Source organism: Streptomyces sp. NPDC111516, from assembly GCF_055635345.1.
In genome coordinates, this window is sequence record NZ_JBVKBV010000015.1 from 55,662 (window position 1) to 111,225 (window position 55,564).

The window sequence follows — 55,564 nt, forward strand, 5'->3', positions numbered from 1 at the left end:
CGCACTGTACTGCGAGGCATGCCATGACAGCACTGTTCGCCCTGGCCACCAGCCTGCTCTGGGGGTTGGCCGACTTCGGCGGCGGGCTGCTCACGCGACGTACGCCCGCGCTCACCGTGGTCGTCGTCTCGCAGACCGCGGCGGCCGTGGTGCTCTGCGTCATCGTGATCGCGACCGGCGGCTGGAGCGAGGCGGGCCCGCAACTCTGGTTCGCCGTCGCGGCGGGCGCCGTCGGGCCGGTTGCCATGCTGAGCTTCTACAAGGCCCTGGCGCTCGGCCCGATGGGCGTCGTCTCCCCGCTCGGATCGCTGGGTGTCGTTGTGCCGGTGAGCGTCGGGCTCATCGTCGGGGAGCGCCCGGGGCTGCTCCAGTTCGCCGGGGTCGGCGTTGCCGTGGTGGGCGTCGTGCTGGCCGGTGGTCCGCAGTTGCGCGGGGCGCCGGTGCAGCGCCGGGCGGTGCTGCTGACCCTGGTGGCCGCGCTCGGCTTCGGTTCGGTGATGTCCCTGATCGCGGAGGCGTCCACCACGGTCACCGGGCTGTTCCTGGCGCTCTTCGTCCAGCGCCTGACCAACATCGCGGTGGGCGGTACGGCCCTGTACGTATCGGTACGGCGCGGGGCACGCGCACTGCCGGAGGAGGGCGGTGTCACCGTGGTGCTGGCGGCGCTGCCCGCCCTGGCGTTCGTCGGACTCGCGGATGTGGCGGCCAACGGCACGTACTCGATCGCCGCACAGCACGGCCCGGTCACTGTGGCCGCCGTGCTCGCCTCGCTCTATCCGGTGGTCACGGCCCTGGCCGCGCGCGGCGTGCTCAAGGAACGGCTGCGCGGGGTGCAGGCAGCCGGGGCCGGTCTCGCGCTGGTGGGCACGGTGCTGCTGGCGACGGGCTGAGGGCTCCCGGCCGCCACCGCGCTCAGTCGCCGGACGGGCCCGAAGCCTCGCCCGGTTCCGCCAGGGACAGCAGCTGCTCGGGCGTCACACCCGACGGAATCGGTACCGGGGCAGGGGTACGCAGCGGAGGCTGCCAGCCCTTCTCCGGGTCCCAACCGCGCACGACACGGGCGGGAGCACCGGCCACCACCGCGTGGTCGGGCACCTCGCCCCGTACGACCGCCCCCGCCGCGACCACCACGTTGCGCCCCAGCACGGCCCCCGGCAGGATCACCGCTCCGGTGCCGATCCAGCAGCCCGGCCCGATGACGACCGGCTCCATGCGGGGCCACTGCTTGCCGACCGGCTCGTGCGGATCGTCGTAACTGTGGTTCGTGGACGTGATGTACACATACGGTCCGCAGTACGTGTCCGAGCCGATGGTCACCCTGGTGTCGGCGACCACATGACTGCCGCGTCCGAGTACCACTCCGTCCCCCAGGGTCAGGATCGGCTCGGCGCCGAGGTCCAGGTCGGGCATGAGCCCGGCCGTCAGCGTGACCTGCTCACCGATCACACAGTGCGCGCCGAGCTCGATCCACGGCTCCCCGAAGACCGTGCCCTGCGGAAAGGCCAGCCGGGTGCCTTCCCCGATCCGGCCGAACCGCAGCCCACCGGGGTGTTCCGCGGTGACCGCGCCCGACTCCTGCACCCAGCGCCAGCCGCGATGGACGGCCCGGGACAGGGCGCGCCGCCGCCAGGCGGCGAGGGAGGAGAACGCGTTCCTGTTCTTGGACACTCGCACACGGTAGTCGGCGGCGCCCGGCGTGATCACCGCGCCAACCTGTGATGTTCACCCCACTCGACGTCAGCCCTCCGCCCGTCGCATACCGTTTCTCCGACGCGATCGGACAGCGGCGGCCGAGCCGTGGCGGTCGGACGACCGCGACCGCACCACACCGGAGCACGGAGGAACGGGCGATGGCAGAGCAGGCGTTGATCACGGGAATGGGCGGCAAGGAGCCGGACATCGATGCGGAGGCCTTCACCGCACCGACGTCGGTCGTGATCGGCGAGATCACGATGGCGGCGGGCTCCAGCGTCTGGTACCAGGCCGTACTGCGTGCCGACTGCGGTCCCATCCTCATCGGCGCCGACAGCAACATCCAGGACAACTGCAGCGTGCATGTCGACCCCGGGTTCCCGGTGACGGTCGGCGAGCGTGTCTCGGTCGGGCACAACGCGGTACTCCACGGCTGCACCATCGAGGACGACGTCCTGGTCGGCATGGGGGCCACGGTCCTCAACGGCGCCCGCATCGGCGCCGGTTCGCTGGTCGCGGCACAGGCACTCGTTCCGCAGGGTATGCAGGTACCGCCGGGGTCGCTCGTCGCCGGCGTTCCCGCCAAGGTCAAGCGGCAGCTGACCGAGGAAGAGCTCGCGGGCATCAAGTTCAACGCGGTGGGCTACGTGGAACTGGCCAAGGCACACCGCCAGGCACACGAGAGCTGACCGGGCGGCAACGGCACGGAGCGGAACCGAGGAGCACGGGCGGGCCGGCGGCGGACGACGACTCCCGCCGGACCGTTCCGCCCCGTACAGTCCCGGCCCGGTCAGTCCACTGCCGGCACGGTCTCCGCGTCGGGCGCCGATGCCTGTGCCGCCGCCTTCTTGGCCCGGTTCTTCAGCACCAGCATCGAGGTCACACCGATCAGCACCGCGACGACCAGGCCGAGGTACGAGAACCGCTTGAGCCAGGCCTCGGCGACGACACCCACCGAGTAGACGACGGCCGTGGTGCCACCGGCCCAGACGATGCCGCCGAGCACGTTCGCGATCAGGAACTTCCAGTACGGCATGTGCAGCACGCCGGCCAGCGGACCCGCGAAGATCCGCAGCAGTGCGACGAAGCGGCCGAAGAACACCGCCCACATGCCCCACTTCTGGAACGACCGTTCCGCCATGCCGATCTGGCTCTCCCCGAAGTGCTTGGGGAACTTCCCGCCGAGCCGGGCGAGCAGCGGCCGTCCGCCCTTGCGGCCGATGGCGTATCCGACCGAGTCACCGATGACCGCGCCCGCCGATGCGCAGGCACCGAGGACCCAGGGGTTGATTTCGTGGTGTCCGACGGCCAGCAGCGCCGCGCTGACCAGGACGATCTCGCCCGGCAGCGGAATGCCGAGGCTCTCCAGCCCGATGACGACGCCCACCAGGGCGTACACGCTGACCGCCGGGACGGTCTCCAGCCACTCCTGGATGTGCAACGCCGATTCCTCCCGCAACTGATGTCCGGTTGCCCGCCGGCCAACTCCTCGGCGCACCGCGGGAATGCTACCTGTCCGGCCATCCGCCCGAACAGCGCGAAGGACCGCCACACCCCCTGGAGTCCAAGGAGTCCGAGGCGGCCCTTCGGGGAGCCGTTCCTGGTCAGGCGTTCGGACGCAGCGTCCAGACGACCGTCATCTCAGCGGTCACCGCGCCGTCCGCGCGCCGGATCTCGATGGCCACGGGAAATTCGGGACGCTTGCCCTCGTCGAGTTCGGCGACGACCTCGGCCACCGGACGGCCGAGGGCCGCCGTGGCCGTGACGACACCCTTGGCCAGCTTCTTGTAACCGATCTCCGCCTTCACCGCCAACGGAACAGCGCGGGACAACTGGTCGCCGAAGGCGGCGATGACGATCGCACCGCTCGCAGACTCCGCGAGCGTGAACATCGCGCCGGCATGGGGTCCGCCGACGTGGTTGTGGTAGTCGGCCTGGTCCGGCAGACGGACCACCGCACGCTCGGCGGTCGTCTCCAGGAACTCGAGATTGAGGGTCCGGGCCATCGGGACCGTCGCGGCGAGCATCTCGCCGACGGTCGTCTGTTCAGCGCTCATGACCAGATGTTACTTACGAGTAGAACAATTTGGCCATCCCGGGGTTTCCTGCGTCCGGTACCGCCGTCGCTTCCTTCACTGTCCGCTCGCGGGGGCGGGCGTAGCCGACCGGGCACCGCCCCTCTATCGTTACTCGCCATGTGGCCAGGACAGCAGCCGCCCGGGGGCGAGCAAAACCCGCAGGACCAGAGTCAGAACCCGTATCAGCAACCGGGTTACCAGCAGCCGAATCCCTATCAGCAGCCGGGATATCAGCAGCAAGGACAGCCGGGGCAGCAGTCGGGGTACCCGCAGCAGGGGCAGCAGCCCGGCTACCCGCAGCCGAACCCGTACCAGCAGCCGACCGTGCCGCAGTACGCGGTGCCCGGCCCGCCCGGTGGTCCGCGGCCCGACGGCGACAAGAAGAAGACCACCGCCGTCGCGATCGTCGCGGCAACCGCTGTCGTCGTGGCTGCCGTGGTCACCGGTGTCGTCGTGATGAACAAGGGCGACGCCAAGGGCAAGGACGTCGCCGACGACAAGAACTCCTCGGCGCCCGCCGAGCCGTCCGAATCCGCCTCCTCGCCCGAGGCGAACCCGCGCGGCACCGACGAGGACGCCAAACCCCTGGTCGCGGGCTGGAAGGTCGTCACCAACCCCAAGTGGGGAACGCAGTTCGACGTGCCCGGCGACTGGGAGGTCGGCGCTCCCGGCACGTCCTCGTTCTTCGAGGACGACAAGAAGGGTGACGGCTCGCCCCTCATCGGTTTCTCCGCACCGTCGTACTACCGGAGCAAGTGGTGCGTGGACGATTCCGACAAGAACGGCATCACGGAGGACATCAGCCTCGCCAGTGCCGGCACCAGGGGCGCCCAGGGTGCCACCGACGCCGCCAAGAACGCCCACAGCGAGGCCGGCACCTGGGTATGGGCCGCCTATGCGCAGCACATGCCGCAGAGCACCATCAAGTTCACCCCGGCCAAGCAGTACACCACCAAGTCGGGGCTCACCGGCCAGGTCGTCACGGCCACTGCTCCCGGCGTCACGAAGCGGAACAAGTGCGACAGCGACGGCAAGTCGATCGCCTTCACCTTCAAGAACAAGAACGGTGACTTCGCGTCCTGGGTCCTGTACGGAGCGGACAATGTCAAGGACGAACTCCCTGACGCGACGATCCAGAAGATTCTGAGCACCGTGCGGCTGGTGGACGTCGTCAGGTCCCCCTGACCCGCTTCCCCGCATCCGGGAAAGCAGTTGGCAGGGCGGCGCCGCGGCGGCGATAGTCCCTTGGTGACTGCCGCTCCCGCTTCCCCCGTGCGCCGCTCCGGCCGCAACTATCGTCTGCTGACCGCCGCCGCGATCATCACGGGTCTGGGTACCCATGGCGCGCTGATCGCGGCGGCGTTCGCGGTTCTGGAGGCGGGCGGTGACGGCGGCGACGTCGGGCTGGTGGCCGCCGCCAGGGCCGCGCCGCTGGTGCTCTTCCTGCTGATCGGCGGGGCGGTCGCCGACCGGTTGCCGCGCCACCGGGTGATGGTCGCGGCGAATGCCCTCAACTGCGTCTCGCAGGCCGCCTTCGCCTGGCTGGTCCTGGCCGGTGATCCGAAGCTGTGGCAGATGATGCTGCTCACCGCGTTGTGCGGCACCGGGCAGGCGTTCTTCAACCCGGCGGCCGAGGGCATGCTGATGTCGAGCGTCAGCCGTGAGCAGGCGAGCCGTGCCTTCGCCCTCTTCCGGATGGCCATGCAGGGCGCGACGATCGGCGGTGCGGCGCTCGGCGGCGCGATGATCGCCGCGATGGACCCGGGGTGGGTGCTGGCCATCGATGCCGCGTCCTTCGCGTTGGCGGGTGCGCTGCGCGCCTTCCTGGACGTCAGCCACATTCCGTCGCGCGCGCCGGGCGGTGGTCTGCTCGCCGATCTGCGGGACGGCTGGCAGGAGTTCGTCGGCCGTCCCTGGCTGTGGAGCATCGTGGCGCAGTTCTCGGTGGTGGTCGCCGCGGTGGGGGCCGCCGAGTCGGTGTACGGGCCGCTGGTCGCCCGGGACGAGCTCGGTGGCGCCCGCCCCTGGGGCTTCGCGCTCGCCGCGTTCGGGGCCGGCACGCTGGGCGGGGCGTTCCTGATGACGCGTTGGAGGCCCCGGCGGATGCTGCTGGCCGGGACCCTCTGTGTCTTCCCGCTGGCGCTGCCGTCGGCGGGGCTCGCGGTGCCGTTGCCGGTGGCGGGGCTCTGCGGGCTGATGTTCGTCAGCGGCGTCGCCATCGAGGTGTTCGGGGTCTCCTGGATGACGGCCATGCATCAGGAGATCCCGGAGGAGAAGCTGTCGCGGGTCTCGGCGTACGACTGGTTCGGCTCGGTGGCGATGATGCCGGTCGCCACCGCGCTCGCCGGTCCGGTGGAGGCCCTGGTCGGGCGTGGTCCGGCCCTGTGGGGCTGCGCCGCACTGATCGTGCTGGTCACCGGCGCCGTGCTGTTCGTACCCGAGGTACGCAATCTGACCCGCACCACCCTCACGACCGAGGTCGTGACGGCCGAGGCCCGGGCGTCGGCCTCAGCCGATGCCGAAGGCTCCGTCGGGCGGCTCGGGTGAGGCGACCGCCTCGCTGTCCCCGACCGGCCGGGCGGCTCCGACGAACCGGTCCAGCGCGGGGCCGTACGCGACCCTGGCGGGGAAGGCGTCGGCGGCGCAGCGACGGGTCAGTGCCGCGGTGTCGACGGGGAGCAGGGACGCGACGACGACGACGTTGCCGAAGCGCCGGCCGCGCAGCACCGCGGGTTCGGCGATCAGCGCGAGCTCCTCGAAGACGGCCGCGAAGGTGGCAAGTTGGGAGCGGAGGAACCCGAAGGGCGCGCCGTCGGCGAGGTTGGCGGCGTAGATCCCGCCGTCGCGGAGCGCCCGTCGGGCGGCCTGCGCGTACTCGACGGTGGTGAGGTGGGCGGGCACCCGGGAGCCACCGAAGACGTCCGCGATCAGGAGGTCTACGGAGCCGGGCCGGGTCTGTTCCAGCCGACTGCGGGCGTCCGTGCCGTGCACGGTGATCCCGCTGCCTTCGGGGACCGGCAGGTGCTCGGCGACCAGGGCGAGGAGCCCGAGGTCGGCCTCGGCGACGTCCTGGCGCGAGCCGGGCCTGGCCGCGGCGACGTAGCGGGGCAGGGTGAGCGCACCGCCGCCGAGGTGGAGTACGTCCAGCGGTGCGCCCGGTGCCGCCGCGCAGTCCACGACGTGGGCGAGCCGTCGCGCGTACTCGAATTCGAGGTGGTCCGGCGCGTCGAGGTCGACGTACGACTGGGGCGCGCCGTCGACGGTGAGCAGCCAGGCCCGGTCCCGGTCCACGTCGGGCAGGAGTCTGGCGGTGCCCTGGTCCACGTCCCGGATGACAGGTATCGGCTCGTTCACTCCCCCATTGTGGGGTGCCGGATCAGCTGTTCACGACCGCGGCGACGGCTTCGGCGTGCGCCACCGCCTGGGCGAGCCCGGCGCGGGCCGCCGCGGCCCGGTGGCCCGGGTCGAGGGGGTTGTGGCCGAACGCCTTCTTCGCCGCCGCGTCCGGGGTGATGACCTCGACGCGGGCGCCCTTCGCGGCGAGTTCGGCCGCCTGTGAGCGCGGCGACGCGATGGCCTTGTTGCCACTGGCCGTCGGCGCGATGACGACGACGCGTCCGTAGCCCGCGGCGAGATGGGCGTTTGCCGGGGAGTGCACCCCGCCGTCGATCCAGGGCCGTCCCCCGACGGTGGCGACCGGCCAGACGGCCGGGACGGCGCAGCTCGCGGTGACGGCGTCGACGAGGGGCACCTCGCTGTCCTTGTCGAACGTGTGGAGTTCGCCGGTGGTCGCGTCGACCGCGGTGACGCGCAGGGGCCGCTCGGGCCAGTCGGTCGTCGGTAGGCGTTCGGCGATCGCCGCGCGCCGTTCTTCCGCGGTGACACCGAGGCGTGCGCCCTGCGCGATCCCGGCCAGCTTCCGGCCGTATGCCTCGGGGGTACGGGCGGTCAGTACGGCCCCCGCGTAGCGCAGGAGCGTGAGTGCGCCGAGCTTGCCGCCGGTCATGTCCTGCGGGTCGGCGAGCTGGAGTTCGTACAGTTCCGGAAGGCCGAGCAGCCCTGAGGCCAGCTGCGCGCCGACCACCGCGCCCGCCGAGCTGCCGATGATCAGGTCGGCATCGGTGAGGTCCGCACCCGCCTGTGCGAGTCCGTACAGAATTCCCGTTTCCCAGGCGCTGCCGGTGACGCCGCCGGCACCGAGCACCAGTGCTGTTTCTGTCATGCCGTCAGTCTTGCGCAAGCCGTCGGGCCCGCCTCCCGCGGGGTACGGGAAGCGGGCCCTTGGTGCGGCACGCGTCAGAGCAGTCCGGTGACGGTGCCCGCGCCGACGGTGCGGCCGCCCTCGCGGATCGCGAAGCCGAGTCCGGTCTCCAGCGGGACGTCACGGCCCAGTTCGACGGTCAGGTCGACCGTGTCGCCGGGGCGCGCCACCGCCACCGCGCCGAGGTCGACGTCTCCGACGACGTCCGCGGTGCGGATGTAGAACTGCGGCCGGTAGCCGGTGGTGACCGGCGTGGTCCGGCCGCCCTCCCGCGCCGACAGGACGTACACCTGCGCGGTGAAGCGGCGGCTCGGCGTCACGCTGCCTGGCGCCGCGACCACATGGCCGCGGCGGACCCGGTCGCGCTCCACGCCGCGCAGCAGCAGGGCCACGTTGTCGCCGGCCTCCGCGGACTCCATCGGCTTCCCGAAGGTCTCCAGGCCGGTGACGACCGTCTCGATGTCCGGTCCCAGCACCGACACCCGGTCGCCGACCCGCACGGTGCCCCGCTCGACGGCTCCGGTGACGACGGTGCCCCGGCCGGTGATGGTCAGGACGTTCTCCACCGACAGCAGGAACGGCGCGTCGGTGTAGCGGACCGGCATCGGCACGTACGTGTCGACGGCGTCCAGCAACGCCTCGACGGCCGCGGTCCAGCGCGGGTCGCCCTCCAGAGCCTTGAGGCCCGACACGCGTACGACGGGGACGGAGTCACCGCCGTAGCCGTGCGCGGAGAGCAGCTCGCGGACCTCCAGCTCGACCAGGTCGGTCAGCTCGGGGTCGCCCGCGTCGGCCTTGTTGAGGGCCACGACGATGTGGTCGACACCCACCTGCCGGGCGAGCAGGACGTGCTCGGCGGTCTGCGGCATGATCCCGTCGAGCGCGGAGACGACGAGGATCGCCCCGTCGAGCTGGGCGGCGCCGGTAACCATGTTCTTGATGTAGTCGGCGTGGCCCGGCATGTCGACATGGGCGTAGTGGCGGGTGTCGGTCTCGTACTCGACGTGCGCGATGTTGATGGTGATGCCGCGCTGCGTCTCCTCCGGCGCCCGGTCGATCCGGTCGAACGGGACGAACGTGCCGGTTCCCCGGTCGCTGAGGACCTTGGTGATGGCAGCGGTCAGGGTGGTCTTGCCGTGGTCGACGTGGCCCATGGTGCCGATGTTGAGGTGCGGCTTGGTGCGCACGTACGCCGTCTTGGGCATGGCTCATTCCTTGGAATTCGAAGCTGAGAGAGAAGACCCCAGGGCCCCGCCGACCCTCCCCTTACGGGGTCCGCCGGACTGTCGGGGGAGGGTCAGCTTCGGGCGCCGCCGAGGGGCGCCGCAGCAGCGGTGAGTGCTGCCGCGGCGACAAGTGCCGCTGCGATGACGGGGTTCACGGCAGCCTTCGGCGCGTCCGCGACTGCGGACCGCGCTGCGGGAAAGGCGTACCGGAACATGGGTCCGATCATGGCCGAGGGATGTGGCGACGTCGAATGGTTTTCCGGCGGACATGGCGGGCGGGATACAGGAGTTCGGCGTCCGGGCGCCGGCGGGGGCAAGGCGTCCGGCAGGGCGCCGGGAGTGGTACGGGCCGCCCGTACCACACCGTTCGCGATACCGCGATCACCCACGGGCGTCGGTTAGTCTCCCCGCATGCTCGACCCCGTCCCCGCCGCCCGGCCCGCCACCGGTCTCGCCGCGCGCTGCATGAGGGCGCTGCTGTCGCCCTGGTCCCGGTTCTCGCTGCTCGTGGTGGTGCTGCTGGCCGCCGCGGCGGCGATGCTGCTCCTCGAACCCCAGCGGCTGCTCGCCGCCGACTGGCCCGGCCGGCTGAGCGGGGGCGCCGCCGCAGTGGTGCTGTTCGGTGTCGCGTACGGCGCGTGCACCGTGGCCTTCGTACCGCGGCCCCTGCTCAATGTCGCCGCGGGCGCGCTCTTCGGTTCGCAGGCGGGTCTGGCCGCGGCGCTGGCGGGCACGGTCCTCGGCGCGGGCATCTCGTTCGGGCTGGGCCGGGTGCTCGGGCAGGACGCGCTCCGAACGCTGCTGCGCGGGCGCTGGCTCAGGGCGGCGGACGGTCAGCTGAGCCGGCACGGTTTCCGCTCGATGCTGGCGCTGCGGCTGTTCCCCGGTGTCCCGTTCGCGGCGGCCAACTACTGCGCGGCGGTCTCACGCATGGGGTATCCGCCGTTTCTGGCCGCCACCGGGCTCGGCTCGATCCCGAACACCGCGGCGTATGTCGTCGCGGGCAGTGAGGCCTCGTCACCGACATCGCCCGCGTTCCTGGCGGCGATGGGCTTCATCGTGCTGACGGGGCTCGGCGCGGCCGTCGTCGCCTGGCGCAAGCGCCACCGCCTCTCCGCCGAGTGAGCCGTGTGGTCCGGTGCGCGTCGGAGCGGGCAGCAGCGAGGGCGGCACGGGTGCGCGTGAAGCTGTTCATCAAGCTGTTCATCTGAGGGCGGTACCCTGCCCGCGACCGACCGAAGATCTCCGGGCGCGGCACGGCCCTGCCCTCATTCGACCGCAAATCCGCACTTGGCCGACGGCACCCATGACCGTCGGCCGATGCACGATCATTCCCGGGATGGCCAAAGCCCCATGAGCTGGTTCGAATCGTTCGTCCTGGGCCTCGTTCAGGGACTGACCGAGTTCCTGCCGATCTCCTCCAGCGCGCATCTGCGGCTGACCGCTGCGTTCGCCGGCTGGCACGACCCTGGTGCGGCGTTCACCGCCATCACCCAGATCGGCACGGAGGCGGCCGTCCTCATCTACTTCCGCAAGGACATCGTCCGGATCGTCTCTGCCTGGTTCCGCTCGCTGATGGACCGGTCGATGCGCGGCGACCACGACGCCCAGATGGGCTGGCTGGTCATCGTCGGCTCCATCCCCATCGGCGTGCTCGGTGTGACGTTCAAGGACCAGATCGAGGGGCCCTTCCGCGATCTGCGGCTGATCGCCACCACGCTGATCGTCATGGGCATCGTCCTCGGCATCGCCGACCGCCTCGCCGCCCGTGACGAGGCAGGGGGCAGGCACCGGGCCAGCAAGGAGCGCAAGACTCTCAGGGAACTCGGCGTCAAGGACGGCCTGATCTTCGGTTTCTGCCAGGCCATGGCGCTGGTCCCCGGTGTCTCCCGCTCCGGCGCCACCATCAGCGGCGGTCTGCTGATGGGGTACACCCGCGAGGCGGCGGCCCGCTACTCCTTCCTCCTGGCGATCCCCGCGGTGCTGGCCTCGGGTGTCTTCGAGCTGAAGGACGCGGGTGAGGGGCATGTGTCGTGGGGGCCGACGATCTTCGCGACGTTCATCGCGTTCGGCGTGGGGTACGCCGTCATCGCGTGGTTCATGAAGTTCATCACGACCAAGAGCTTCATGCCCTTCGTCATCTACCGCGTGCTTCTCGGGATTGCCCTGTTCGCGCTGGTGGCAGCCGGTGTCCTGAGCCCGCACGCCGGTGAGTCGGCGGGTTAGACGAGGGGTTTGAACGGGTTCGTCCAGGTTCTTGATCTGCGGCCCGCCGGGTTCCCATGTGCCGGTCGGTGCCCGCCGAAACCGCGGAACGCCGCGCCTCGGTCCGGTTGCCCCTGCTGCTGTTGCACTTGCGGTGCGCTGAGCGGGCGTTGGCCGTGGCGAGGAGACTGCCGCCACGGCTGAACGGCACAAGGTGGTCGAGGGTGAACCGGACACGAGTCGACCGGTCCGGGCGGCCGGCCTCGGGCAGATGGGGCCGAAAGGCCCTGCCGTACGGCTTGTGCGCGCACCACCCTGGGACACGTACCGCCGGAATCTGGAGGGAATCATGACCACCGCCGACCGTCCCGTGATCGCAGCCGTCGACGGCTCGTCGCACAGCCGCGAGGCACTCGACTGGGCCGCGCGCGAAGCCGTCCGCCGGGGGCTCGCGCTGGTGATCGTGCATGCCCGGACGCCGACCGGGCCGGTCGTCCGGGAGACGCAGTTGCGCGGGGCGGAGGAGCTGCTCACCCGGTCCGTACGGAGGGTGTGCGAGATCGCTCCGGATCTGCACCCGACGACGCTCGCACCCCTGGACTTCCCCGCGGCGGCGCTCACCGCGCTCAGCCGCGACGCGTCGCTGGTGGTCGTCGGCTCGCGCGGTCTGGGCGGTTTCCGGTCCCTGATGCTCGGCTCCAACAGCCTGGCGACCGCCTCGATGGCCAAGTGCCCCGTGGTCGTCATCCACAGCGGACCGTCGGAAGAGGACGAGAGGGAGGCGGCGGAGGCCTACCCCGACATCGTCGCGGGCGTGGCCGCCGACGAGAGCAGTGAAGCGGTGCTGGACTTCGCCTTCGCGACGGCCGCGTCCCGGCCGGGTGCGCGGCTGCGGATCGTGCACGGCTGGACGATGTTCTCCTCGATGCTGTCCGGCGGCCCCGTCTTCGACCGGGACGCGGCGGCGGGCGCGGCCGAGCGCACCCTCGCCGAACTCACCGCGGGCCGGCAGGAGAGGTACCCGCAGGTCGAGGTCGTCAGGGAACCGGTCGGCGGCTCCGCCTCACGCACTCTGGTCACAGCCTCGGCGACCGCGGCGCTGACCGTGATCGGGCGGCGCAAGGGCGGTGAGTCCCTCGGGCTCGGGCTCTCCCCCGTCGCACAGACCACGCTCACGCACGCGCTCGGCCCGGTGGCCGTGGTGCCCTGCTGAGATCGGCGCGACCCGCCCGTGCGTGCACGCCTCTTGGCGTCGCACTCCCGCGGGCAGACACTGACCCGATGACGCAGCGCGTGGATCTCTCGACCGTGATGGACCAGCTGTCCATCGATGCAGTGATCACCGGATATGCGAGGGCGGTGGACGACGGCGCATGGGCGGACTACCGGGCCCTGTTCACCGCGGACGGCCGCGCCGACTACCGCAGCGCGGGCGGCATCGAAGGGCCCGCCGCCGAGGTCGCCCAGTGGCTTGCGGAGACCATGCGGCTCTTCCCCGTACGCCAGCATCTGATCGTGAACCGCCGGCTCGACATCCAGGATCTGGGCGGCTACCCGGGCGACCGCGCCGAGGTGCGGGCCGACTACCTGAACCCGATGCGGCTGGAGGGCACGGCGGGCGGCGCGGGCGGATTCGGTGCGGAAGCGGGCGCGCCGAACTTCGTCTCCGGCGGGCGGTACGCCTTCACCCTCTCGCGTACGGGGAGCGGCTGGGGAATCCGTACCGTGACCGTCGACGAGAAGTGGCGCGGCACAGCGGGCTCGCACGTCGCGGGCTGACCCGGCCCACCGGGTGCTTCCGCTCGCCGGCGCCGGGGAAGAACTGCGGAACGGGAGCCCAGGGGCGACACTGCTGACCAGGGAGGCGCGGCATGCGGATTCCGGCGGGTCGGCGCGAGCGGTGGCAGCGGATTCCGCGGTCCGGAGGGTGGCGCGGCTGCTTCGCCCTGCTCGCCGGTGCGCTGCCCGCGCTCGCCTTCCCCGTCCCTTCCCTGTGGTGGCTCGCCTACGTCGCTCTGGTGCCGTGGCTGCTGCTGATCCGTTCCGCCGGTACGGGGCGCCGGGCGGCGCTCGACGGCTGGCTCGGCGGGATGGGCTATCTGCTCGCCGTGCATCACTGGCTGGTGCCGAGTGTCCATGTGTTCATCGTGATCCTGGCTGCCCTGCTCGGTCTGCTGTGGGCGCCGTGGGGGCTGTTGGTCTTCCGGACGCTGCGCGGGCGGGTGCGCGTCGCATCCGCGGCGGCCGCGGTCGTGGTGGTGCCGTGCGGTTGGCTGATGATCGAGCTGGTCCGCTCCTGGGAGGGGCTCGGCGGTCCCTGGGGGCTGCTCGGCGCGAGCCAGTGGGAGGTGGCCCCGGCGCTCCGGGTGGCATCGGTCGGCGGGGTGTGGCTGGTGAGTCTTCTGCTGGTCGCTGTGAACACCGCCGTGGTCCTGCTGTTCGTGAGCGCGGCCGCCCGGACGGTCGCCGTCGTCTCCGTCGTGACCTGCGCCCTGGCGGTGGGGGCGATGGTCCAGTGGGCGCCGCGCCCCGAGCCGTCGGGCGTGGCCAGGGTCGCCGTCGTGCAGCCGGGTGTGCTCGCGGGTCCCCACAGCGTCGAGCGGCGGCTCGCCGTCAGTGAGCGGCTGACCGCATCGCTGGCGGGACGCGGTCTCGATCTTGTGGTGTGGGGCGAGAGCAGTGTAGGGATGGATCTCTCCCAGCACCCGGACATCACCGCTCGGATCGCGGCCCTGTCGCGTCGGGTGGGCGCGGATGTGCTGGTCAACATGGATGCCCGGCAGACCGACGCATCGGGCCGGACGGGGATCTTCAAGTCCGCGGTGCTGGTGGGTCCGCACGGGCTGACGGGACAGCGGTACGACAAGATGCGCCTGGTGCCGTTCGGGGAGTACGTCCCGGCCCGTTCGGTGCTCGGGTGGGCCACGTCCGTGGGCAAGGCGGCAGGCCAGGACCGGCTGCGCGGCACCCACCCGGTCACGATGTGGCTCCCCGGAGCCGACGGCGGGAAGGGTCTGCGCATCGGGCCGCTGATCTGCTTCGAGTCCGCGTTCCCCGACATGAGCCGGCGGCTGACCCGGGACGGCGCGCAAATTCTGATCGCCCAGTCCTCGACCGCGACGTTCCAGCACAGCTGGGCTCCCGAACAGCACGCCTCGCTCGGGGCACTGCGGGCCGCCGAGAACGGCCGCCCGATGGTGCACGCCACGCTCACCGGCGTCAGTGCGGTGTACGGCCCGCAGGGCGCGCGGATCGGTGCCCCGCTCGGTACGGATACGAGTGGGGCCGCGGTGTTCGACGTACCGCTGGCGTCCGGTACCACCCTCTATGTGCGGCTGGGCGACTGGCCGGTGCACGGGGCGTGGGCGGTGCTGGCCGTGTTCTTCGCGTGCGAGGCGGTGCGGATGCTCAGGAGGCGTGACGGGGGTGGGCCGGGCCGTGCGAGGGGTGCGAACGCCCCGGCGGTCGGCTCACGCGGCGGGCCCGCGGAGTGAGCCAGGGTGGGGAGGGGGCCGGCCGCCGGACTATCCCGGGCCGTTCACGGAGATGATGTGCCCCTGGGCGTCGACGGTGAGCGAGACCCGCTCGACCTTGTTGGTCACGGCCAGCACCAGCCACACCGCGCCCCAGAGAAAGCAGGTGAACACCGTCAGGAGGGCGTGCAGCACATGGTTGAGCGGCCGGCCCCGGACCATGACGACCTGCGTCTCGGACCGCGACTCCACACGCCAGCCGCTCGCGATCCGCTGGTTGACCGCCCAGTCGAGGATCAGACCGCGCTGCATCGCGTCGGGCGGCCGCCCGTCGGCCGAGTAGTAGCCGGGCGGCGGCTGGAGCGCTCCCCAGCCCTTTGGCTCGTCGTGGGGCCTCACGAGGTCACCTCCACGGGCCGGTGGTCCATCTCCTCAGCCTGCACCGGAGCGGGTCCCCACGCATCCCGGATCGGAAGGCCCAGGATGGTGCTGAAGATCCTGGCCGGGCCCCGACCTTCAGCACCCTCCCAGGGCCCGAAAGGCCCTAGGCGCAATCCAGGTCGCGCAGGACGCGCTCGCACAGCTCGTGCGTCTGCAGGGCGTCCCTGGCGCTCAGCACCTTTCCGGCCCGTACGGCGTCCAGGAACGACAGCACGCTCTGCTCGATGCCGCGCTGACGGGCCACCGGAACCCAGTCGCCGCGCCGGCGTACGCTCGGCTGGCCCTTGTGATCGATCACCTCGGCGAGGTTCACGACCTCGCGCTTGGAGTCCTGGCCGGAGACCTCCAGCCGTTCCTCGGTCGAGCCGCTGAGCCGGTTCATCAGGCCGATCGCGGTGAATCCGTCACCGGACAGCTGCAGCACGACATGGTGCATCAGACCGTCACGGATCCTGGCCTGTACGACGGTGTGCTCGATCGGCCCCGGGGCGAGGAAGCGCAGGGTGTCGGCGACATGGATGAAGTCGTCGAGCACCATGGTGCGTGGTTCCTCGGGCAGGCCGACCCGGTTCTTCTGCATGAGGATCAGCTCGCGCGGGTGCTCGGCGCACTGCGCGTATCCGGGCGCGAGCCTGCGGTTGAATCCGACTGCGAGGCTCGCCCCGCGCTCCTCGGCCAGGCTCACCAGCCGCGTGGAATCGGCGAGTTCATAGGCCAGCGGCTTGTCGACGTAGGTGGCGACGCCCGCGTCCAGCAGCCGCCCCACGATCTCCGGATGTACGGCGGTGGGCGCGTGGACGAACGCGGCGTCCAGGCCCTCGGCGAGCAGTGATCCGAGGTCGGTGTGGCGCTGCCCGGACGGGATCCGGTGGGTCTCGGCGACCGCCGTCAGGGTGGCGGGGGTGCGGGTCTGCAGATGCAGTTCGACCCCGGGCAAAGTAGTCAGAACCGGCAGATACGCCTTCTGCGCGATGTCGCCGAGCCCGATGCAGCCGACCTTCACGGGGTTCTCCCTCTCACTGTTCGGCGCCGGCCGGCGCGGCTTTCACCGGTGAGGGTCGCCCGTGAAGCTGTTCGTGCGAGCGGATGTCTACCGCGGTGGCCGGTGCGCGTCCTTCGTCCGGGCAGCATACGTGTGCCCCGGCGGCTGCCAGTCCGCGATGCCGTCGAAGGTGCGCAGGACGAGAGTGGGCCCGAGCCGCGAGACGCCGGCAATCAGGGCATCGCGCAGCAATACGGCCGGGGCGCCGGTCAGGCGCATCAGCCGGGAGGCCTTTGCTGCCTTGCGGACGATGGCCGTTGTGCGGGGCAGCCGGTCGGCGGTGTACCCGGCCAGGGCCGCGCCGAGGTCCCGGTCCGGCGTCACGTGATGGGCGAGCACGATGGCGTCCTCGACCGCCTGGTTGCCGCCCTGGCCGAGGGTGGGGGCCATGGCGTGCGCGGAGTCGCCGACGAGGACGGTGCGGCCCCGGTGGAAGGCGGGCAGGGGGTCGATCAGGTGGTGCACGTCGTTACGGAGCACCTGGCCGGGCTCGGCGGCGGCGATGACGGAGGGGATCGGGTCGTGCCAGCTGCCGAACCGGCGCATCAGCTCCGCCTTCTCGTCGTCGGCGGCATGAGTTCCGGCGGGGGCGACGGCGGCCGCGTAGGCGTAGATCCGGCCGTCCTTGAGCGGCTGGGTACCCCAGAGCGCGCCGCGCCCCCAGGTCTCGTGCGGGGCGAAGAGCCGCCCTGCGTCGGGGACGACGAGGCGCCAGGTGGTGAATCCGGCGTACGAGGGCCCGGGGTGGGCCGGGAAGAGGACATCGCGTACGCCGGACCTGATGCCGTCGGCACCGATCACGAGGTCGGCTTCGATGGTCCCGGACACCGTCCGCACCACGGCGCGCGCACCGCCCGCGACGCCCGGGTCCAGCAGTTCCGCGGCGACGCCGGTGTGGACGGTGGAGTCGGGCAGCCGGGCCACGAGGCTGTCGACGAAGGTGGCCCGGTGCAGCAGGACGAGCGGGCCGCCGAACCGCTCGGTCGCGGCGGCGCTGTTCGTACGGGAGAGCCAGCGGCCGCCCGGGGTGCGCATGCCGCCCTCGCCCTGCCAGGCGGCGAGGGACCTGATCCCGTCGCCGAGGCCGATGACGTCCAGGGCGCGCTGGGAGTTGGGAGCCAGGGCGATACCGGCGCCGACGGGTTCCAGGGAGGCGGCGCGCTCCAGAACGGTGACCCGCCAACCGCTCGTGTGCAGGGCCACCGCTGTGGTGAGGCCTCCGATTCCGCTGCCGATGACGACGGCGTGGGGATGCTTCATCGCTTCTCCTCGAATTCTCGAAACTACACCCGTAGTGACCCATTCACCGTACTACAGATGTAGTGTCGAAGGTAGGTTGACCTCATGGCCACACGCACCACCGGCACCTCTCGGGCCGATCTCATTACCGATGCCGCCCTCGCGCTCCTCGCCGAACGCGGGATGCGCGGGCTGACCCACCGCGCGGTGGACGAGCGCGCCGGACTCCCCCAGGGGTCGACGTCCAATTACGCACGCACCCGGCAGTCCCTGCTGGAGGCGACGGTGCGACGGCTGGCGGAGCGCGAGGCGCGGGTGCTCACCCCCGCGGAACTTCCGGTTCCGGACCCCGCACAGGGACACGGCCCGGAGCCGCTGGTCGCCGGTCTCGCGCTGACCCTGCACCGCTATCTCACCCGCCATCCCGAACTGCTCATCTGCCGCTACGAGCTCGCCCTGGAGGCCACCCGCCGCCCCGAGCTGCGGGAGTTCTTCGACGCGACAGGCCGGCAGTTCCGCGAGCCGCTGATGGCGCTGATGACGGCGGCCGGATCGGCCGAGCCCGAGCGACACAGCCTGTCCCTGGTGGCCTGGTGCGAGGGGCTGATGTTCTCGTGCGCCGCAGGGTCGTACCACCGCTCCGTACCGACGGAGGAGGAACTGCGTACCGGCTTCGCCGAACTGCTGCGCGGGATGCTGGGATCCGCTGGGGCGTTGCGCTGACCGGCGTCACTCGTGCGGGCCAATCCCGGCTTCCCGGCTCACTGAAAGCCGGTTCCGCACAGCAGAGTTAATCAGGTGCAACGAACCAGAATCACCCTGAACCTCCTGTTCGGCGTCGCGGTCACGACGCTGTCCGGCTGTGTGTCCGTGACCCCGCAGCCGGATGTTCCGCCCCGGATCAGCAGCCCTGCCCAGGACCTGGCGCCGCAGATCGCGCGGCCACCCGTCCACGACAGTCTGGAAGCCCTACCGGCCCCCGCGCCGTCCGCCGCCGCGTCCACCCCGGCGGGCGCACCGCCGGACGCCGGCCGCGCCGCGGCCCGCGCACCGCGGCACCGGAACCATCCCGCGGCGGCCCGGCCCCGGCCGCGTCACGCCCCGCCCGCCGTGACCGCTCCCGTCCCGGCCGTACCGACCCCCGTCACCGGAACGGACGTCTGCGCACTGGGACGGGGGTACGGGCACTGGCCCGCGGACAGCCCGCAGTCCCGGATCTGCGAGAACACCTACGGCCACTGAGCCCGGCACGCCAGACCGTCGTCCGGCACAGGCGAAGCAACCACTGAGCCCGGCACTGGAGAGCCAAGCCGTCATCCGATACCGGAACGCCGCTCTCCCGGTGCCGGGGGATGTGAGCGGTGCCCCGCCCGGGCGAGGCACCGCTCACATCCCCCGCAGCCTCAGCTCCAGCCGCACGATCGCCGCCCGGACCCCTCCCCCGTATCCGTCGTCCGACCCGTCCTCCGCGAGCACGCCGGAGGCGGCGTACGCCCGGTCCAGATGGATCCGGGCCGCCTCGGGGCGCTGGAGCTTCACATAGTCCGCCGCGAGGTTGAGATGGAGCGAGGGATAGAACGCCCGCACCGCGAGCGCGTCGGAGTGCTGCGCCGCCAGCTCGTCGGTCAGGCTGTCGGCCGCGGTCAACGCTCGTAGGTCCCAAGCCAGTTCATCACCGGGGTCGTCCTGGGTGTCAGCCATGTAGTGGGCGAGGGTGCACCGGTGCAGGGCGTCACCGTCCTCGCCGATCTCCGACCAGATGCCGCCGAAGCGATTGCGGGCCTCCTCCCGGTCACCGCCGTGCAGGAGCATGATGGCCTGGCCGATCCTGGTCATGACGGCGTCCTTCGACGCCTCCCGCTGCTCCGTCACCGCGGCCTCCCTGTCCCTGTCCACCCGTTCCCGACCGACCGGTCCCGGTCGACGCTAGCCGCAGCCGCGGCCAATCCCGCTGAGGCTCGGGCGGGCGTCCGGGCCTGTCCACCGGGCGCCCTCCACCGGCCCCGGCCCGGACCGCGGCATCAGCCCAGGTCGGGAATGCGCCAGTCGATGGCCTCGTGCCCCTGCGCCGCCACCGCCTCGTTGATCTGCGTGAACGGACGGGAGCCGAAGAACTTCTTGGCGGACAGCGGTGAAGGGTGCGCGCCCTTCACCACCGCGTGGCGCTCCTCGTCGATCAGCGGGAGCTTCTTCTGGGCGTAGTTGCCCCAGAGCACGAAGACCGCCGGATCGGGCCGCGAGGCGACCGCGCGGATCACCGCGTCGGTGAACTTCTCCCAGCCCTTGCCCTTGTGCGAGTTGGCCTCGCCCGCGCGCACCGTCAGCACCGCGTTGAGCAGCAGGACGCCCTGCTGGGCCCAGGGCATCAGATACCCGTTGTCCGGGACGGGCAGACCGAGCTCGTCCTTCATCTCCTTGTAGATGTTCCGCAGGGAGGGCGGCGTCTTCACACCCGGCCGCACGGAGAAGCACAGGCCGTGCCCCTGTCCCTCTCCGTGGTACGGGTCCTGGCCGAGGACGAGGACCTTCACCTTGTCGTAGGGCGTGGCCTCCAGGGCGGCGAACACCTGGTCGCGCGGCGGATAGACCGGCCCCTTGGCCCGCTCCTCCTCGACGAACCCGGTGAGCTCCTTGAAGTAGGGCTTCTGCAGCTCTTCGCCGAGGACGCCGCGCCAGGACTCGGGCAACAGGTCGGTGTCGGTCACGTCTACAACCTCCGGTAGGTAATACGTTCTTCACCCGAGAACCTACCGGGGGCCACTGACAACGGACCTCGCGAGCCCGGCCGGGGCCTACCAGCTGGCCTTGCGGTACAGCTCCCACATCTGCATGACCGTCTGCGGGTCCAGGGCGCGCTCGCCGCCGCCGATGTCCTCGCCCGAAGCGACGTACAGCTTGCCCTGCCACAGCGGCAGCAGTCGCACGTCGTCGACCAGGATCCGCTGGGCCCGTTCGAACTGCTTGCTGACCGCGCCCCGGTCGCTCTCCTTGCGGGTCTGCGGCAGCACCTGCTCGGAGATCTCACGCTTCATGTAGGGCGTCCCGGTGACGCTGTCCTTGCCCACGAAGGGGGCGATGAAGTTGTCCGGGTCCGGGAAGTCCGGGAACCAGCCGCGGCCGAAGACGGGGTACTGGCCCTTGGTGAAGCCCTCCTGGAACTCCTTCCAGGGCTTGCTCTTCAGCGTGATCCGGAACAGTCCGGAGGCTTCCAGCTGACGCTTGAGCTCGTCGAATTCGGGGGCCGTGGAGGAGCCGTACCGGTCGGTCGCGAACCAGAACGTCATCGCGACGGGTTCGGTGATGCCGGCCTTGACGAGGATCTGCTTCGCCTTGGCCTTGTCGGGGTCGCCGTAGGCGTCGAAGAAGCTGGTGGTGTGTCCCCCGATGCCCTTGGGGACCATGGAGTACAGCGGCTCGGCCGTGCCCTGGTAGACCTTGGCGACCAAGGCATCGCGGTCGACGAGCTGGGCGATGGCCCGCCGCACGGCGACGTTCCCGGCAGCCGGATCCCCGGGGTTGAAGACCAGGAACCGGATGTCCGCGCCGACGGTCTCCACGATCTGCAGATCGCTGTTCTTGTCCTCGTTGTCTTCCAGATTGACGACCTCCTCGGCGGTGAGGCCGCGATAGATCGCGTCTATCTCCTTCTTCTTCAACGCGGCGACCACCGGGGCGGATTCCTTGAAGTACCGGATGGTCACAGCGTCGTTCTTACGGTTGGCGAACCCCTTGTAGTCCGGATTCTTCACCAGTTCGGACCGGCTCCCCGGCTTGTACGCATCCAGGAGGTAGGGACCGGATCCGGTGACCTTCCCGTCGTTTCGGATCTTGTGCTTCGCGTAGTCGCTGGGCGCCACCAGCGACATCGCGGGCGTGGCCAGAATGAAGGGGAACGTGGCGTCCGGCTTGGTGAGATGGAAGACGACCATGTCGTCGCCCTTGGTCTCGACCCGGTCCAGCGAGCCGAGCATGCCGGCGGGGCCGCCCTTGACCTTGATGGCCGAGATCCGGTCGATGGAGTACTTCACGGCCTCGGCGTCGAGATTGTCACCATTGGAGAACTTCAGGCCCTTGCGGAGTTTGCACCGGTAGGCCGTACTGGTCGCATCGGTGAACTTGCACCATTCCGCGGCATCGGGCTCGGGGGTGGTACTGCCGGTGGGGAAACTCACCAGGGTCTGGAAGACATTCCGCATCAGTTCCCAGGAGTTGTCCCATGCCGCCGCCGGATCGAGGGTGGAGGGCTCACTGGTCGTACCGACGACGATCTTCTGCTCCACATTCGAGCCGCTGTCGGAAAGAAGTCCGCAGCCGGCCAGCAGGGAAAGGGAAGCAAGGACTGCAGCGGCCTGCAAACTGGCCCGGTAGAACACGTGAACGCTCCTCGATCAGCCATGGGTCGGCAGACCATACCGCAGTGCCCCGTCGGGTCAATCCACAGGCCCGACAGGGCACTTGAGTCAATAAGGTCCAAACCCGCTCAGGCTGTTCTCAGCCCACGCCCGCATTGAGGAACATTCCGCCGTCGACCACCAGGGTCTGTCCCGTGATCCAGTCGCTCTGGCTCGACGTGAGGAACGCGGCGGCGCCGCCGATGTCCTCGGGGACTCCCAGCCGGCCGAGCGGATAGGCCGCGGTGACCTCCGCCTCGCGGCCCTCGTACAGCGCCCGGGCGAACTTCGTCTTCACCACCGCGGGGGCGATCGCATTGACCCGGACGACCGGCGCGAACTCGTGCGCCAGCTGAAGGGTCAGGTTGACCATGGCGGCCTTGCTCATGCCGTACGCGCCGACGAAGGGCGAGGCTGAGATACCGGCGACCGAGGCGATGTTGACGATCGCCCCGCCGTTCTCCTTCTGCCAGGCCTTCCAGGTCTGCTGGGCGAAACCGAGCGCCGAGATCACATTCGTCTCGAAGACCTTGCGGGCGACATCGAGGTCGAGTTCCGCGATCGGGCCGAAGACCGGATTCGTACCGGCGTTGTTGATCAGGAAGTCGACCCGGCCGAACGCCTCCATGGTGCGCTCGACCGCCGCCGCCTGGTGGGCCTCGTCGTGCGCCTTGCCCGCCACGCCGATGACGCGGTCGGAGCCGAGCTGCTCGACGGCCTCCTTGAGAGCGTCCTCGCCACGTCCGGTGATGCACACCCGGTCGCCGCGGGCCACGAGCGCCTCGGCGATGCCGTAGCCGATACCCCGGCTCGCGCCCGTGATCAGCGCCACCTTCCCGCTGTCCTGCACAGTCATGATGTCCATAACCCTTCGGGTCAGTTGAGCGGTCCGCCGGCGACGTACATGACCTGGCCGGAGACGAAGCCGGCCTCGTCGCCCGTGAAGAAGGCGATGGCGTTGGCGATGTCCTCGGGTCGGCCGACACGCTGCACCGGAATCTGGGTGGCGGCGGCGGCCTGGAACTCCTCGAAGCCCATGCCGATCCGGGCCGCGGTCTGCGCGGTCATCTCGGTGACGACGAAGCCGGGGGCGACTGCGTTGGCGGTGATGCCGAACTTGCCGAGCTCCTTGGCGAGCGTCTTGGTGAAGCCCTGCAGCCCGGCCTTGACGGCGGAGTAGTTGGCCTGGCCGCGGTTGCCGAGCGCCGAGGACGAGGAGAGCGAGACGATACGGCCGAACTTGGCGTCCACCATGTGCTTCTGGACGGCCTTGGCCATCAGGAACGCGCCCTTGAGGTGCACGTTCATCACGGTGTCCCAGTCGGACTCGGTCATCTTGAAGAGCAGGTTGTCGCGGAGCACGCCCGCGTTGTTGACGAGGATCGTCGGGGCGCCGAGCTCGGCGGCGACCCGCGCGACCGCGGCTTCCACCTGGGCGCTGTCCGACACATCGCAGCCGACGGCGAGAGCGGTCCCCCCGGCGGCGGTGATCTTCTCGACGGTGTCCTTGCAGGCCGCCTCGTCGAGGTCGAGTACGGCGACGGCGCGGCCCTCGGCCGCCAGGCGTACAGCGGTGGCGGCGCCAATGCCCCGCGCCGCTCCGGTCACGATGGCGACGCGCTGCTCGGTGGTGGACATGCTTGGTTCTCCTCGCCCTTGGATCGGGGCTCAGCGGACGTCGTGGCGCTCCCGGCACGAATCCTTCGCGTGCGCGGAACCTCCCCGATGACTGAGCAACCGCTTAGTACCTTCAGCAGACGAGACGCTAGAAGCCCTGGCACCGGGTGTCAACGGCTCACGGCCGCAGGGGCGCATGTCACACCCGGCGGCGCCGCTGCCGCGGTGGTCACGGGCGGCGCCGCGGGGACGGGGAATCAGCGCACCAGCAGGTCGAGCAGCCGTTCGACCTCGGCTTCCGGGTCGTTCGTGAGGCCACTGTGCACGGGGCTCGGCTGGACGACGGTGGAGCGCGGGGCGATCAGCCAGCGGAAGCGGCGGCCCGCGTCGTCGCGGGCCGCCTGGCCCGCGTCCGTACCACCGCGGCAGACACCCTCGACGGCGCGCAGAGCGGCCCGTACACCGACCACGTCGGCGGTCGGGTCCAGGGCCTTCAACTTGGTCTCGTCGAGATGGGTACGGGCTGCGACGAAACCCCGTGCGCGGCAGTAGACGACCACGCCCGCGTTGAAGAACTCGCCGCGCTGCACCCGTGGCACCACGCGCAGCAGCGCGTACTCGAAGACATCGCGCTCGCTCACCGCTGGCCGTCCTTGTCGTTCTTCTTCTTGGTGGGATGGGGCCACGGGGTGAGGTGCTCCGTGAGCCAGCCGGGGGCCTGGGACGGCTTGGGCTCGGTGGGGCCCTCCAGCGTGATCCGCTCATGAATCGTCGCGGCGCGCGGTAGCAGCGCCTCCACATAGGCGCGGCGCAGCTCGTCCGTGGAGTCGAAGCCGGGCTCGTCCACCAGCCATTCGTCGGGGACGTCGGCCGCGACCTCGGTGAGCAGTTCCTCGGTGACCAGCGGGGCGAGTTCGGCGGCCGCCGCCGCGATATCGGGGGCGAACGGGGCGAGCGCGTGGTCCGAGGCGTTGTACGGCTTGGCCGCGGACGTCTGGGCGCCGGGCCAGTTGTGATGCCAGATCATGGTGGCGCCGTGGTCGATGAGCCACAGGTCGCCGTGCCAGATCAGCATGTTGGGATTGCGCCAGGACCGGTCGACGTTATTGATCAGCGCATCGAACCAGACGACCCGGCCGGCTTCCCGGGAGTCCACCTGATAGGCGAGCGAGTCGAAGCCGATCGATCCGGGCAGGAAATCCATCCCGAGATTGAGCCCGCCGCTGGCCTTCAGGAGCTCCTGCACCTCCTGGTCGGGCTCGGCGAGCCCGATGACCGGGTCGAGCTGGATCTGTACGAGGTCGGGGACGCGAAGGCCGAGCCTGCGGCCGAGCTGTCCGCAGATGACCTCCGCGACCAGCGTCTTGCGGCCCTGTCCGGCGCCGGTGAATTTCATGACATAGGTGCCGAGGTCGTCGGCCTCGACGATCCCCGGGAGCGAGCCCCCCTCACGCAAGGGCGTGACATAGCGGGTCGCTACGACTTCTTCCAACACTTTCCCAGGCCACCTATCTCTTCAGCCTTACAATCCACGGACGACTTCTCCGGGGCGTAGAGGCAGGAATCACCGGTCAACGGCGCTGGGGAGAATCTGGGGAGTTTCGGCTGGCGAGCCGGTCTCCCCGCTCCCCAAGCAGACCGTCGATGGTGCCGCGCCCCTTGCTGCCAGCTTCCGGCATGAAGTGAGCATAGTAACCGAGGGTGATCGCCGGCGAGGAGTGTCCGAGCCACCGAGCCAGGGTCACGACGGACTCTCCGGCTTCCAACATGATCGAGGCGTAGGTGTGCCGAAGCACGTGGAAACCGTCCTTCGGGGCCGCCGCCCACTGCCAGGCTTTCGCCCCTCGGCACGTGGCGGGATGACTCCCGCCTTGGCCAAGGCGGGCTTCCAGGTATAGGTGTTCCATGTGTTCACCGCCACGGCGTTGCCGAAGCGCGTGGTGAGCAACAGGGAGAACTTCTCCCTCTCCCCCTCCGGCTTCCCCCACGGCAGCTCCACCTCTACCGGCGGGAACGCTTCGATGTGACGCTTGAGTTCCTCAGCTACCGAGGGGGGCAGATCCACCGTGCGGATCTTCTTCCCCTTCGGCAGGGCGAAGTACAGCCTTCCGTGAATCGCCTGCACTTGGCGCCGAACGTGAAACATGCCGCGTACATAGTCGACGTCCTCAGGACTCAGCCCGAACACCTCGCCCTGGCGGAGCCCGCACCCCAAGCCGACCACGACAGCGATCCTGTTCCGCTCGTTGATGGCATCGCGGACCCGCAGTGCCGTAGCCATCGACCACGCGTCGCGCCGCTCCCGCGGCGACTTGGGCCACCGCACAGATTTCGCGTGCATAGGGTTGCGCACGAGGCGCTTGTCGTCGACGGCCGCTTCCAGAATGGAGGAAAGCTCGGACAGGATGCCGCGCTGGTAGCCGACCGACAAGACTGTCGACTCCAGCTTGGTTATGAACGCCCGCAGATCCGTTGCGGCGATACTCCTGAGCGGAATCTGCCCCAGGTACGGGACGATATGGAGACGCGTTCTGCGCTCCTGACCGTCCTTGGTTTTCGGAGCACCGCCTCGCCCCGGTGCCCAGTGCGTCGCGATGTAGTCGGCCAGCGTGATGGACCCGTCACGCGGGTCTACGAACTCACCTCGCTCCTCGTCCGTAGCGGCGCGGCGAAGCCACGCCTTGGCGTCCTCCAGCACGTCAAAGGATCGGTCTCGCACCCCAGGCACGCCGGCGACCTTGTACCGCTTACCCCTTACCGTAGCGAGCGGTCTTCTCTCTTCTCCCGGTGACCGGATCCTTCTTCTTTTTGAGCCAACGATCCTCGATATAGCCGGCCAACTTTGTTTCCTTTCAGGAGGGAGCGAAACGGCTCGCGACAACCTTCGAGGCATCAAGCACCGGGGTTACGTCGCTGCGGAGGTGTACGCAGCGGACTCAGAGCAGGGTTGGAGCGGGAGTCTGCGCTTTCCTGCTCATCGACCCAGGCGTCGAGAGCTGTCCGCCGATACATGACTCGGCCACGGGGGCCCAAGCGGAAGCTCGGCGGCCCCTGCCGTCGGTGCCGCCAGACATAAAGCGTGTGCGGTGAAATGCCGAGGTACGCGGCAGCGTCCTTGACGCTGAGGAAGCAGGTCCGTACAGCGCTCGTAGGTTCGGGCACGGTCGGGGGGACGAGCAGTGGTCGTGTAGGCATGGAGCACTTCCTGTGAGGGACGAAGCAAAGCGGGCCCAGGAGGCCCATGTCCGCTACGACTCCACCGCCAAGCACAGTCGGAGGCGAACACCTGAATAGTCCTGACGATCGCCGGTTTGGCTAACCGGCGACGGTCGGCTATGTTGCGCGCGCCGCGTCGGTTGAGATCGGCAGGAGCTCCGGGCAGCCTCGGTCATGAATCCATTCGGTACGAGCGCAGAGCCGGGGCCGCGCCGTCCGCGACAAGCACCAGCAGAGCGCCATCTACGAGGCGGTCAAGATTTCGCGCCGCGAGGCGCTGAGAAATACCCGTTACCCGGGCCACATCCCTATTCGCGACCCCAGAGTGCGTCGCAATATGGGCGAGAATTGCGATGTCGTGGCGGTAGCTTCGCTACAGCAGGTCCTCACCGAATAGGCCAGCCGAACAGACGCACACACAGAGTCCGGTAGAGTCCGCTTACCGGATAGCATAATCAGACAGACAGACCCCCTAAGCAGAAATAGCGCCAGAACGAGAGTCTCGCATGGCTGGAATTTCGGTCTTTCCGACCTTACTCATCGAGCAACCCTCCTCTGACCTGGTGTTTTCCGGGTCGTTGTACGTTGACATGAATCCGCCCGAGGTTCCAGTCTTTTGCAATTGAATGTCGTCTGCCGTGAGCGAATGCCCGCTGTCTCCCAACGGGGAGCCGCCCGCTTTGGGCACAATAAGGGCTTCCCCGTAAACGGGTACCGGAGGGGTCATGGCCGTGTATTCTCCGGTCGCTGTCCGCAAGTGCTGTGGTGTGGGAACCGGAAGGGTTGGTCCAGGGCGGGCCGGAAAGAGGCGCTGGGGCCTCGGGAAAATCCCGCGCCCGCGTCTGCGGGTGCTACATGATGACGGGCATGCACCTTCGTGACGAAGAGATATGGCGGGCGATCGACCAGGGCCTCCGGCCGATCGACTGGGCGGCGTGGTTCGGTAGCCCGGAGGGCGCCGACTACCTCACGACCGCCGGTCATGCCGTGACCGAACGCGCGGTGGCCGGCCTCACCGCCTTCTTCGACAGCCGCTGGCTGCCCAGGGCCGTGAGTCCTTCCTCTGCCTCGGGCCGGACCGGCGACGCTTTCGTGGGTCTAGGTAGGTCCTCCCCGGTGTTGCAGTTCACGAGCGGAGCCGCGCCAGGAGCATGGGTGGAGGCGGTGAGGTGGTGGGCCGCGTACGCCTACCTGGAGAAAGCCCGGATAGGCGGACTGGCCACGGTCAAGCGGGATGCCCGCCAGGACGTCACTCTGTCTCGTTTCTTGCACACCCAAACGCAGGTCCGGCTCGCGCTCATGGGAGCGGCCCGAGGGCTCCCTGTCGAGTTGGAGCCAGCGAAGGACAGCGGTGGCCCCGGGGACGTCCGCATCGACCGCGTCTTCATCGAGGTGTTCACCTTCGCCGAGGACCAGAAGTTCAACGACTACGAGCGCTTCCGGAACGACTGCCGGATGCACCTCTTCGCCCTCGACAGGGGTCGTGAGATCTACTGGGAAGGCAACTTCCCCGAACTCCTCAACGGCGACGACTTCGAGAGCTGGAAGAGGCGGGCCGCGGAGGCCGCCCAGCGGTGTGCGGAATCAGGGGACTCGATCGACGTACTCAGCAACGCCGGAAGGCGACTGACCGTCCACCCCGGCAAGGCGCCCCTGGGAACCATCCTGTCTGGGGACACCGTGGAGAGCGACCAAGGCAGGAGGCTTCTGGGCAAGGTGCGCGGCAAGTGCGTCAAGACGACGGGAGCGGGCACGGCGTGGATCTGGGTCGAGGACCACAGCGGCCTCTTCCACTTCCCGACGCCCTTCGCCGAGATGTCGCTCGCCGCCAAGACCGATGCGCTCGCAGAACTGCTGGAGCCTCTGCTGGCGGAGTACGTCCACGTCGCCGGGATCGTCGTCTCGAACGGCGCCCGGCGATGCTTCCCGCTTCCGCCGAACGAGGATGCGCTTCGCCCCGCCGCGCAGGGCTTCCGCCGGGGCCTGCCTCTCGACAGGGTCCGCGAAACGATCGTGATCCCCAGGCGGATCCTTCTGCCTGAACAGACCGCCCTGATTGCCAGAATGTACGACGCCGAAGCTGATTCGCTCGACTGGGCTCTGGGGGAACTCGGTGTGCCTGGGGGCGTAGCGTCGCTGGTGGCCCGGCCTTCGACGCCGCAGCTACAGTAGCCCGAGCAGCGGCAGCCGCCGTAGCTGAAGCAGCTGAGCCTGGCTGCTTCAGCTACGGGGCGCGTCTCAACAGCTGAGCTTGGCGTCCGCCCAGTCGGCGTGGTCCCAGTCGATGTTGTCCCCGCCGTCGGTGACGATCAGCCGTACGGTCTCTGCGCCGGAAACGTCTGCGGTGAGCGGCTGCGCCGGCATGGCGCCCGTGAGCACGCCGGTCGAGGCTGCCCTCTTGCCGTCCGCCCAGATCTCGAACGTCACAGTGCCCCAGCCGCGGGTCTCGTCGTCCAGCCCGACCTGCGCCGTCACTGTGGAGCAGCGCCCGCCGGTGTAGTACTCGACGGCGCTGGGCGCATGCACACCCAGGCCCTTGGAGAAGACGGTGCCGCGGATGGTGATGGGATTGCCGTCCCCGGCCCTCTCCCAACCGTTGCTGGTGTCCTTCTCGACCGGACCTTTGCCGTTCGTGCTGCTGAGGGGGCTCAGGTCGCTGAGGTACGAGGTGCCGGCCGGAGGGGGGACCACCACTTGCACCTGGGCGGGTAGCTCTGGCTGGGCGCGGACGCCCGTCGGCGAGCGGTAGGCCGCTGACAGATCGAGGTCGTAGGACCCGGCAGGAGTTCCCGGAGGCACGGTCACTGCCCAGGTCGCGGTCAGCGTGTGGCCGGTGGGCAGGACGGCCGCGGTGTTGGGGGACGTCGCCCGCACCGTCCAGCCCTCGGGCGCGCTCAGCTCCGCCGAGACGTTCCGGGCGGGCGTGCGGCCCAGGTCGGTGACGGAGGTGGTGATCTGCTTCGTGGCACCGGCCTCGACCAGCAGCCTGCCGTCGAGGCCCAGTTCCACGGCTGGCGGGTACGACGCCCAGGCGTCGTCGACGGAGACACGGACCAGGACGGTGCCGTGTGCGGGGACCGTCGCCGATATCATCCCGGCGTTGTTGTAGTCCTGGTGCTGGTGCTGCCACAGGTCGCGGACCCGGTACGCGCCCGCCTTCGGAAGGCCCGCTTCCGTCGCAGTGGTCGAGATGCGCTGCGGGCTGCCGCTCTCGTTGAACAGAGCCACCGTGCGGCTGCCGTCCGCCATCTCCTTCACCACGACCCAGCGGCCGCCCTCGGAGGAGAGCACCCGGCCCTGCTTGCCCAGCGGGTCCTGATCGACGGCGATGACCTCGCGGTTGCCCAGGATCCGGTAGGTGTCCTCGCTCGCCTTGCGCAGGTCGGTGCCGATGAACAGCGGAGCGGCCATGATCGACCACATGGAGAACTGGGTGCGGTACTCGGTGGCGGTCATGCCGCCGTTGCCGACCTCGAGCATGTCGGGGTCGTTCCAGGCACCCGGGCGGGCGTATGGAGCGAGTGGCAGGTTCTTCTTCAGCAGCGAAAGCATGATGCCCCAGCTGTCGGTGATGTCATGGGTCGTACGCCATAGATGGCCGATCTCCGACGCCCACTCCCACGGCTTGTTGTCGCCCCACTCGCAGAGGCTGTAGACGATGGGCCGACCTGTTGTGCGAGTGGCGGCCCGCAAGGCGTCGCGCATGGTGGTGTAGCGCTGCTTGGCGTCCAGACCCTGGTTGTTGCAGTTGTCGTACTTGAGGTAGTCGACTCCCCAGTCGGCAAACTGCTGTGCGTCGCTGTACTCGTGGCCGAGTGCTCCCGGGAAGCCTAGGTTGCTGCAGGTCCTGGTGCCGGCGCTGGTGTAGATCCCGAACTTCAGGCCCTTGGCGTGGACGTAGTCGGCCAAGGCCTTGACGCCGTTCGGAAAGCGCACCGGGTCGGGGACGAGCTTGCCCTGAGCGTCGCGCTGCGACAGCGCCCAGCAGTCGTCGATGTTGACGTACTCGTAGCCGGCGTCTTTGAGGCCTTTCTCGACGAAGATGTCGGCGATGTTTTTGACCATGGCCTCGTTGAAGTCGGCCCGGCAGTTGGTCGAGTTCCAGTTGTTGAAGCCCATCGGAGGGGTAAGAGCCAGCCCGTCGCCGGGCGCCGCGGCGGCCGCGGTCTCGGGAGCGGGGGTCGCTGCCGAGGCCGGTGCGGTGAGTACCGCACCGCACAGCACCGCGGTGAGCAGGGATCCAATGACTCTTCGGCGGGTGGTGCGGACAGGAAGATGGCGCATCGCTGACGGTCCTCCGTCCTCGCAGGGCGAACACGACGTCATGTACGTGGCAACTCTGAGCGTTTACGGTAGGCCTTGTTGGAGCCTGTTGGAAGAGGTCCAGTAACGGTTGGCCGACGGTGCGTCAAAACCCTTGAAGCTTCGCGTTCAGGGTGAGAGCCGAGCACTCGCGTTCGGTTGTGTTCGGTTGCACCCCTGCAGCCACCGTCCGACGCCGTCGGTCAGCCCTGGTCCCGTAACCATCTGCGGGCCCCACCCGGTTACGCCCACCCTGAGCGGCCTGGGCACCCCGCAAACGCAGGCAGTCATGCCCACTCAACCCCCAGCTCCGCGAGGGCAGCACGCTGCCCCTGAGTGAGCTTGTCGCGGCGGGCCTTGGTGTTGGAGATCCACACACCCAGCTTCACGACCACTGGCTCCGTCTCGCCGTCGACCGCGATCTCCTCACTGTGCCCCTTGCCGGCGGCTCCCTGGCCGCATCCGCGGCCCGTGACGACCAGATCGATCAAGGAGAAGATTCGTGAACACTGCGCCACACGCGACCCCCATCGGCCAGAGAGCCCGCAGCGCTTGGCCCATGCCCTTACGGATGGCTCTGGTGGTCCTCGTAGCGGCGGTCGGGTTCATCCTGGCCGGCCCGGCAACCGATGCTTCGGCGGCCCCGACCCCGCCCCCGCCTGGCCCGGCAGCCGGCTCCCCCGCGAACGAGCCCAGCCTGCTGTACAAGCTGGGCTGGTACGCATACGGCTGGGCCCACCACCCGCTGGACCGTCATGACCGGTACTACCAGGTGAAGCTGCCTGCGAAGATTTTCGTTCAGCGGATGTACAAGTGGATGGCTGAGGGCAAGACGTCCTTGTCGATCGAGAGTGACGTGCCTAACACCTTGGACGACGGCGCGACCTGGTACCGGGAGTCGCGTCAGACCGAGAAGGGCCTCAAGAAGCAGCTCACCAAGGCCGAAAAGAACATCCGGGAGCGCAAAGAGCAGGCTGCCACGGCCATGACCCGTGCCGAGCGTGCGCAGGCGAAGCAGAAGCGGCAGGCGTCGGTCAACCAGTACAACCGGGTTTCGCGCGAGCTCCGCGAACTCAAGGAAACGGCTCCCGAGATCCGTGACACGCAGGTCAAGAACCTCAACGAGCAGGCCCGCAAACTCAAGAGTAAGGTCCGTAAGCTAGAACGCATAGCGAACGACCCCCAGCAAAAGAAGGCCAAGCGCGCTGAGGCGCAGCAGCAGATCGACGACACCCGGGAAGCGCTGTCACAGGTCGAGGCCGAACGCGACCGGCTCCGCGGCGATAACGGCCCGGACGAGGCCGGCGGAGCGCGCCCGACCAAGCACGGGCCCAAGAACCCGCCCGAGGGGCCCTCAGCAGGCGGCACGAACCTGCCGAAGCGGTCCGTTGTCAGCCGCATCAAGCCGCCGAAGTTCGGATTGAAGATTCCCCGGTGAGGCCGCGGGCAAGGCACCGGAATGACCGAGATGCTCGGTGACCTGGCCGGGCAGGCCTACGCGGAAGGCCTCGACAACAAACACGAACAGCTCCTGAAGAAGGCGCTCGCGGACGACGCGCTGCGTAAGCGCATCATCGACGACTACCACCAGATCAAGGACGACGATCCGTTCGAAAACCTCATTCGTGGTTTCGACACGTCCAAGGGATTCACCCAGGGCGCCACGCGGGACATCGGCCCCAAGCTGATCGAGCATCAGAAGGTGCTCGATCACACCAAGGCCGCAGCGGAAAAGTCCAGCAAGGACCCGCTCTACCAGCGGGCGCGCAAGGAGTGCGGCGGCTACGACACCTGCGTCACCGAACGAACCCGCCAACTCCGCGAACAGGCCGCCAAGACCACACAGACCAAGGCAGACACGAAGCCCAGCAAGCAGGACCGCAAGCAGAACGCGGAGGCGAAGCAGCCCCACGAGACGGCAACGGCCGGCAAGAAGGCGACCAACCTCAGGCAGCCGGTGTAGACATGAGCGGATCACCGCGGCTCGTCAGCAGCACCCAGCTACCCAGCCGTGGGGCCCTCAGCAGCGCACAGCGGCCCCTGATCCTTAAGGCCGCGGGGCGGTGGCGCCGCCACTACGTCGAGAGCGTCGCCACCGGGCTGTGGTTCACCCTGGGCTAGCGGGTCCTGCACGTCTACGTGTGTCCCCGGGCGAGCATCCTGCTCCTGGTCCTCGTCGGCCTGGGCATCGGCTGCGTCCAGCACCGCTGGCCCGCGCCCCGGCCGGGCGGAAGCGTCCCCGCCACCTGGCCACGTCCGTAGGCGAGAGCCGACACCGCTGGCCCGACGGCTGGGCCCTCCCTGACGCGGACTGACCGCGCGGCCGCCCGGTACGGTATCCACCGGCTCGGCCTGCTTCACCCCAGCCCCCTGTACCCCGGATCAGCGCTCTGGCCCGGGGTACAGCCGTGTCTCCACCAGCAACACCGCATGGTTCGGCACTCTGTGCGCATGACCGACGTCTTTGACCACGCCCCGCAGGTATGGAACGCCGCGCAGCTCTGCGCAGCACTCAAGGACCTGCCTGACGACACCCCCATTCACATTGGTGTCGCCGAAGACCCCGGCGACTTCGGCGGGTACCGCGAATCCGTCCTTGTCGACGCCCACCACGTGGAGAACTGGTGGCCGGCCACTGGCACCACGCCTGAACGGACAGAGAAGGAGAAGGCGCTCACTCTCTTTGCCGACTGGACGCCCGGAGAGTACGACCTGCTCGACTGAACCTGCGAACCCGCGACGCCGACAGCTGAACGTGCCACACCCTGGCCCCCGCCGTGGTTGCCGGCCATGCCTTCTGCGGCTGGGTGCCGCTGCTCTGAGCAGCACCCAGTGAGGTCAAGGTCGGCCGGCAGGGACGCCGTCGATACGGGAGGTGTCAGCGACCCGGTCTGCGGCGGTCGGCGCTATGAAGCCGAGGATGTCGTCCTGGCGCGCTTCAAGCGGCAGGTGCCAGATGCCCTCGTGGTGACCGAGGAAGCGGATCGGGATGGTGACAGCCCTCGCGAGGCCAGCTGAGGTCGCGGCTGGCGCGGGTGCTGCGGTTGGTCAGCCCTTGCCCACGGGTTCGTAGGCCGCGTCGGCGGTGGCGTCTTGGTGGCCGTAGCCGGACAGCAGCAGAGTCATCGCCTCTTTGCGGATCTCGCCAGCAGTGGTCTGGGAGATGCCCAGCCGCTCCGTGATCGTAGTCAGTGGCACGGCCTCGTGGTCGATTTTGTCGACCGGCAGGTTCGGTTGTGCGGCAAGGAGCATGCGTGCCACCCGGCGTGCCGAGCGCTGACGCGGGGTGAGCCGGGCATAGTCGTCTGCGGCCTCAGCGGCAGCTTCGGCTCGTGCGGCACCCGCCCTCAGCTCAGCGGCAGCCAGGTCCATACATGCGGCCGTGTTGGCAAGACAGGCGTAGACGCGGGCGACATCGGCCAAGGCGCGGGCAGCAGCACGGTCACCCTGGGTCCAGGCGGCGAGCCCCTGGCGGGCCACGTCGCTGGCGGTTTCCGCGTCGGCGCGGGCAGGTTCGCCCGAGTGTCGGTGCCCGGCAACGTGCATTGCGGTGGTGGCCGGACATGGATGGTGTGGGATTCAGGGTCGGGGAGGAGGTGCATATCTCACCCAACGACCCCGTGCAGGAGGCGCCAGACTCCTATCTCTGACCCCAGCCGCAAGGTAGCCAGCGCCTTGTGTTCGTCAGATCGCCCGTTGCTCCGGGGCCACCGGTTCGTTGAGCCGGTCGGGTGATCCCGTGGGCTGAGGCGAGAACTGCCGGAGAACTGGTGGTCACTGACGCACCTCAAAGTGGGGGGAGGGCAGCCCGCCACGCTCGGGTGACTGCGCCCGGGCGATCCGGTAGGCCACCCGCAAATCGTCACCGTCGTACTGGTGGCGGGCGAGGTCGCGAAGGGCGCCATCGGCGTTCACGGCCACGGTGTGGCTCAGCTCCCGGAACAGGGGGATGTCCGAACCGGAGTCCCCATAGGCGATGCACGCGTCCCGGCCGAGTCCCAGCGCCGTACGGACCCGGTCCACGGCCGTGACCTTGTCCGCGGGCGTGAGAATCCCCACGGGATCGGGCGCGGTGCGAAACGGCAATGAGGGAAAGCGGGAGGCCGCCACCTCATCGACCCCGTACGTCCGCAGCCGGTTCGCGAAGAAGTCCGGGGACATGGTCACCACGATCGACCGCTCACCGCGGCGGCGGATGTCCGCGAGCACGTGCGCCAGCCCGTCGATCCAGGGCGCCCGTGCGAAGACGTCCGCCGCGAGCTCGGGGGTCAGCTCCTGCCACAGCCGGCAGACTCCCGCCGCGAAACCCCGGGTGTCGACCGTGCCGACCGCGAGGTCCGCCTCCAGCCGGAGCAGGTCGGGTAGACAGCCCAGGCGGCGTGCGATCTCCAGGCTCGCGGTGGTGCCACGCAGCAAGGTGCCGTCCATGTCGAAGACATGGAGGCGGCTCACTGTCCTTCCCCCCGAAGCACCACGGCGTCGGCCGTTGGATACACCGTCCACCCGTCGGGTACGGGCTTTGCCTGCCAGGCGGCGAGCAGCGCAGCGCTCGCGGGGAACAGCGGAACGGGGAGCTCTTCGGGCGGGGCCCATACCCAGCGGTCGAAGACCTCGGGCTCTGCGATGGCCGCTACGGCAGTCCCGTCCGCCGACCGTGCCACTACGCCTGCGGTCACCTGGGTCCGGTCCGCGTCGGTGTGGAGTGCGACGGCGGACACCCGGGCTTGAGTTACCTCCCGAATGCCGCTCTCCTCGGCGATCTCCCGAACGGCAGCGACCTCAAAGGACTCACCCGCCTCGACACGCCCACCGGGCAGGCACCAGGACGCGGTCTCTCCTCGCTTGATCCGGTGGCCGATCAGCACAGCGCCGTCGGACCGCACCAAGATGGCCCCGACACCGACGACCGGCTCACGGCCCTTCATGGATGTGCCCGTCATCGCAGCGCTTCCAGTTCCAGCAGCGCGGAGTCGGCCGCGTAATGGCCGCTGATCATCGCAAGTACGCGTGGTCGAGGCAGACCATGAGCTCCCGCACTGCGGGTGCACATCGGTCTTCGTCGGCGGCGGTGAGCCAAGCGAGTTCCGCGATCTCCGCCCCCGGAGTCGGCGTGCCCTCGGCAGGGCCGGTGTAGCAGTGCATGCGCAGCCGGACGCCGGGACGGCCGTGGGCGGGCGCCTCGACCGTGCGGACGTGGGTGAGCTGCTCAGGGGTGCAGGCCAGGCCGAGCTCCTCGCGTAGCTCCCGAGCCAAGGCTTGCGGCGGAGTCTCGCCGGGTTCGAGCTTGCCTCCGGGGAGGTAGAAGGCGTCCTTGCCGCGGGTGCGGACAGCCAGCAGGTGCTGGTCGCGGACACAGATCCAGCCCACGGAATCGAGGAGCGCATCGTCCATCCGCTCCGCGGCACTTGTTGCCGGGGTCGGCGGGGCCGACCACTTGGCCGCCGGTGGTTGCCACCGGTCCAGGGCGTCGAGCAGGACGTAAGGATCTTCGGCGCTGATCAGATCCCGGTGGACCGGGCGGATAAAGCCGTTGTCGGCAAGGTGGTCGGTAAGATCGGTCAGCGGCTGCCAGAAGCCGGGCGGACCGAGCAGGGCGACCGGCTTGGAGTGCAGTCCGAGCTGCTGCCAAGTCCACGCCTCGAACAGTTCCTCAAGGGTGCCGGCGCCGCCGGGAAGAGCAATGAACGCGTTGGCCGCCTCAGCCATGACGGCCTTGCGCTGGTGCATGTTCTCCACCACGTGCAGGCGGGTCAGACCGCGATGGGCGATTTCCTTGTCCACCAAGTCCCTCGGCATGACCCCGATGACCTCGCCACGGGCGGCGAGCGCCGCGTCGGCCAGCGCGCCCATCAGCCCGACCCGGCCGCCTCCGTAGACGATGCCGATCCCCTTGCGGGCCAGGGCGGTACCCAGCTCGGCTGCCAGAGCGGCGTGCTCGGTGCGGTGGCCGGCGGCGGATCCGGCGAAGACTGCGAAGCGCATCAGACCTCCATATGCGACGCGACGTCGCGTCGCATTGTGGCATGGTGGACGACATGACCGCATCCCGCCACAGCACCAGGTCCCAGGCGCGCCCGCCCGCGCCCACCCCTTCCCCCGCCGACACCAAGGGCCCCCGGAGCCGTGGCCAGGTACTCGACGCAACGCTCGCGCTGCTCACCCAGACCGGGTACGCACGGCTGACCGTCGAAGGCGTGGCAAGCGCCTCGGGCGTACACAAGAGCACCCTGTACCGGTGGTGGCCGGACAAGGCCGCACTGGTGGCGGACGCCCTGGCCTCCCGCATGGACACCGGTCCGCTGCCGGACACCGGCAACACCCGCGAGGACCTGACCACCTGGCTGTGCGGCACCATCGCCAACTACACCGCGACCCCCGCCGGTACGGCCATACCGGCCCTGATCGCCGACCTCACTGGCCGCCCCGGAGCCCTGGACGCATTCCGCGCGGCATTCCTCACCGAACGCCGCGCGAACTGCGCCGCGGTGATCCGCCGCGGAATCGACCGCGGCGACCTACCCGCCGACACCGACATCGACCTGTTCATGGACGCCCTGGCCGGGGCAGTCTTCTACCGCCAGCTCGTCACCGGACTGCCCATCGACGCCCAACTCCCCGGCCGCCTCGTCACCATCCTCGGTCTGTGACGAGGGCATGAGTCCGAATCATCTGGCCGAACCGCCATTGCCCTGCCATACGCGGTGAGTGCCTGTTCGGTGCCTCGCCCGAAGTGTCGCCAAACGGCTACGTGCGGGTCTCGACCGCGGACCAGAATCCCGATCATCAGATCGATGCGTTCCTGCGGCACGGTGGAGCGCAGCGACATCCACCTCGACACCGCGAGCGGCGCGAAGGCGTCCCGCCCGAAGCTCGACCTCGTACTGCAGCTGCTTCGCCCCGGCGACACGCTGAAGATCACCCGGCTGGACCGGCTCTCCCGCTCCGTCCTCCACCTGGTGACCCTCGGCTCCAAACTGCCGAGGCATCGGCCTGCACGTGATCGAGCAGGGCATCGACACCTCCACCGTCGAGGGTCGCGCCATGTTCGGCATGCTGTCGGTACTGGCCGAGCTCCAGCGCGAGCTCATCGTGGCCAACACGATGGACGGCCTGGCCGCCGCACGGGCCCGCGGCCGCAAGGGCGGCCGGCGCCCCAGTCTCACCGAGGATCAAGCTGCGCTGGCCCAGCAGCTCTACGACGCCCGGGACAAGACCGTCCAGCAGATCGCCGATCTGTTCGGCGTGCCCCGCTCCACGGTCTACGGCCACCTCGACCGCGAGAAGACCGTGCCGCGGCAGCCCAAGGGAACTGCGCCCGCGAAGCCCTGACCGCTACTTTGCGGCTAGGGCCAGAGATAGGAGTCCGGGGCCGAGAGGCCCGCGAGTTCATGGAAACTGAAGGGTCTTCAGCGCGAACCGGAGGGTCCACTGCCTTGATTCTGGGGGATGGACCCGTGGGTTCGCGTCAAGACAAGGGTCGGGTCTCGGCGGCCTGCTCCAGGAGGGCCCGTGCTGAGCGCCGGGGCGCTGCCGGGGCCCGCGCCCGTGACCGCTCGCTCCCGATGCTGCGGCCGCCACGCCCTTGCTCGGTGTGACCTCCCACCCGACATCGACCTGAGTGCCTGACCACACACGAAGCGGCCCTGCGGCCCGGACCTCAATCCGGGCGGCGGGGCCGCTTTTGTGTTTGGCGGACACCGCCTGCCGCTCAAAGTGTCCCGGCCGGGAGGCGGGAATGACGAGCTGGGGCGGCTGCGGCGGGAGAACGCCCAGCTTAAACGGGACAACGAGTAACTCGCGATGGAGCGTGATGTCCTCAAACGCTGCATGGTCCTGTGGGCGAAGTAGCTGTGGCGGACCCGGCGTCCGTTGTCGGGGCGATCGGCGACCAAAGGACCATGCACGGCATCCCGCACCGCGTCTCCTGCCGCGCCCTGGGCGTGAGCGAGTCGTGGTTCTACAAGCACCGCAGCCGCCGGCCCACGGGCCGTGAGGTCCGCCGCCAGTAGCTGGTGGAGGCGGTAACGGCGGAGAACTTGGTCAGTACAGCGCGGCAGCCTTCGCCAACGTCTGCCGCCGGCACGGCATCCGCCGCAGCATGGGCCGGGTCGGCTCCAGCTACGACAACGCCCTCGCCGAGTCGTTCTTCCAGGGCCTCAAGCGCGAGTTGCTCCACGACCTCGAAGACACAGACCCGGCTCGAGCTGTTCCGCTGGCTGTCGTACTACAACCAGCACCGTCGCCACTCCGCGCTCGGCTACCTCACACCAGCCGATTTCGAACAACAACTGACCACATCACGTACGCTGCCACTCGTCGCATGAAACCCGGTGTCCACTCCCGGGGATCAACCTCAGATGATCGGCTACACCACGAGAAGGGACACGACCGGGCTTTCTGGCCCGGTGTGTGTCACACCCGGCGTAGATGCGGCGTCATGGCAGGGCAGGCACCTGCTGGATGCAGGGCGGGCGGCGCCGCCATGGGCCCCGCATGAATTCCCACGGACCGTTCGATGAAGACCTTACGTTCCAGGACCGGAAAGTTGTCCGGCCAAGCTAGTTTCCTTGCCCATGAGATTCCTCAGCAGAGCAGCAGGGCTTGGCCTTGCGTTGCTCTTTTCCATACTGGGCTTCTGTGCGCAGCCCGCCGCGGCGCATGTGTCGCCGGAGCACGGCGAACTCGTCGTCTCCACCAAGGCCGATGTCACCAGTGGGCGGCTGATCGTCCACCATGACGTGGTGTCACCGCAGAACGCGGGCGCCTGGGCCTCGCGTCTGCTGAGCACGTCGAGCTGCCCCGCCACCGGCTCCGGCGTCGCCGGAGACGCCGGCGGCGTCCCCGGCGGCGTCGTGGTCGAGCTCGCGTGGAACTGCCACGTCGACAAGGTCGACCTGAGCGCCATGCTGAAGCAGGGCGGGATGACCCAGGTCGTCACGGAGTTTGACGGCACCACCGTCGACGCCAACGCGGCCACCCCCGTTGTCGACGCTTCGGGTGCCCACGCGCTTCCCACCTTCCCGTGGGCCGTGGTGGCGCTCGGCGTCACGCTGGCCGCCGCGCTGCTGTTCGCGGTGTGGCAGATCCGCACCGGGCGGCTCCAGCTCGCTCAGCTGGCCGCCAAGGTCGCCAGCCGCAAGCGGGTCAAGCTGGCCACCGTCGGCGCGGTGGCGCTGTCCTGCCTGGTTCCCCAGGTGGCCGCGGCGGCGCCGATGCTCGAGGACGCAGCGGCGGCCGCGAATACGGTCACCGTCACCGGCACGGTCTTTGAGGACACCAACGGCAACGGCAAGCGCGACCCGGGTGAGGCTCCGATGGCCGGGGTCGACGTCACCGACGGCTCCGTCTGGACCACGACCGGCCCCGACGGCTCGTACAGCGTGCAGATGGACCCGGCCCGCCGGGAGACGGACCTCATCAGCATCGTCTCCCCGAACGGCTACACCCCTGTCCTTCGCGACGACTACGTCCCGGAGTACTTCCACAAGGTGCCCGAGAACGGGGGCTCCGGCATCGACTTCGCCTTGGTGCCGGACAAGAACGCCGCGAACCCCACCGAAAAGTGGATCATGGACTCCGACGGCGAGGTGGCCAACGTCGGTGACGTCCATGCGTTCCAAACGCTGCCGGAGTGGACCGGCCAGGTCGAGGCGATGGGCCTGGTCGACGGCGCCACGATGACGATCGCGACCGGCGACCTGACGGTCACCGACTACGCCCCGGAGTCCCGCCGGCAGGGTGGCTACGACCTCCTGCACAAGGGCCTGGTCGACGGCAAGCTGGGCATGCCCTTCTACCCGGTGATCGGCAACCACGACTTCGGTGGCGCCGCCGACTCCAGGGGCTATGCAGGCAGTATGGAGTACTGGCGCCGGAACATGGGCCCGGAGTGGTACAGCTTCGACCGCAATGGCCGTCACATCGTCGTCCTTGAGGACAACTACGACTCCAGTGGCCTGAAGCCGCAGCTGGAGTGGCTGCGCGAGGACCTCAAGCGCCACGCCGTCGGCAAGCAGGTGCTGGTCTTCGCACACCGCTCGCTGTTCACCCAGTGGGGTCCAGGCGCCGGCATGCAGCCGACCGTCGACGAGCTGTCCAAGTACGACGTGCGGCTCTTCGCCGCGGGCCACAACCAGCAGGCCGAGTACCGCCGTGGCGCCTTCGACCGCTCGGTTGAGATCAACAACCAGGGCAAGTACGGCATCGACGGTTCCCACCCGGACTTCAAGATCCTCGACTTCAAGGGCATCTACGATGACCCGAACACGAAGGAGAACGAGGACACCGGCTATGTGATGGGCACCCACCGCCAGTTCGACGTCCGCGACGCGGTCGCGCTGGTCAGCCCCGCCCAGGGCAGTGTGCACGGCAACAGCGCCGGAATACCGATCGAGCTGTACACCGAGGACGCCGGTCGCACCCCGGCCACGGCCTCGCTGACCATCCGCGACTCGCACGGCCAGGTCCGCTGGCACAAGGAGCGGATGAAGTTCGGCGGCAAGGTCCGCAAGACCGGTATCGAGAACTGCTACACCGCCCCCGGCGGCACCCCGGAGCCCTGCCCGGCCGCCCGGACCTCCTGGACCCGGATCAGCAGCAACCTCCCCGGCATGCAGCCGGACACCTACACGGCCGAGATGACCGCGGTCGACACCCGGGGCAAGGCGTGGCCCACCGTCACCAACACCTTCACGGTGGTGCCCGAAGGCAAGATCGCCAAGCCGAAGACCGGCCAGGACTGGCTGCGTCAGGGCCGCGACGAGGCGGGTCGCTCCGCCAGCGGCGACAACCCGGGTGCCGAGCTCGACCTGCAGTGGGCGGCCAACACCGGCGAGCAGTTCAACCTCAACGGTTCGGTCGTCGCGGACGGCAAGGTGATCGTCTCCTCCCGGGCGTTCGACTCGCCGCACCACATGATGCTGGCCTACGACATCAAGTCCGGCCGCGAGATCTGGCGCACCTACCTGGACGGTGACGCCGAGTCGGCGCCGACCTACCACGACGGCAAGGTCTACCTGACCACCGCCGTCGGCCGGATCTACGCTCTGGACGCCGAGGACGGCCACGTCGTCTGGCAGAAGATCGAAAGGGAGGAGCAGCACGGCAACACCGTCCGCCGTTATGGGCGCGCTGGTGGTCCGGTCACCGTCTTCGACCTGAACGCCGAGCATCGCACGGTCGCCGTCTACCAGGACTGGGACCGGGTCCAGTGCCGTGACGCCAAGACCGGCGAACTGCTGGGCGGCTTCAACGGCGCGACGAGCTGGGGCCAGTTCCACAGCACGGCGATCCGCCAGCCCGGCTCCGACATCGCCTACCTGCACACCGGTTCCAGCAACTCGGTGGTCGCCATGGACCTTGTCGGCTGCCGACAGCTGTGGTCGACGGACACCGGAGGCGGCATCGGCAGCCACTCCTCCCCGGTCCTGACCGATCCGGCCCACGGGGACCCGCAGCTGGTGACGGTGACCGAGAGCGGTGTCCGCGGGCACGACCTCAAGACCGGCAAGGTCCTGTGGAAGACCGCTGAGTCGTACGACCCCTGGGTCTGCGAGCCCGGCATGGCTCCGCTGACGAGCCCCGCAGTCTGGGGCGACATCGCCTACATCGCGCACCGCGACGGCGTCATCCGCGCCTACGACACCAGCGCGGCCGACCCGTCCAAGCCGGTCTGGCAGACCAAGGTCGGCTACCTGCCCGGCAAGAGCCCGATGGACGACAAGTGGCGGGTCGCCCAGGGGTGCACAGAGGGCCCCGGATCGCCCACGATGCACGCCCGGGTCACCAAGGACCTGGTGTACGCGGGCACCTGGGACGGCCGCCTGCTCGTCCTGGACCGCGCCACCGGCGAGCGACTGACCGAGTACAACCTCGGCTCCGGCGTGACCTCGGCGCTCACCGTCAGCGGTGACTACGTCTTCGCCCTTACGGAAGACGGCACGATCCACGCACTGGCCGCCCGCCACCTGCGCGGTAACGACCACTGATCAACCGTCCGCGCGTTGCCTCCCCCAAAAGGGGAGGCAACGCGCGGCGCTCCACTCCGCTTCCGACAGAAAGTTGATAATCGATGTCTGTCTTTGACCGTCGGCGCTTCCTTCAGCTGAGCGGCGCCTCCGCAGCGGCTGCCGGACTCAACCTCTTCCCCCCGGCGATCAGCAAGGCCATGGCCCTGCCCGCCATCTCGCGCACCCGCTCGATCCAGGACGTCGAACACGTGGTGATCCTCATGCAGGAGAACCGTTCCTTCGACCACTACTTCGGCACCCTGCGCGGCGTGCGCGGCTTCAGCGACCCGCGCCCGGCCCTGCTGCCGAACGGCAAGTCCGTCTGGCACCAGCCGGCTGCCACCACGCACAGCTCGCACTACAAGTCGCGCGGCCTGCCGGACAGCGAGACCGAGGTGCTCCCCTGGTACCTCGACCCCAGCAGCACCACCGAGCACACGCCCGGCACGGACCACGGCTGGACCAGCGGCCACCAGGCCGTGAACCTGGGTCGCCACGACCAGTGGGTGGAGGCGAAGCAGGACGTCCTGACCATGGGCTACCTCAAGCGCCAGGACCTGCTCTACCACTTCGCCCTGGCCGAGGCGTTCACCGTCGGCGACTCCTACTTCACCTCGGTGCACGCCGACACCGCGCCCAACCGGGTCATGTTCTGGACCGGCACCCTCGATCTGCGCAATGCCTACGGCCGCAAGCCCAACGGCCCTGGCTTCGGTGAGCGCAACGACACCAACGGCTACACCTGGACCACCTACCCGGAGCGGCTGGAGGCAGCGGGGGTCAGCTGGAAGCTGTACCAGGGCGGCACCGGCGAACCCGGCAGCCCCACGGACAACTTCACCGACAACTCGCTGGAGTTCTTCGAGCGGTACCAGGTCGCCGAGGGCGCCTCCGGCCCGCTGGTGGAAAAGGGCGCCTCCAACCACACGCTCAAGGAGTTCCGCGCCGACGTCGAGCAGGGCCGGCTGCCGCAGGTGACCTGGATCGTCCCGCCGGCCAAGTACTCCGAGCACCCCAGCTCCTCGCCGACCGACGGCGCCTACTACATCAACCTCGTGCTGGAGGCGCTGACCTCCAACCCGGAGGTGTGGGGCCGCACGGTCTTCATCGTCAACTACGACGAGAACGACGGTCTTTTCGACCACGTCGTGCCGCCCATGCCGCCGGTCACCAACGTCCCCAACGGCCAGGGCATGGTCTCCCGCGACCTGGTGGCAAGCCTCGACGACGAGCTGGTGGGCAAGGAGCCGATCGGTTTTGGCCCGCGAGTGCCGCTGTTTGTCATCTCCCCCTGGTCGCGCGGCGGCTATGTCTGCTCCGAAACCTTCGACCACACCTCTGTGCTGCAGTTCCTGGAGGCGCGGTTCGGCATCCACGAGCCCTACATCAGCGACTGGCGCCGTTCCATCGCCGGTGACCTGACCTCCACCCTGGACTTCTCCGGTGCGGACCCGACCCCGGTCTCCTTCCAGGTGCCCGCGCCGATCACCGGCACGGGCAACGCCTTCCAGGTCCCGCTGCCGCAGAGCATGCCGACCCAGGAGCCCGGCACCCGGCCCGCCCGTGCGCTGCCGTACAACCTGCTGGTGAACGAAAGCGACACCCAGTCCGGCCGGTTCCAGCTCGACCTGGCCAACCGCGGAAGCGCGGGTGCCTCGCTGTACATCTACGACCGTACGCAGCCCGAGGCCGCACCGCGCACCTACACCGTTTCCGCCGGGGACACGCTCAGCGACTACTGGATGACCGGAGCCACTGGCGCCTACCACCTCTCCGCGTACGGACCCAATGGCTCCCTGTACGAGTTCGAGGGCACCGGCCAGGGCGGCCTGCGCGCCGTGATCTCGCACGACCGCAAGGAAACCGTCCAGGTCAAGATCAGCAACACCGGCTCGGAGACCCGCACCGTACGAGTCGCCGATGCCTACCGGGCCTCGAACGACGACCTCCGGCGGGTGCGCCCCGGTGCCACCATCGAGCTGACGATGCCGGTCGGCGGGGACCGGTCCCGCTGGTACGACATCTCGGTGACGGCGCAGGACGGCGCCGCCTTCCGCCGCCGCTGGGCCGAGCACCTGGAGAACGGGCGACCGAGCATCAGCGACCCCGGCCCGCGCCGGTAATCCGACTGCACCGCGGCTCATACGAGTCACGGGAGCAGTCCCGGTGAAGTGAGCCGCGCAGCCCCGCACCCAGCGTTCTGCAGGGGTGCCTGGGGCTGCGCGGCGCCACTTGTGAGTGGGCGGTGGGGTGGCAGCGGGTGGGCGTCAGCGGAATCGCGGAGTGGATGTCCTGGTAGCGGGTGCAGGACGGGCTGTGGTCGCTCTCATGGGGTGACCAAGCGGATGTTGTGATGCGGCTACTGTAGTCACCGCCCGCCTCGGCTACCGGCCCGAGACCGGCGAGGACCTCACCGCGCTCGACCTGGCCGACCCCACCGGCGAGCAACTGGCCGAGTGGGCCGAGGGACTGGACATCCAACTCCTCGCCCTGCTCGCCGAGGAAGTCGTCGACACCCCCGACCAGCATCTCCTCGAGCAGGCAGCCCAGGCGCTGCTCGGCGACACGCTGGCAGGCCACCAACTCGGCGCTCAGGAATGGTCCCTGGCCCCGCTGGCCCGCTTCTCCGCCCGCCGCGTCACCGCCATCGCCCACCGCCTGCCCGACCGACCCACACGCGCCGCGATCGTCCGCTCCGGCCTCAGCGTCCAGGGCGGCATCGACGCCCTCGCCGCCGCCGAGCAAATCCAAACTGTCCTCGACGTACGACCCGAACTGCTCACCGACAGCACTGGCCCCACCTGCAACATCTCATCCTGAGCCTCGCCGCCGACGTGCACGAAGTCCAACGCAGCGTCCGCCAGAAGAAGGTCGCCGCCCCCGCGCTCATACCCATGGCCACCGACTGGATCGCTGGCCTCCCGGCAGCCGACCTCCACCAGACGCACCACGGCAACCTACTCACCCCCGACATCACCGCGACGACCAGCGCGATCGACAAGATCATCGTCCAGGACCTCGCCTGGGTCGTCTCCGCGCTGCTACAGCTCCTCGAACTCCGGCGCGGCGTCCCCGCAGAGGGCCACCTGGCCGCGCTCCCCGCCATGATCAAATACGGGGTCGGCAGCCCCGCCGCCTTCTACGCCTCCAGCATCGGCATCCACGACCGCGCCACCGCGACCACCCTCGCCGCCAACTGCCCCTACCCGGAGCCAACCTTCCGGCAGTTCCTCGACTGGCTCAGCCAACTCACCACCGACGAAATCACCACACTCACCGACCCCGACACCGCCCGCCTCCTCATCCGCAGCACCGAACGCCGCAGCCCCCGCGCCACCCAAGCCGCGATCCTCAGCGGCAACGGGACCTTCACCTGCCCCCTGCGCGGCATCCGCCACAGCGGCAACGATGCCTACCTGGCGCAGCTGCCTGCCGGCACGCCCCTCGACGTCGTCCGCGACCCCGGCAATGATGCCGACCCGAACGCCATCCAGATCCAGCACCAGGGCGTCTCCCTCGGATGGATCGCCCGGGAGATCGCCCGCCCGCTCGCCCTCGCCCTCGACGAGGACCCCGCACCCCACATCTACGCGCAGCTCGCCATCGACGCCCGCTCGATCGCACAGCAGAACGGAGCCGACCAGCTCCACGTCCACAACGCGGTCACCCTGACCATCATGCTCCCCCTCCCCCCCGTGACCACCCTCACCGCCTGACGTGAAGCCTGCGGTCCACCAGCAAGCTTTCCAAGAGAACTGCACCGCCAGGCACCCCAAGATCCGGCTCGGTCAGACCCAGCCTGCGACCGAACCCGCGAGTTTCACGTACCTGTTCGGCACCTCGGCCTCCGCCCGCCGCATCACCGCACCAAGCCGTCAGACCCAGGTCATTCCCCCAGGCGCGGCCCAGTAGTCAAAAGCCCGCCGGCCGAAGGCGCTGATATGGAACTGGCCCTGCGGGCGCCGCGTGAGCCCGTGCGCGCGGTATGACCGCAGTGAGTTTCAAGACTTCGCCCCTGCCGCCCGCATCGTGGCTAACGCATCCTCGTCTGCTTCCGCCACGCTGCCCTGGCGGTAGGTTTCAGGATCTCCCTACACGCTGCTGGCGTCTCATCGAAATGGACTGCCTCAACAGCCGGACGAGCGGGAACAAACGTCCGGTCTCATCAATTTGCCCCGACCCGCCCTCATGGCAGGTCTTGTTCACCCAGCATTGGTCCATGGACATGGTCGACTTGGGTGCGGTCGCAGCCCTTCTCTCCGTTCCCACTGCTTTAGTCGCAGCATGGTGGACCAAGCGCAGCGCAGAAAGCGCAACGTCTGCCGCGCTCCTCGCCGGGCGTATCCAGGCCGACACGGCCATCTCGGCGGTACAGACCCAGAGCTTCCTCCATCGGGATCAGCAACGGCACATTGCACTCGGCAGCGCGTGCATGGAGTTCCTGAGCGTCTCCGATGCCCTGGTAGGTGTGGTGAAGCGACTCCCGAGCCTCGATCACGATGAACGCCAGGCGCTCGTGGCCAATCACGCTATCCCGGTAGAAACCCGTTACGCCTCACTGGAGCTTCTCGCCCCTCCTGATGTCCTTACAGCCGCAGAGTGCCTTCTCTCGCAATGCCGGCTCTTGGAGCGCTGCGCGCTCGATCGCGCGGTATTGCGCACGACGATCAGCGCCCTGGAAGCAGGCTGGTGTCCCGGCGACCCAGAAGATTGCACAGGGCCTGGCGGACCTGGCGATCGAGTGGTACGAGCAGCAGCAGGGCGCCGACCCCAACATCACCGAATCCTGAGCCGCCCCGGGCTCCGGCCTCAGTGCAGGTCGATCCGGACCGTGAGCAAATCCGTCCCCATGACGCGCACAACCGCCGCGTTCAGCGCGCGCAGGGGATGCCATCGGCTCAGGCGCCGCTGGCGCGCGTAGGGGTCGTCGTCCGGGAGGACGTGGGCGGTGCCGTCCACCCAGGCGAAGCGCCAGCCCTGACGGAGTCTGACACGCACGTCGGGGCAGTGCTGGATGTTGCGGACGTAGCCCGCCTGCGCGCCATGCTCGGCGATGATCCAGAACATCGCACCCTCGCGGCCGTTGCCGACCGGAGTGGTCCGGGGCAGCCCGCTGACCCGGCCACGGGTCTCCAGGAGCGCGTACCCGAACGGCATCAGCCCCAGCCTCAGGAGCAGGCGTATCGGCGGATTGAGGAGGTAGCGCTGCACGCGTGCCACCACCGCGCGCTTGAACCGCGCATGAGCGAGGGTCAGCGGGACATTGACCGCGAGCGCCGCACTGAGGGCCAGTGGCAGCGGGACACCGCGTGGCGCGGTGGGATCGATGAACCACCACGCCCAGACCGCACCTGTCATGGCCAGCGTTGCGGTGAGCAATCCGGCCGCCCTGCGGCCGTTCATACGAGTGTATGGTTCCATACGACTGTATGGTAGGCGCATGGGTGACATCGGACAACGGCGACAGAAGGAATTGACGGACGTCCTGCTCCGCATCACCGCGACGCGCGGGCTCGACCAGGTCAGCGTGAGGGAGGTGGCCTCTGCGGCCGGGGTGTCTATCGGCGCGGTGCAGCACCACTTCGCCACCAAGGACGACATGCTGGTCTTCGCCTTCCGGCAGGTCGTGGAGCGCACCCGCGCGCGCCTCGCGGGCCTCGACGCGCGGCACGAACCGCGCCGGACCCTGGGGAAGGCCCTGAGCGAACTGCTCCCGCTGGACGAGGCCCGGCTGGCCGAGTGCCGTGTCTACGTCGCCTTCGGGGCCCGCGCCGCCACCTCCCCGGCTCTCGCCGCCGTGCAGAAGGAGACGCTGGCTGCGATCCACGCGGAACTGCGGCAGGCGCTCGGCGCGGCGGCCGCGTCCCAGGGCGCTGGGCCCGGCGGCCCGGAGCCTGCCGAGGAGCAGCCCCTCGATACCGATCTGGAGGCGCGGCTGCTGCTCGCCGTGGTCGACGGCCTCATGTTCGACGCCGTCAGCGCGCCCGGCACCTTGCCCGCGGCCGAACTGGAGGCTGCGCTGGACGCCTACCTGGACCGACTGCTGCCCTCGGACGCCTCTACGTGAAAGGCCTGGGGCTCTCGGCCGACGTGCCGGTCAGCCCTCCTGACCGATCGCGGCCCGCACATGCACCCCGCCCCGCACGGTGACCGCCGCGCCTAACTACCGGTCAGGGCACCTGCCGCGCCGTCAGACCCTCACCGCCCGCATCATCGAAAGCGGCCATGATCCGCCGGTAGTCCGGACCGAGAACCTCCACCAGCACCCCGTCCTCACGGCGGGCTACCGTCCTGCGCGGCCCGGCCACCGGCACCGGCTCCTCCACCGGGGCCTCGGCCGCAGACCGCCCCAACGCCCCCGCCACGGCGGGCTCGTCCTGCACGGCCAGCGCCTCGAGATACTCTTCCAGGCCGATCACCCGCCGGTTCAGCAGTCTTCCGCCTCGGCGAGAGCCGCCGGCACGCGCTCGAACTCGGCCCGCAGCTCCTCCACCCGCACCAAAGCGGCCTTCTCACGGCGCTCGAGCACTGCCCGCATCGACGGCATCCGCCACCTCCACGTCACCTGAGACGAACAAGACGGCCAAAGCCTGCCTCGACAACGCAGACGCCATGCCTGACCTGCGGAAACTCGCACACCAAATTCGGAAGAGAAACCGCTACTTAGTTCAGAGAAGCCTGCATGCGCTGCCCGATGCTCTGGCCCGACCCTGCCCAGCGTGACCGGTTGGTCGAGATCCGCGACAACCTCATCGCCCGGATCGCCGAGGCGGAGTGCGAGGGGTGGCTCGGCGAAGTCGAAGGTCTGCGTGTCAGCCTTGCGGGAGCCAAGGACAAGCTCCGATCACGCCGCGCTGGAGCATCAGCTCCTCAACCTCGCGGAACGACAGAGGGAAGCGGAAGTACAGCCACACGCAGTGGGAGATCACCTCGACCGGGTACCGGTGACCCCTGTACGACGGCGGCACAGACGCCACCAGCGATCCCCTTCCCAGCATGATCAACACGGAGATCATCCCACCCGGTCAGTCAACGTGACAGTGCCCGCTCACGAGCCGCACCGAAGGTTCCGCCACGGCGTCTGCTCCGTGCAGTGCCTGATGGGTAACACCCTGGTAGGAGAGCTATACCTGGTCAGACCGTGTGCACGGCCCGCCGGACGCTGTATTGCCACCAGGAGGGGCGCGCCATGCTGGTGCCCCTCCTGGTGGCACGGGACCGGTGAGTGCCCTCGATTGCTGCGTCAGAAGCAGTTCTGCACGCCGTCGAAGCGCCGCGTCGCAGGGCCAGTCCAGGTAAACGGCGTGATGCAGAACGGGCCGCCGTATGGGCCCCAATAGAAATGTTCCATGACGCGCTGCCCCGGGTAGAGATCCCTATTGAGCGTATGTGTATTGGCGCCTCCTGGGGTGAAGATGCCGACGTTGATGATCGTGACCGGCGGACCTGCTTTCTTGTCGTACCAGACATCGATGTAGCCCCCCTCGCGCTGGCCGTGGGGCCAGCGAGCGTTGGAGCACAGCAGGCCATTGCCGAGGTCGCGGCACTTGATTCCGGCCGCACTCGCCGGCGTCGCACCCGTGGTTGCCTGGGCCACGGAGAACACCGCCACCAAGACCATCAGGACAGCGAGATGTTCTCGCCAGCCTGCGAAGACACGCAACATGCTTTCCCTTTCCTTCACTTCTCGGATACCTGTGCTCCGTACGGCCCGGCCGTACGGAGCCGACGGGTTCGCCCGCCGGGGCCTTACCCCTTACGCCGGGCATAGGCCCGCGCAGCGCCGCGGCGCTCGGGGTCGAAGGCGTCGGTGACGCCCGCGCCCACGGGCCCTGGTTCGTCGTCCCACCGGCGGATCTTGCCGGCGACGCCTCTCAGCCGGGGGTGACCGGCCTTGAGTGTGAGTTCGAAGTGGGATTCCTTGGGCTTCGTGAAGTCACCGCCCCAGGCGACGACTCCGTCGAGTTCGGCGAGGATGTCCCGGATCACGACCAGCTCGTTCGGGAACAGGTTGCCCTTCGAGCCGACCGGATACCACGCGGGGCGGATCGCCATCGCGCTGCCGGAGAGGTGGTTCGACTCGTAGTCCTCGGTCACCTCGCGGTCGCCGGACCAGCCGTGCACGTCCCCTGAGCGCAGGGAGTCGATCTCGTAGTGGAAGCGGCGGGCCACGTGCAGCAGGACCGTGGCGGCGTCGCCGCCGGCGAGCGAGACCTTCTGGCCGCTGCCCTCGATGATGTGACTGGTTGCCTCGCCCAGCACCGGCCAGCCGTTGGCCGAGGTCGACCCCGTCCACTTACGGGCACCCGCAACGGCTTGGCCGGCGTGGGTACCCGCAACGGCCTGGTCGGGCCCGGCGAGGTTGGCCAGCGCTGCAGCGGCGGCGATCCCGGCACCGGTGCCGAGAAGCCGACGCCGTGTCACTTCGGCTGAGAGCATGGCTGCTTCTTTCTCCTTCTTGTTCTTTCTTCTTCCTGCACTTTGCTCTTCTTATTCACTGGCGCTCCCGGCGAGCGGAGCGGGAGCGTGCCGACTGCAGGTACTTCTCGTGTGTCTTCCGGTAAGTGGAAATGCTGCTCTTCTCCATATCGATGCGGGCCAGCAAGGCGTCGACGAAGCCCTGCTCGAACCTGCTGAGGTTCTCGGCGCCGCCGGGAAGAAGTTCCACGTACTGATACGGGAGGACCGCACCGGCGCCTGTGATGAGGTAGAGCCGGGCAGGGGTGAGGACCTTCTCCGCCGTCATCATGGCGCCGTGTGCGGAGGTCTTGCAGGCGGCGGCGTTGCCCCACCTTTGGGTGAAGTATTCGCTGAAGCGGCGAAGACCACCCGTGCCGTTGTAGTGGTCCCGCACCGCTTCGACGATGCTCTTGCCGTTGCGCACCGCGCGGGCGAGCAGATATCCGTCGGCGTCCTCTATGAGGTCGGTGAAGGAGAAGGTCGACGCGACACCGGGAACTGCGAGCCGCTCGTGGCAGAACTGGAGCGGGTCGGCGTACCGCGCTTCGGAGTTGCGCCAGTCGGCCCAGAACGTCATCAGGTCGCCGGCCCAGCCACCGACGTCGCCTCCGTTGGCTTCCCCCTGGATCGCCGGCTGGGCCTTCAGGAGGTGCGCGTTGGCGGTGGCCATCATGTGCTCGGTACCGAGTTCGTAGCCCGTGAAGGGATCCTTGAAACTGGTCTTGATGAACATGGACTGGGACTTGCAGTAATCGACGAATCCCGAGTTGTAGCCGCCGATGAGGTACCACCAGCCGAACTCGTTGTCCCAGCTCTTGTTTCCGTACTCGTAGTGCCGAATGTACTCCATGACGAGTCGGCTTCGATCCTGAACGGACGCTCCGGGGTCGTAGTTCCCGGCCATCACGTACAGCGCGGTGATGTAGGTGATGAAGTCGTCCGCAGGGCCGGCCACGCCACCTACCGACGAGACGCCGGGGTCGATTCCGGAGACGACGTCGCGATCCAGGTCGAACACGTCGGAGCCGTTGGTGACCTTGGTCTCCTGGATCTGGTTGAAGGACCAGTTCCTGGGGATGGGAAATCCGAGATTCCCCGAGAACCCCCAGGACATGCCCGAAACGAAGGAGTACCGAGCGAAAGTCTTGTTGCTGACACTGATACAGACGTTCCGCGACCCGTACACTCCGTGCGTGTATTTCTTCCCCTGATTGGCGAGCGCAGCCTGCACCCCGTGAAAGTAGGGAATAATGGCGGATTCGATTTCTGCGGCGGTCGCATCGTAGTCGACGGCGAAGTAGATGGTGGCCCCTCGCTCGAACCCGTAAACAGAGGCGCGCGCATGAGCATTCAGCCCGTGCTGATACCCCTGGCTGTAGGTGAAGTCCGAGAGCTGACGAGCGTTGTCCTGATAAATCGGGAAAACTCTCAGGCCGCTCGCGAAGATGGTGTCCAGCTCGCCAGGCTTGATTTCCTTGTCGAGTTTGGACCCGGGAGGGTCGTAAATATAACGCCCGACGATTTCGAACTTGTTGTCCCGCAGCCACTTCGCACGGGAGCCGGTGATCTCGAACCGCGTGTCCGATCCGGTTGCCCCGCGGTTAGGGTCTCCCATGGAGACCAGCAACTGGGCCCAGGTTTCGTAAGTGCCCTTGCCGTTCACCGCCAGCCGATTGAACTCCTGGAAATAGCCGACCCACTCGACAAGCTTCGCATCGTAGCTGGACCGCCAGGTCGTTGGCACGGCTTCGCCGACCTTGTCGTACGTGGGGGAGTTGAAGACGCACGCGGCGGAGAAGAACTGAACGAAGAGCCCGGAGTCGCCCTGAACGAGAGTGTGCTTCTTCAGCCCCTCCTGGGTGGCCGGACCGAAGTTCCCGTTGGGCTCGGCAATACCCAGCTCGTACTGGATGGCTGTCATCAGAGACTTCTGCACGTCACGGGAGTAGATCCCGTCGGCGGGGCCGATGTTGTAGGCGGCCTTCTGCCAGTACCGGCCGTTGAGCCACTGCTGGATCTCCCGGACCTCCTTGGCGCCACCTGCGACTACGACGTAGGCATCCATGTTCAGGACGCTCTTGAACACCTTCGCCTGGACTGTGTTGTCGGGGAAGAGCCCCATGTTGCGTTTCAGCTCGTTGATCGAATCAGTGGTCACCGAGTCGATCTCGCCTTCCTCCGACCCTCCCCAGTACCCCTTGCAGAACAGGCCGTGCTTGAGGATCCGGACGATGTTGTCGTTCTTCTTCCACCCCACCTTGAGGTCGCCCAGTGCGGCAAGCCTCGACACGGTCGTGGGACCGAACGAGGCGGCCACTGGGCTGATACTCAATTCATGCTGCAGACCCATGGTCAGGGAGTACATGGTGGACCAGCCGGTACGGCCGTTTTCCGGACACCGCTCGTATCCCGATACGTTGCCATAGGTCGCGTTCACCCACTGCTGTGCAGTGAGGACCTTGGGGTCTGACGCCATTGGAGCACCCTTCAATTCGGTTCGTGGCAGGGCGCCGGACTAGGTGCTGGCTCCGGGTCACATCCACCAGCTCTGGTACGGCGTCGCATTGCAGGGGAAGGTCTGCAGTCCGTAGGCTTCGCTGTCATCCAGGCACGTTCCCGCGTAAACACTCTTCAGCTCGTATGTGTTGTCCGCTCAACGCCGGATGGTCCACTTCTGAAAGCTGTTGTCGAAATTGCACTCATAGGTGCTGCCTCCGTAGCCGTCCAGGCGCATCAGGGTCGCCGGCGCCGGAACCGGAGGCGGCGTAGATGACGGCTGGTACCGCCCGTTCCGGACACAGGACGCAGACCGCGACCGCGAGTTGCCGCTTCTTGTTCCCTCTCCTCAGCCTTCGCGGTAACGCAGACACACCGCTTCTCCCCCGGTTTAAATTGCTGGTCCCGACCCATCAGCGTCGCGCCGGGTGTGATCGACCTGCCAGGCAGTCACCGCGGCCTGACGTGTGGGCAGCCGGTGTCTGCGAAGTCGACGAGCCGACCCCGCATACAGGCGCCGTGGCTGCCGGAGTCACACCGCCCTTGGAGAGAAGTCTTGCGTGATGGCAGGTCCCCGCGAAAGACATTCGCGATCGGAGTTGACGCCGGATTGATAAGGTCTTCGAATGAACACGGTGGGATCGAAGGACCCAAGCATTCAGCAGTTGAGGCTCTTCCTGGTCTTGGCCCAGGAGCTGCACTTCGGACGTGCCGCCGCGCGGCTGTTCATGTCGCAGCCGGCCTTCAGCCAGCAGATCCGCACCCTGGAACGCAGGCTTGGCTTACAGCTGGTCGAGCGCACTACCCGCGCGGTCGAGCTCACTTCGTCCGGGCAGGCTCTCCTTCCCGAGGCCCGCGCCGTCGCGGACGCCATGGACGGTCTGCGCCTGGCCGCCGAGGCACGGTCCCGTGAGATTTCGGGACGGCTGGTCATTGGAACCCTCACTGCCGAGCCCGCGATGCCCCACACCCGCGCCATCCTCGATGAACTGCACACTCAACGCCCGCACCTGACCATCGAGATGCGCAGCCTCAACTTCGTCAACCAGTACGAGGCCCTCGCCCGCGGTGAAGTCGACGTGGCCTTCCTGCGCCCGCCCGTGCCTCCCGGTATCCAGGTCCAGTTCCTGGCCGAGGAGCCCCGTATCGCCGGCCTTCCAGCCGACGATCCCCTGGCCGCCCGCGACCGGCTCACACTCGATGAACTCTCCGCTCACACCATGTGCACCATGCCGCCGGAATCGCCGCAGGTGTGGCGGGACTTCTGGGCCGTCAACCCGCGCCCCAAGGGCATCCCCATCCGCTTCGGGCCGCTGGCCGTGGACATCGAGGGCGTGCTCTCCGTGATCGCCCGCGGACAAGCCATCGGGCTCCTGCCCGCTTCAGTCCGCGACTTCTACCCACGCCCTGGAATCCG

Annotated in this window: 58 protein-coding genes and 2 pseudogenes (1 of these 60 running past the window's edge); 26 read left to right on the forward strand and 34 right to left on the reverse strand. The window is 68.9% G+C overall.

Annotated features, from left to right (window positions below; all coding sequences use genetic code 11):
• Positions 1–23 precede the first annotated feature (23 nt).
• Positions 24–890, forward strand: a complete 867-nt coding sequence (locus tag ACZ7L9_RS25355) for an EamA family transporter (RefSeq protein WP_471418445.1) — start codon at positions 24–26, stop codon at positions 888–890.
• Between the two features lie 22 nt (positions 891–912).
• Here the strand turns inward: ACZ7L9_RS25355 and ACZ7L9_RS25360 are convergent, their stop codons facing one another.
• A complete protein-coding gene (locus ACZ7L9_RS25360) occupies positions 913–1,668 on the reverse strand; it encodes an acyltransferase (protein WP_471418447.1) in 756 nt (251 codons plus the stop codon).
• Positions 1,669–1,850: 182 nt separating this feature from the next.
• Here ACZ7L9_RS25360 and ACZ7L9_RS25365 point away from each other — a divergent pair, with 182 nt between their 5' ends.
• Positions 1,851–2,381, forward strand: a complete 531-nt coding sequence (locus ACZ7L9_RS25365; RefSeq protein WP_471418448.1) for a gamma carbonic anhydrase family protein — start codon at positions 1,851–1,853, stop codon at positions 2,379–2,381.
• Between the two features lie 101 nt (positions 2,382–2,482).
• Here the strand turns inward: ACZ7L9_RS25365 and ACZ7L9_RS25370 are convergent, their stop codons facing one another.
• On the reverse strand, positions 2,483–3,133 hold the full coding sequence (locus tag ACZ7L9_RS25370; RefSeq protein ID WP_471418451.1) for a DedA family protein: 651 nt from the start codon (positions 3,131–3,133) through the stop codon (positions 2,483–2,485).
• A gap of 163 nt (positions 3,134–3,296) precedes the next feature.
• Positions 3,297–3,749, reverse strand: coding sequence for a DUF4442 domain-containing protein (locus ACZ7L9_RS25375; protein WP_471418453.1), 453 nt, complete (start codon positions 3,747–3,749; stop codon positions 3,297–3,299).
• A 138-nt stretch (positions 3,750–3,887) separates the two neighbouring features.
• On the opposite strand from ACZ7L9_RS25375, the gene ACZ7L9_RS25380 reads away from it, so the two are divergent.
• Complete coding sequence (locus tag ACZ7L9_RS25380; RefSeq protein WP_471418455.1) at positions 3,888–4,955, forward strand: DUF8017 domain-containing protein; 1,068 nt, start codon at positions 3,888–3,890, stop codon at positions 4,953–4,955.
• A gap of 63 nt (positions 4,956–5,018) precedes the next feature.
• Positions 5,019–6,317, forward strand: a complete 1,299-nt coding sequence (locus ACZ7L9_RS25385) for an MFS transporter (RefSeq protein WP_471418457.1) — start codon at positions 5,019–5,021, stop codon at positions 6,315–6,317.
• Here the strand turns inward: ACZ7L9_RS25385 and ACZ7L9_RS25390 are convergent.
• The 4 genes from ACZ7L9_RS25390 to ACZ7L9_RS25405 form a co-directional block, all read right to left on the reverse strand.
• Positions 6,279–7,124: a spermidine synthase gene (locus ACZ7L9_RS25390; protein WP_471418459.1), complete on the reverse strand. Its 846-nt coding sequence runs from the start codon at positions 7,122–7,124 to the stop codon at positions 6,279–6,281. The two genes, ACZ7L9_RS25385 and ACZ7L9_RS25390, sit on opposite strands and share 39 nt — an antisense overlap.
• A gap of 22 nt (positions 7,125–7,146) precedes the next feature.
• A complete protein-coding gene (locus tag ACZ7L9_RS25395) occupies positions 7,147–7,992 on the reverse strand; it encodes a patatin-like phospholipase family protein (protein ID WP_471418461.1) in 846 nt (281 codons plus the stop codon).
• Between the two features lie 74 nt (positions 7,993–8,066).
• The gene (gene tuf, locus ACZ7L9_RS25400; protein WP_471418463.1) at positions 8,067–9,236 is read right to left on the reverse strand and encodes an elongation factor Tu; all 1,170 of its coding nucleotides are present in this window, start codon (positions 9,234–9,236) and stop codon (positions 8,067–8,069) included.
• A gap of 92 nt (positions 9,237–9,328) precedes the next feature.
• Positions 9,329–9,484 (reverse strand): hypothetical protein, encoded by a 156-nt coding sequence (locus ACZ7L9_RS25405; RefSeq protein ID WP_471418466.1) that lies wholly within the window; start codon positions 9,482–9,484, stop codon positions 9,329–9,331.
• Between the two features lie 184 nt (positions 9,485–9,668).
• Between ACZ7L9_RS25405 and ACZ7L9_RS25410 the strand changes: the two genes are divergently transcribed.
• Together ACZ7L9_RS25410 and ACZ7L9_RS25415 are read left to right on the forward strand one after the other, a co-directional pair.
• Complete coding sequence (locus ACZ7L9_RS25410) at positions 9,669–10,382, forward strand: TVP38/TMEM64 family protein (RefSeq protein WP_471418468.1); 714 nt, start codon at positions 9,669–9,671, stop codon at positions 10,380–10,382.
• Positions 10,383–10,610: 228 nt separating this feature from the next.
• Positions 10,611–11,483, forward strand: a complete 873-nt coding sequence (locus ACZ7L9_RS25415) for an undecaprenyl-diphosphate phosphatase (protein ID WP_471418469.1) — start codon at positions 10,611–10,613, stop codon at positions 11,481–11,483.
• Here the strand turns inward: ACZ7L9_RS25415 and ACZ7L9_RS25420 are convergent.
• Complete coding sequence (locus ACZ7L9_RS25420) at positions 11,395–11,931, reverse strand: HNH endonuclease (protein ID WP_471418471.1); 537 nt, start codon at positions 11,929–11,931, stop codon at positions 11,395–11,397. The two genes, ACZ7L9_RS25415 and ACZ7L9_RS25420, sit on opposite strands and share 89 nt — an antisense overlap.
• Between ACZ7L9_RS25420 and ACZ7L9_RS25425 the strand changes: the two genes are divergently transcribed.
• The 3 genes from ACZ7L9_RS25425 to lnt all read left to right on the forward strand — a co-directional run bounded on the left by ACZ7L9_RS25425 (position 11,812) and on the right by lnt (position 14,956).
• Complete coding sequence (locus tag ACZ7L9_RS25425) at positions 11,812–12,675, forward strand: universal stress protein (protein ID WP_471418474.1); 864 nt, start codon at positions 11,812–11,814, stop codon at positions 12,673–12,675. The genes ACZ7L9_RS25420 and ACZ7L9_RS25425 overlap by 120 nt on opposite strands.
• Positions 12,676–12,743: 68 nt before the next feature.
• A complete protein-coding gene (locus ACZ7L9_RS25430) occupies positions 12,744–13,241 on the forward strand; it encodes a nuclear transport factor 2 family protein (RefSeq protein ID WP_471418476.1) in 498 nt (165 codons plus the stop codon).
• Between the two features lie 92 nt (positions 13,242–13,333).
• On the forward strand, positions 13,334–14,956 hold the full coding sequence (gene lnt / locus ACZ7L9_RS25435; RefSeq protein ID WP_471418478.1) for an apolipoprotein N-acyltransferase: 1,623 nt from the start codon (positions 13,334–13,336) through the stop codon (positions 14,954–14,956).
• A 30-nt stretch (positions 14,957–14,986) separates the two neighbouring features.
• Here lnt and ACZ7L9_RS25440 read toward each other — a convergent pair whose 3' ends face one another.
• The 3 genes from ACZ7L9_RS25440 to ACZ7L9_RS25450 all read right to left on the reverse strand — a co-directional run bounded on the left by ACZ7L9_RS25440 (position 14,987) and on the right by ACZ7L9_RS25450 (position 17,678).
• Positions 14,987–15,334, reverse strand: coding sequence for a hypothetical protein (locus ACZ7L9_RS25440; RefSeq protein ID WP_471418480.1), 348 nt, complete (start codon positions 15,332–15,334; stop codon positions 14,987–14,989).
• A gap of 145 nt (positions 15,335–15,479) precedes the next feature.
• On the reverse strand, positions 15,480–16,379 hold the full coding sequence (locus ACZ7L9_RS25445; RefSeq protein WP_471418482.1) for a Gfo/Idh/MocA family protein: 900 nt from the start codon (positions 16,377–16,379) through the stop codon (positions 15,480–15,482).
• An 87-nt stretch (positions 16,380–16,466) separates the two neighbouring features.
• Positions 16,467–17,678 (reverse strand): FAD-dependent monooxygenase, encoded by a 1,212-nt coding sequence (locus tag ACZ7L9_RS25450; protein ID WP_471418484.1) that lies wholly within the window; start codon positions 17,676–17,678, stop codon positions 16,467–16,469.
• Positions 17,679–17,762: 84 nt separating this feature from the next.
• Here ACZ7L9_RS25450 and ACZ7L9_RS25455 point away from each other — a divergent pair, with 84 nt between their 5' ends.
• Positions 17,763–18,380 (forward strand): TetR/AcrR family transcriptional regulator, encoded by a 618-nt coding sequence (locus tag ACZ7L9_RS25455; RefSeq protein WP_471418486.1) that lies wholly within the window; start codon positions 17,763–17,765, stop codon positions 18,378–18,380.
• Positions 18,381–18,455: 75 nt separating this feature from the next.
• Entirely contained in the window at positions 18,456–18,899 is a 444-nt protein-coding gene (locus ACZ7L9_RS25460; RefSeq protein ID WP_471418489.1) for a hypothetical protein, read from the forward strand.
• Positions 18,900–19,043: 144 nt separating this feature from the next.
• On the opposite strand, the gene ACZ7L9_RS25465 is transcribed toward ACZ7L9_RS25460, so the two are convergent.
• The 11 genes from ACZ7L9_RS25465 to ACZ7L9_RS25515 all read right to left on the reverse strand — a co-directional run bounded on the left by ACZ7L9_RS25465 (position 19,044) and on the right by ACZ7L9_RS25515 (position 27,236).
• Entirely contained in the window at positions 19,044–19,529 is a 486-nt protein-coding gene (locus ACZ7L9_RS25465) for a hypothetical protein (protein ID WP_471418491.1), read from the reverse strand.
• 149 nt (positions 19,530–19,678) lie between these two features.
• Complete coding sequence (locus ACZ7L9_RS25470; protein ID WP_471418493.1) at positions 19,679–20,362, reverse strand: uracil-DNA glycosylase; 684 nt, start codon at positions 20,360–20,362, stop codon at positions 19,679–19,681.
• A gap of 87 nt (positions 20,363–20,449) precedes the next feature.
• Entirely contained in the window at positions 20,450–22,030 is a 1,581-nt protein-coding gene (locus ACZ7L9_RS25475) for an ABC transporter substrate-binding protein (RefSeq protein ID WP_471418495.1), read from the reverse strand.
• 118 nt (positions 22,031–22,148) lie between these two features.
• Entirely contained in the window at positions 22,149–22,904 is a 756-nt protein-coding gene (locus ACZ7L9_RS25480) for an SDR family oxidoreductase (RefSeq protein WP_471418497.1), read from the reverse strand.
• Between the two features lie 20 nt (positions 22,905–22,924).
• Positions 22,925–23,686: a 3-oxoacyl-ACP reductase FabG gene (gene fabG / locus ACZ7L9_RS25485; RefSeq protein WP_471418499.1), complete on the reverse strand. Its 762-nt coding sequence runs from the start codon at positions 23,684–23,686 to the stop codon at positions 22,925–22,927.
• A gap of 236 nt (positions 23,687–23,922) precedes the next feature.
• Positions 23,923–24,306: a DUF3037 domain-containing protein gene (locus tag ACZ7L9_RS25490; RefSeq protein WP_471418501.1), complete on the reverse strand. Its 384-nt coding sequence runs from the start codon at positions 24,304–24,306 to the stop codon at positions 23,923–23,925.
• Positions 24,303–25,160, reverse strand: a complete 858-nt coding sequence (locus ACZ7L9_RS25495) for a HipA family kinase (protein WP_471418503.1) — start codon at positions 25,158–25,160, stop codon at positions 24,303–24,305. Before ACZ7L9_RS25495 ends, ACZ7L9_RS25490 begins: the two co-directional genes overlap by 4 nt.
• 76 nt (positions 25,161–25,236) lie before the next feature.
• Positions 25,237–25,434 carry an integrase gene (locus ACZ7L9_RS25500; RefSeq protein WP_471418505.1) on the reverse strand — a complete coding sequence of 66 codons (198 nt, stop codon included), beginning with the start codon at positions 25,432–25,434 and terminating at the stop codon, positions 25,237–25,239.
• Positions 25,407–26,363: a tyrosine-type recombinase/integrase gene (locus ACZ7L9_RS25505; RefSeq protein WP_471418507.1), complete on the reverse strand. Its 957-nt coding sequence runs from the start codon at positions 26,361–26,363 to the stop codon at positions 25,407–25,409. Before ACZ7L9_RS25505 ends, ACZ7L9_RS25500 begins: the two co-directional genes overlap by 28 nt.
• Before the next feature lie 194 nt (positions 26,364–26,557).
• Positions 26,558–26,908, reverse strand: coding sequence for a helix-turn-helix transcriptional regulator (locus ACZ7L9_RS25510; protein ID WP_471418510.1), 351 nt, complete (start codon positions 26,906–26,908; stop codon positions 26,558–26,560).
• Between the two features lie 145 nt (positions 26,909–27,053).
• Positions 27,054–27,236: a winged helix-turn-helix transcriptional regulator gene (locus ACZ7L9_RS25515; RefSeq protein ID WP_471418691.1), complete on the reverse strand. Its 183-nt coding sequence runs from the start codon at positions 27,234–27,236 to the stop codon at positions 27,054–27,056.
• Positions 27,237–27,748: 512 nt separating this feature from the next.
• Between ACZ7L9_RS25515 and ACZ7L9_RS25520 the strand changes: the two genes are divergently transcribed.
• Entirely contained in the window at positions 27,749–29,053 is a 1,305-nt protein-coding gene (locus ACZ7L9_RS25520; RefSeq protein WP_471418512.1) for a hypothetical protein, read from the forward strand.
• Between the two features lie 66 nt (positions 29,054–29,119).
• Here the strand turns inward: ACZ7L9_RS25520 and ACZ7L9_RS25525 are convergent, their stop codons facing one another.
• Positions 29,120–31,165 (reverse strand): NPCBM/NEW2 domain-containing protein, encoded by a 2,046-nt coding sequence (locus tag ACZ7L9_RS25525; RefSeq protein ID WP_471418514.1) that lies wholly within the window; start codon positions 31,163–31,165, stop codon positions 29,120–29,122.
• A gap of 305 nt (positions 31,166–31,470) precedes the next feature.
• Positions 31,471–31,674, reverse strand: a complete 204-nt coding sequence (locus ACZ7L9_RS25530) for a helicase associated domain-containing protein (protein ID WP_471418699.1) — start codon at positions 31,672–31,674, stop codon at positions 31,471–31,473.
• Between the two features lie 80 nt (positions 31,675–31,754).
• Here ACZ7L9_RS25530 and ACZ7L9_RS25535 point away from each other — a divergent pair, with 80 nt between their 5' ends.
• The 4 genes from ACZ7L9_RS25535 to ACZ7L9_RS25550 all read left to right on the forward strand — a co-directional run bounded on the left by ACZ7L9_RS25535 (position 31,755) and on the right by ACZ7L9_RS25550 (position 33,907).
• Entirely contained in the window at positions 31,755–32,621 is an 867-nt protein-coding gene (locus ACZ7L9_RS25535; RefSeq protein ID WP_471418516.1) for a zinc ribbon domain-containing protein, read from the forward strand.
• Between the two features lie 21 nt (positions 32,622–32,642).
• Positions 32,643–33,146 carry a hypothetical protein gene (locus ACZ7L9_RS25540; protein ID WP_471418518.1) on the forward strand — a complete coding sequence of 168 codons (504 nt, stop codon included), beginning with the start codon at positions 32,643–32,645 and terminating at the stop codon, positions 33,144–33,146.
• Between the two features lie 2 nt (positions 33,147–33,148).
• The gene (locus ACZ7L9_RS25545) at positions 33,149–33,304 is read left to right on the forward strand and encodes a hypothetical protein (protein WP_471418520.1); all 156 of its coding nucleotides are present in this window, start codon (positions 33,149–33,151) and stop codon (positions 33,302–33,304) included.
• A 330-nt stretch (positions 33,305–33,634) separates the two neighbouring features.
• Positions 33,635–33,907 (forward strand): DUF6225 family protein, encoded by a 273-nt coding sequence (locus ACZ7L9_RS25550; protein ID WP_471418522.1) that lies wholly within the window; start codon positions 33,635–33,637, stop codon positions 33,905–33,907.
• A 324-nt stretch (positions 33,908–34,231) separates the two neighbouring features.
• Here ACZ7L9_RS25550 and ACZ7L9_RS25555 read toward each other — a convergent pair whose 3' ends face one another.
• The 4 genes from ACZ7L9_RS25555 to ACZ7L9_RS25570 all read right to left on the reverse strand — a co-directional run bounded on the left by ACZ7L9_RS25555 (position 34,232) and on the right by ACZ7L9_RS25570 (position 37,165).
• Complete coding sequence (locus ACZ7L9_RS25555; RefSeq protein WP_471418525.1) at positions 34,232–34,663, reverse strand: hypothetical protein; 432 nt, start codon at positions 34,661–34,663, stop codon at positions 34,232–34,234.
• A 294-nt stretch (positions 34,664–34,957) separates the two neighbouring features.
• On the reverse strand, positions 34,958–35,635 hold the full coding sequence (locus tag ACZ7L9_RS25560; RefSeq protein WP_471418526.1) for an HAD family hydrolase: 678 nt from the start codon (positions 35,633–35,635) through the stop codon (positions 34,958–34,960).
• Positions 35,632–36,123 carry a nucleotide triphosphate diphosphatase NUDT15 gene (locus tag ACZ7L9_RS25565; protein ID WP_471418528.1) on the reverse strand — a complete coding sequence of 164 codons (492 nt, stop codon included), beginning with the start codon at positions 36,121–36,123 and terminating at the stop codon, positions 35,632–35,634. The genes ACZ7L9_RS25560 and ACZ7L9_RS25565 overlap by 4 nt, the downstream gene beginning before the upstream one ends.
• A 52-nt stretch (positions 36,124–36,175) precedes the next feature.
• The gene (locus ACZ7L9_RS25570; RefSeq protein WP_471418530.1) at positions 36,176–37,165 is read right to left on the reverse strand and encodes a TIGR00730 family Rossman fold protein; all 990 of its coding nucleotides are present in this window, start codon (positions 37,163–37,165) and stop codon (positions 36,176–36,178) included.
• A 53-nt stretch (positions 37,166–37,218) separates the two neighbouring features.
• On the opposite strand from ACZ7L9_RS25570, the gene ACZ7L9_RS25575 reads away from it, so the two are divergent.
• The 7 genes and pseudogenes from ACZ7L9_RS25575 (at position 37,219) to ACZ7L9_RS25605 (ending at position 45,314) form a co-directional block, all read left to right on the forward strand.
• Positions 37,219–37,830 carry a TetR/AcrR family transcriptional regulator gene (locus tag ACZ7L9_RS25575; RefSeq protein WP_471418533.1) on the forward strand — a complete coding sequence of 204 codons (612 nt, stop codon included), beginning with the start codon at positions 37,219–37,221 and terminating at the stop codon, positions 37,828–37,830.
• A 144-nt stretch (positions 37,831–37,974) separates the two neighbouring features.
• Positions 37,975–38,260, forward strand: a pseudogene (locus ACZ7L9_RS25580) (recombinase family protein); the annotation flags it as partial.
• Between the two features lie 24 nt (positions 38,261–38,284).
• On the forward strand, positions 38,285–38,512 hold the full coding sequence (locus tag ACZ7L9_RS25585) for a helix-turn-helix domain-containing protein (RefSeq protein WP_471418693.1): 228 nt from the start codon (positions 38,285–38,287) through the stop codon (positions 38,510–38,512).
• Positions 38,513–39,018: 506 nt separating this feature from the next.
• Positions 39,019–39,192 (forward strand): hypothetical protein, encoded by a 174-nt coding sequence (locus tag ACZ7L9_RS25590; RefSeq protein WP_471418535.1) that lies wholly within the window; start codon positions 39,019–39,021, stop codon positions 39,190–39,192.
• 5 nt (positions 39,193–39,197) lie between these two features.
• A pseudogene (locus tag ACZ7L9_RS25595) lies at positions 39,198–39,507 on the forward strand (integrase core domain-containing protein); the annotation flags it as partial.
• Positions 39,508–39,795: 288 nt separating this feature from the next.
• Positions 39,796–43,170, forward strand: a complete 3,375-nt coding sequence (locus tag ACZ7L9_RS25600; protein WP_471418537.1) for an outer membrane protein assembly factor BamB family protein — start codon at positions 39,796–39,798, stop codon at positions 43,168–43,170.
• Between the two features lie 83 nt (positions 43,171–43,253).
• Positions 43,254–45,314 carry a phosphocholine-specific phospholipase C gene (locus ACZ7L9_RS25605; protein WP_471418538.1) on the forward strand — a complete coding sequence of 687 codons (2,061 nt, stop codon included), beginning with the start codon at positions 43,254–43,256 and terminating at the stop codon, positions 45,312–45,314.
• Here the strand turns inward: ACZ7L9_RS25605 and ACZ7L9_RS25610 are convergent.
• Positions 45,289–45,942, reverse strand: a complete 654-nt coding sequence (locus tag ACZ7L9_RS25610; protein ID WP_471418541.1) for a hypothetical protein — start codon at positions 45,940–45,942, stop codon at positions 45,289–45,291. The genes ACZ7L9_RS25605 and ACZ7L9_RS25610 overlap by 26 nt on opposite strands.
• A gap of 83 nt (positions 45,943–46,025) precedes the next feature.
• Here ACZ7L9_RS25610 and ACZ7L9_RS25615 point away from each other — a divergent pair, with 83 nt between their 5' ends.
• Complete coding sequence (locus tag ACZ7L9_RS25615) at positions 46,026–46,907, forward strand: HIRAN domain-containing protein (protein ID WP_471418543.1); 882 nt, start codon at positions 46,026–46,028, stop codon at positions 46,905–46,907.
• Positions 46,908–48,000: 1,093 nt separating this feature from the next.
• Here ACZ7L9_RS25615 and ACZ7L9_RS25620 read toward each other — a convergent pair.
• On the reverse strand, positions 48,001–48,612 hold the full coding sequence (locus tag ACZ7L9_RS25620; RefSeq protein WP_471418545.1) for a nitroreductase/quinone reductase family protein: 612 nt from the start codon (positions 48,610–48,612) through the stop codon (positions 48,001–48,003).
• Between the two features lie 19 nt (positions 48,613–48,631).
• Between ACZ7L9_RS25620 and ACZ7L9_RS25625 the strand changes: the two genes are divergently transcribed.
• Positions 48,632–49,258, forward strand: coding sequence for a TetR/AcrR family transcriptional regulator (locus ACZ7L9_RS25625; protein WP_471418547.1), 627 nt, complete (start codon positions 48,632–48,634; stop codon positions 49,256–49,258).
• Between the two features lie 103 nt (positions 49,259–49,361).
• Here ACZ7L9_RS25625 and ACZ7L9_RS25630 read toward each other — a convergent pair whose 3' ends face one another.
• The 4 genes from ACZ7L9_RS25630 to ACZ7L9_RS25645 all read right to left on the reverse strand — a co-directional run bounded on the left by ACZ7L9_RS25630 (position 49,362) and on the right by ACZ7L9_RS25645 (position 54,127).
• Positions 49,362–49,610: a hypothetical protein gene (locus ACZ7L9_RS25630; protein WP_471418549.1), complete on the reverse strand. Its 249-nt coding sequence runs from the start codon at positions 49,608–49,610 to the stop codon at positions 49,362–49,364.
• Between the two features lie 824 nt (positions 49,611–50,434).
• The gene (locus tag ACZ7L9_RS25635; RefSeq protein ID WP_471418551.1) at positions 50,435–50,857 is read right to left on the reverse strand and encodes a hypothetical protein; all 423 of its coding nucleotides are present in this window, start codon (positions 50,855–50,857) and stop codon (positions 50,435–50,437) included.
• An 83-nt stretch (positions 50,858–50,940) separates the two neighbouring features.
• Entirely contained in the window at positions 50,941–51,630 is a 690-nt protein-coding gene (locus ACZ7L9_RS25640) for a hypothetical protein (RefSeq protein WP_471418553.1), read from the reverse strand.
• Positions 51,631–51,685: 55 nt separating this feature from the next.
• A complete protein-coding gene (locus ACZ7L9_RS25645; RefSeq protein ID WP_471418555.1) occupies positions 51,686–54,127 on the reverse strand; it encodes a glycoside hydrolase domain-containing protein in 2,442 nt (813 codons plus the stop codon).
• 646 nt (positions 54,128–54,773) lie between these two features.
• Here ACZ7L9_RS25645 and ACZ7L9_RS25650 point away from each other — a divergent pair.
• On the forward strand, positions 54,774–55,564 hold the 5' portion of the coding sequence (locus tag ACZ7L9_RS25650) for a LysR family transcriptional regulator (protein WP_471418557.1). Its footprint extends 232 nt past the window's final position; 791 of the gene's 1,023 nt are visible here — the first part of the coding sequence; the start codon lies at positions 54,774–54,776; its stop codon lies beyond the right edge, outside the window.

Coding starts and splice junctions, on each gene's coding strand:
- ACZ7L9_RS25355 (WP_471418445.1), top strand. CDS start 24: ATGACAGCACTGTTCGCCCTGGCCACCAGCCTGCTCTGGGGGTTGGCC.
- ACZ7L9_RS25365 (WP_471418448.1), top strand. CDS start 1,851: ATGGCAGAGCAGGCGTTGATCACGGGAATGGGCGGCAAGGAGCCGGAC.
- ACZ7L9_RS25375 (WP_471418453.1), bottom strand. CDS start 3,749: ATGAGCGCTGAACAGACGACCGTCGGCGAGATGCTCGCCGCGACGGTC.
- ACZ7L9_RS25380 (WP_471418455.1), top strand. CDS start 3,888: ATGTGGCCAGGACAGCAGCCGCCCGGGGGCGAGCAAAACCCGCAGGAC.
- ACZ7L9_RS25395 (WP_471418461.1), bottom strand. CDS start 7,992: ATGACAGAAACAGCACTGGTGCTCGGTGCCGGCGGCGTCACCGGCAGC.
- tuf (WP_471418463.1), bottom strand. CDS start 9,236: ATGCCCAAGACGGCGTACGTGCGCACCAAGCCGCACCTCAACATCGGC.
- ACZ7L9_RS25405 (WP_471418466.1), bottom strand. CDS start 9,484: ATGATCGGACCCATGTTCCGGTACGCCTTTCCCGCAGCGCGGTCCGCA.
- ACZ7L9_RS25410 (WP_471418468.1), top strand. CDS start 9,669: ATGCTCGACCCCGTCCCCGCCGCCCGGCCCGCCACCGGTCTCGCCGCG.
- ACZ7L9_RS25415 (WP_471418469.1), top strand. CDS start 10,611: ATGAGCTGGTTCGAATCGTTCGTCCTGGGCCTCGTTCAGGGACTGACC.
- ACZ7L9_RS25425 (WP_471418474.1), top strand. CDS start 11,812: ATGACCACCGCCGACCGTCCCGTGATCGCAGCCGTCGACGGCTCGTCG.
- ACZ7L9_RS25420 (WP_471418471.1), bottom strand. CDS start 11,931: ATGCACGATCACCAGCGCGAGCCCCCGGCGGACGGCTTCGCGCGCGGC.
- ACZ7L9_RS25430 (WP_471418476.1), top strand. CDS start 12,744: ATGACGCAGCGCGTGGATCTCTCGACCGTGATGGACCAGCTGTCCATC.
- lnt (WP_471418478.1), top strand. CDS start 13,334: ATGCGGATTCCGGCGGGTCGGCGCGAGCGGTGGCAGCGGATTCCGCGG.
- ACZ7L9_RS25450 (WP_471418484.1), bottom strand. CDS start 17,678: ATGAAGCATCCCCACGCCGTCGTCATCGGCAGCGGAATCGGAGGCCTC.
- ACZ7L9_RS25455 (WP_471418486.1), top strand. CDS start 17,763: ATGGCCACACGCACCACCGGCACCTCTCGGGCCGATCTCATTACCGAT.
- ACZ7L9_RS25480 (WP_471418497.1), bottom strand. CDS start 22,904: ATGACTGTGCAGGACAGCGGGAAGGTGGCGCTGATCACGGGCGCGAGC.
- fabG (WP_471418499.1), bottom strand. CDS start 23,686: ATGTCCACCACCGAGCAGCGCGTCGCCATCGTGACCGGAGCGGCGCGG.
- ACZ7L9_RS25500 (WP_471418505.1), bottom strand. CDS start 25,434: ATGTTGGAAGCCGGAGAGTCCGTCGTGACCCTGGCTCGGTGGCTCGGA.
- ACZ7L9_RS25510 (WP_471418510.1), bottom strand. CDS start 26,908: ATGGGCCTCCTGGGCCCGCTTTGCTTCGTCCCTCACAGGAAGTGCTCC.
- ACZ7L9_RS25520 (WP_471418512.1), top strand. CDS start 27,749: ATGCACCTTCGTGACGAAGAGATATGGCGGGCGATCGACCAGGGCCTC.
- ACZ7L9_RS25525 (WP_471418514.1), bottom strand. CDS start 31,165: ATGCGCCATCTTCCTGTCCGCACCACCCGCCGAAGAGTCATTGGATCC.
- ACZ7L9_RS25535 (WP_471418516.1), top strand. CDS start 31,755: ATGGCTCTGGTGGTCCTCGTAGCGGCGGTCGGGTTCATCCTGGCCGGC.
- ACZ7L9_RS25540 (WP_471418518.1), top strand. CDS start 32,643: ATGACCGAGATGCTCGGTGACCTGGCCGGGCAGGCCTACGCGGAAGGC.
- ACZ7L9_RS25545 (WP_471418520.1), top strand. CDS start 33,149: ATGAGCGGATCACCGCGGCTCGTCAGCAGCACCCAGCTACCCAGCCGT.
- ACZ7L9_RS25550 (WP_471418522.1), top strand. CDS start 33,635: ATGACCGACGTCTTTGACCACGCCCCGCAGGTATGGAACGCCGCGCAG.
- ACZ7L9_RS25565 (WP_471418528.1), bottom strand. CDS start 36,123: ATGACGGGCACATCCATGAAGGGCCGTGAGCCGGTCGTCGGTGTCGGG.
- ACZ7L9_RS25570 (WP_471418530.1), bottom strand. CDS start 37,165: ATGCGCTTCGCAGTCTTCGCCGGATCCGCCGCCGGCCACCGCACCGAG.
- ACZ7L9_RS25575 (WP_471418533.1), top strand. CDS start 37,219: ATGACCGCATCCCGCCACAGCACCAGGTCCCAGGCGCGCCCGCCCGCG.
- ACZ7L9_RS25585 (WP_471418693.1), top strand. CDS start 38,285: ATGGACGGCCTGGCCGCCGCACGGGCCCGCGGCCGCAAGGGCGGCCGG.
- ACZ7L9_RS25605 (WP_471418538.1), top strand. CDS start 43,254: ATGTCTGTCTTTGACCGTCGGCGCTTCCTTCAGCTGAGCGGCGCCTCC.
- ACZ7L9_RS25620 (WP_471418545.1), bottom strand. CDS start 48,612: ATGGAACCATACACTCGTATGAACGGCCGCAGGGCGGCCGGATTGCTC.
- ACZ7L9_RS25625 (WP_471418547.1), top strand. CDS start 48,632: ATGGGTGACATCGGACAACGGCGACAGAAGGAATTGACGGACGTCCTG.
- ACZ7L9_RS25635 (WP_471418551.1), bottom strand. CDS start 50,857: ATGTTGCGTGTCTTCGCAGGCTGGCGAGAACATCTCGCTGTCCTGATG.
- ACZ7L9_RS25640 (WP_471418553.1), bottom strand. CDS start 51,630: ATGCTCTCAGCCGAAGTGACACGGCGTCGGCTTCTCGGCACCGGTGCC.
- ACZ7L9_RS25645 (WP_471418555.1), bottom strand. CDS start 54,127: ATGGCGTCAGACCCCAAGGTCCTCACTGCACAGCAGTGGGTGAACGCG.